Origin of the sequence: Merdimonas faecis (genome assembly GCF_001754075.1) — a bacterium.
Lineage (GTDB): Bacteria > Bacillota > Clostridia > Lachnospirales > Lachnospiraceae > Merdimonas > Merdimonas faecis.
In genome coordinates this window covers 115343-173013 of sequence record NZ_MIEH01000014.1, presented here as the reverse complement: position 1 = coordinate 173013, position 57671 = coordinate 115343, and the positions used below count along the sequence as shown (strand labels likewise).

Annotated in this window: 55 protein-coding genes and 1 pseudogene (2 of these 56 running past the window's edge); 5 read left to right on the top strand and 51 right to left on the bottom strand. The window is 47.1% G+C overall.

Going from position 1 to position 57671, the window contains the following annotated elements; translation table 11 throughout:
- The 11 genes and pseudogenes from rhaB to BKD12_RS06605 all read right to left on the bottom strand — a co-directional run.
- Positions 1–503, bottom strand: partial view of a rhamnulokinase gene (gene rhaB / locus BKD12_RS06655; RefSeq protein WP_070088517.1) — the 5' portion only. It extends 895 nt beyond the left edge of the window; the window shows 503 of its 1398 coding nt (coding positions 1–503); the start codon lies at positions 501–503; the stop codon falls past the left edge of the window.
- A gap of 27 nt (positions 504–530) precedes the next feature.
- Positions 531–1193 (bottom strand): annotated as a pseudogene (locus BKD12_RS06650) (class II aldolase/adducin family protein); the annotation flags it as partial.
- Positions 1194–1385: 192 nt separating this feature from the next.
- Positions 1386–2918 carry an FGGY-family carbohydrate kinase gene (locus tag BKD12_RS06645; protein ID WP_070088515.1) on the bottom strand — a complete coding sequence of 511 codons (1533 nt, stop codon included), beginning with the start codon at positions 2916–2918 and terminating at the stop codon, positions 1386–1388.
- A gap of 78 nt (positions 2919–2996) precedes the next feature.
- A complete protein-coding gene (locus BKD12_RS06640) occupies positions 2997–4133 on the bottom strand; it encodes an ROK family protein (protein ID WP_070088514.1) in 1137 nt (378 codons plus the stop codon).
- 12 nt (positions 4134–4145) lie between these two features.
- On the bottom strand, positions 4146–5165 hold the full coding sequence (locus tag BKD12_RS06635; protein ID WP_070088513.1) for a zinc-dependent alcohol dehydrogenase family protein: 1020 nt from the start codon (positions 5163–5165) through the stop codon (positions 4146–4148).
- 45 nt (positions 5166–5210) lie between these two features.
- On the bottom strand, positions 5211–5702 hold the full coding sequence (locus tag BKD12_RS06630) for an ureidoglycolate lyase (RefSeq protein ID WP_070088512.1): 492 nt from the start codon (positions 5700–5702) through the stop codon (positions 5211–5213).
- Between the two features lie 87 nt (positions 5703–5789).
- Positions 5790–6740: an ABC transporter permease gene (locus tag BKD12_RS06625; protein ID WP_070088511.1), complete on the bottom strand. Its 951-nt coding sequence runs from the start codon at positions 6738–6740 to the stop codon at positions 5790–5792.
- A gap of 2 nt (positions 6741–6742) precedes the next feature.
- On the bottom strand, positions 6743–8257 hold the full coding sequence (locus BKD12_RS06620) for a sugar ABC transporter ATP-binding protein (protein WP_070088510.1): 1515 nt from the start codon (positions 8255–8257) through the stop codon (positions 6743–6745).
- Positions 8258–8351: 94 nt separating this feature from the next.
- A complete protein-coding gene (locus tag BKD12_RS06615; RefSeq protein WP_070088509.1) occupies positions 8352–9386 on the bottom strand; it encodes a sugar ABC transporter substrate-binding protein in 1035 nt (344 codons plus the stop codon).
- 65 nt (positions 9387–9451) lie between these two features.
- Complete coding sequence (locus BKD12_RS06610) at positions 9452–10228, bottom strand: SDR family oxidoreductase (RefSeq protein WP_070088508.1); 777 nt, start codon at positions 10226–10228, stop codon at positions 9452–9454.
- A 225-nt stretch (positions 10229–10453) separates the two neighbouring features.
- Positions 10454–11626: an ROK family transcriptional regulator gene (locus tag BKD12_RS06605; protein ID WP_070088507.1), complete on the bottom strand. Its 1173-nt coding sequence runs from the start codon at positions 11624–11626 to the stop codon at positions 10454–10456.
- A gap of 217 nt (positions 11627–11843) precedes the next feature.
- Here BKD12_RS06605 and BKD12_RS06600 point away from each other — a divergent pair, with 217 nt between their 5' ends.
- Positions 11844–12716, top strand: coding sequence for a D-psicose 3-epimerase (locus BKD12_RS06600; RefSeq protein WP_070088506.1), 873 nt, complete (start codon positions 11844–11846; stop codon positions 12714–12716).
- A gap of 53 nt (positions 12717–12769) precedes the next feature.
- Here BKD12_RS06600 and BKD12_RS06595 read toward each other — a convergent pair whose 3' ends face one another.
- The 3 genes from BKD12_RS06595 to BKD12_RS06585 form a co-directional block, all read right to left on the bottom strand.
- Positions 12770–13897, bottom strand: coding sequence for a M24 family metallopeptidase (locus tag BKD12_RS06595; protein ID WP_242872727.1), 1128 nt, complete (start codon positions 13895–13897; stop codon positions 12770–12772).
- Positions 13898–13929: 32 nt separating this feature from the next.
- Positions 13930–14994 (bottom strand): zinc-dependent alcohol dehydrogenase family protein, encoded by a 1065-nt coding sequence (locus tag BKD12_RS06590; protein ID WP_070088505.1) that lies wholly within the window; start codon positions 14992–14994, stop codon positions 13930–13932.
- A gap of 106 nt (positions 14995–15100) precedes the next feature.
- The gene (locus tag BKD12_RS06585) at positions 15101–16078 is read right to left on the bottom strand and encodes an AraC family transcriptional regulator (RefSeq protein ID WP_242872726.1); all 978 of its coding nucleotides are present in this window, start codon (positions 16076–16078) and stop codon (positions 15101–15103) included.
- 96 nt (positions 16079–16174) lie between these two features.
- On the opposite strand from BKD12_RS06585, the gene BKD12_RS06580 reads away from it, so the two are divergent.
- Positions 16175–19444: a tetratricopeptide repeat protein gene (locus tag BKD12_RS06580; RefSeq protein ID WP_070088554.1), complete on the top strand. Its 3270-nt coding sequence runs from the start codon at positions 16175–16177 to the stop codon at positions 19442–19444.
- A 136-nt stretch (positions 19445–19580) separates the two neighbouring features.
- On the opposite strand, the gene BKD12_RS06575 is transcribed toward BKD12_RS06580, so the two are convergent.
- Together BKD12_RS06575 and rpiB are read right to left on the bottom strand one after the other, a co-directional pair.
- The gene (locus tag BKD12_RS06575) at positions 19581–20204 is read right to left on the bottom strand and encodes an HAD family hydrolase (protein WP_070088504.1); all 624 of its coding nucleotides are present in this window, start codon (positions 20202–20204) and stop codon (positions 19581–19583) included.
- A gap of 2 nt (positions 20205–20206) precedes the next feature.
- The gene (rpiB, locus tag BKD12_RS06570) at positions 20207–20647 is read right to left on the bottom strand and encodes a ribose 5-phosphate isomerase B (RefSeq protein WP_070088503.1); all 441 of its coding nucleotides are present in this window, start codon (positions 20645–20647) and stop codon (positions 20207–20209) included.
- 120 nt (positions 20648–20767) lie between these two features.
- On the opposite strand from rpiB, the gene BKD12_RS06565 reads away from it, so the two are divergent.
- Positions 20768–21538: an HAD family hydrolase gene (locus tag BKD12_RS06565; protein ID WP_070088502.1), complete on the top strand. Its 771-nt coding sequence runs from the start codon at positions 20768–20770 to the stop codon at positions 21536–21538.
- Positions 21539–21608: 70 nt separating this feature from the next.
- Here the strand turns inward: BKD12_RS06565 and BKD12_RS06560 are convergent, their stop codons facing one another.
- The 9 genes from BKD12_RS06560 to BKD12_RS06520 form a co-directional block, all read right to left on the bottom strand.
- Complete coding sequence (locus BKD12_RS06560; protein WP_094078735.1) at positions 21609–22529, bottom strand: carbohydrate kinase family protein; 921 nt, start codon at positions 22527–22529, stop codon at positions 21609–21611.
- A gap of 43 nt (positions 22530–22572) precedes the next feature.
- Positions 22573–23466 (bottom strand): YitT family protein, encoded by an 894-nt coding sequence (locus BKD12_RS06555; RefSeq protein WP_070088501.1) that lies wholly within the window; start codon positions 23464–23466, stop codon positions 22573–22575.
- Between the two features lie 208 nt (positions 23467–23674).
- Entirely contained in the window at positions 23675–24868 is a 1194-nt protein-coding gene (gene tuf / locus BKD12_RS06550) for an elongation factor Tu (RefSeq protein ID WP_070088500.1), read from the bottom strand.
- A 118-nt stretch (positions 24869–24986) separates the two neighbouring features.
- Entirely contained in the window at positions 24987–27104 is a 2118-nt protein-coding gene (fusA, locus tag BKD12_RS06545; RefSeq protein WP_070088499.1) for an elongation factor G, read from the bottom strand.
- Between the two features lie 9 nt (positions 27105–27113).
- Complete coding sequence (gene rpsG, locus BKD12_RS06540) at positions 27114–27584, bottom strand: 30S ribosomal protein S7 (RefSeq protein WP_070088498.1); 471 nt, start codon at positions 27582–27584, stop codon at positions 27114–27116.
- A 249-nt stretch (positions 27585–27833) separates the two neighbouring features.
- The gene (rpsL, locus tag BKD12_RS06535) at positions 27834–28256 is read right to left on the bottom strand and encodes a 30S ribosomal protein S12 (RefSeq protein WP_070088497.1); all 423 of its coding nucleotides are present in this window, start codon (positions 28254–28256) and stop codon (positions 27834–27836) included.
- Positions 28257–28498: 242 nt separating this feature from the next.
- Complete coding sequence (locus BKD12_RS06530) at positions 28499–29077, bottom strand: 50S ribosomal protein L25 (protein ID WP_070088496.1); 579 nt, start codon at positions 29075–29077, stop codon at positions 28499–28501.
- A 208-nt stretch (positions 29078–29285) separates the two neighbouring features.
- Positions 29286–29612: a hypothetical protein gene (locus BKD12_RS06525; protein WP_070088495.1), complete on the bottom strand. Its 327-nt coding sequence runs from the start codon at positions 29610–29612 to the stop codon at positions 29286–29288.
- 105 nt (positions 29613–29717) lie between these two features.
- Positions 29718–31088: a PhoH family protein gene (locus tag BKD12_RS06520; RefSeq protein WP_070088494.1), complete on the bottom strand. Its 1371-nt coding sequence runs from the start codon at positions 31086–31088 to the stop codon at positions 29718–29720.
- A 124-nt stretch (positions 31089–31212) separates the two neighbouring features.
- Here BKD12_RS06520 and BKD12_RS06515 point away from each other — a divergent pair, with 124 nt between their 5' ends.
- On the top strand, positions 31213–32112 hold the full coding sequence (locus BKD12_RS06515) for a DMT family transporter (RefSeq protein WP_070088493.1): 900 nt from the start codon (positions 31213–31215) through the stop codon (positions 32110–32112).
- Here the strand turns inward: BKD12_RS06515 and cysK are convergent.
- The 5 genes from cysK to BKD12_RS06490 form a co-directional block, all read right to left on the bottom strand.
- Positions 32082–33017, bottom strand: coding sequence for a cysteine synthase A (gene cysK / locus BKD12_RS06510; RefSeq protein WP_070088492.1), 936 nt, complete (start codon positions 33015–33017; stop codon positions 32082–32084). The genes BKD12_RS06515 and cysK overlap by 31 nt on opposite strands.
- Before the next feature lie 91 nt (positions 33018–33108).
- Positions 33109–34023, bottom strand: coding sequence for a magnesium transporter CorA family protein (locus BKD12_RS06505; protein WP_242872725.1), 915 nt, complete (start codon positions 34021–34023; stop codon positions 33109–33111).
- A gap of 2 nt (positions 34024–34025) precedes the next feature.
- A complete protein-coding gene (ppk1, locus tag BKD12_RS06500) occupies positions 34026–36086 on the bottom strand; it encodes a polyphosphate kinase 1 (RefSeq protein ID WP_070088491.1) in 2061 nt (686 codons plus the stop codon).
- A 149-nt stretch (positions 36087–36235) separates the two neighbouring features.
- Positions 36236–36745 (bottom strand): GNAT family N-acetyltransferase, encoded by a 510-nt coding sequence (locus BKD12_RS06495; RefSeq protein WP_070088490.1) that lies wholly within the window; start codon positions 36743–36745, stop codon positions 36236–36238.
- A 15-nt stretch (positions 36746–36760) separates the two neighbouring features.
- Positions 36761–37123, bottom strand: a complete 363-nt coding sequence (locus BKD12_RS06490) for an MGMT family protein (RefSeq protein ID WP_070088551.1) — start codon at positions 37121–37123, stop codon at positions 36761–36763.
- A gap of 122 nt (positions 37124–37245) precedes the next feature.
- On the opposite strand from BKD12_RS06490, the gene rd reads away from it, so the two are divergent.
- Positions 37246–37407, top strand: a complete 162-nt coding sequence (gene rd / locus BKD12_RS06485) for a rubredoxin (RefSeq protein WP_070088489.1) — start codon at positions 37246–37248, stop codon at positions 37405–37407.
- Here the strand turns inward: rd and BKD12_RS06480 are convergent, their stop codons facing one another.
- The 21 genes from BKD12_RS06480 to BKD12_RS06380 all read right to left on the bottom strand — a co-directional run.
- A complete protein-coding gene (locus BKD12_RS06480; protein ID WP_083262867.1) occupies positions 37408–39909 on the bottom strand; it encodes a glycoside hydrolase family 3 protein in 2502 nt (833 codons plus the stop codon).
- Between the two features lie 20 nt (positions 39910–39929).
- A complete protein-coding gene (locus tag BKD12_RS06475) occupies positions 39930–40652 on the bottom strand; it encodes an AlkZ-related protein (protein WP_070088488.1) in 723 nt (240 codons plus the stop codon).
- A gap of 34 nt (positions 40653–40686) precedes the next feature.
- Positions 40687–40908, bottom strand: coding sequence for a hypothetical protein (locus BKD12_RS06470; RefSeq protein ID WP_070088487.1), 222 nt, complete (start codon positions 40906–40908; stop codon positions 40687–40689).
- Positions 40909–40999: 91 nt separating this feature from the next.
- A complete protein-coding gene (locus tag BKD12_RS06465) occupies positions 41000–41458 on the bottom strand; it encodes a very short patch repair endonuclease (RefSeq protein ID WP_070088486.1) in 459 nt (152 codons plus the stop codon).
- Between the two features lie 22 nt (positions 41459–41480).
- Entirely contained in the window at positions 41481–42533 is a 1053-nt protein-coding gene (locus BKD12_RS06460) for a hypothetical protein (protein ID WP_070088485.1), read from the bottom strand.
- A 3-nt stretch (positions 42534–42536) separates the two neighbouring features.
- The gene (locus tag BKD12_RS06455; protein WP_070088484.1) at positions 42537–43763 is read right to left on the bottom strand and encodes a DNA cytosine methyltransferase; all 1227 of its coding nucleotides are present in this window, start codon (positions 43761–43763) and stop codon (positions 42537–42539) included.
- 259 nt (positions 43764–44022) lie between these two features.
- Entirely contained in the window at positions 44023–44625 is a 603-nt protein-coding gene (locus BKD12_RS06450; protein ID WP_070088483.1) for a hypothetical protein, read from the bottom strand.
- A 190-nt stretch (positions 44626–44815) separates the two neighbouring features.
- Complete coding sequence (locus BKD12_RS06445; protein ID WP_070088482.1) at positions 44816–45934, bottom strand: 4-hydroxybutyrate dehydrogenase; 1119 nt, start codon at positions 45932–45934, stop codon at positions 44816–44818.
- 50 nt (positions 45935–45984) lie between these two features.
- Positions 45985–47379, bottom strand: a complete 1395-nt coding sequence (locus BKD12_RS06440) for an MDR family MFS transporter (protein ID WP_070088481.1) — start codon at positions 47377–47379, stop codon at positions 45985–45987.
- Complete coding sequence (locus BKD12_RS06435; protein ID WP_070088480.1) at positions 47363–47815, bottom strand: MarR family winged helix-turn-helix transcriptional regulator; 453 nt, start codon at positions 47813–47815, stop codon at positions 47363–47365. The genes BKD12_RS06440 and BKD12_RS06435 overlap by 17 nt, the downstream gene beginning before the upstream one ends.
- Before the next feature lie 147 nt (positions 47816–47962).
- Complete coding sequence (locus BKD12_RS06430; RefSeq protein ID WP_070088479.1) at positions 47963–48166, bottom strand: DUF6472 family protein; 204 nt, start codon at positions 48164–48166, stop codon at positions 47963–47965.
- Between the two features lie 21 nt (positions 48167–48187).
- Positions 48188–49546 (bottom strand): D-serine ammonia-lyase, encoded by a 1359-nt coding sequence (locus BKD12_RS06425; protein WP_070088478.1) that lies wholly within the window; start codon positions 49544–49546, stop codon positions 48188–48190.
- Between the two features lie 88 nt (positions 49547–49634).
- A complete protein-coding gene (locus BKD12_RS06420; RefSeq protein WP_070088477.1) occupies positions 49635–50186 on the bottom strand; it encodes a cupin domain-containing protein in 552 nt (183 codons plus the stop codon).
- Between the two features lie 134 nt (positions 50187–50320).
- A complete protein-coding gene (locus BKD12_RS06415; RefSeq protein WP_070088476.1) occupies positions 50321–50671 on the bottom strand; it encodes a molecular chaperone Hsp90 in 351 nt (116 codons plus the stop codon).
- An 85-nt stretch (positions 50672–50756) separates the two neighbouring features.
- Entirely contained in the window at positions 50757–51806 is a 1050-nt protein-coding gene (locus BKD12_RS06410; RefSeq protein ID WP_070088475.1) for a helix-turn-helix domain-containing protein, read from the bottom strand.
- A 135-nt stretch (positions 51807–51941) separates the two neighbouring features.
- Complete coding sequence (locus BKD12_RS06405) at positions 51942–52454, bottom strand: GNAT family N-acetyltransferase (protein ID WP_070088549.1); 513 nt, start codon at positions 52452–52454, stop codon at positions 51942–51944.
- A gap of 44 nt (positions 52455–52498) precedes the next feature.
- Positions 52499–53185, bottom strand: coding sequence for a metallophosphoesterase family protein (locus BKD12_RS06400; RefSeq protein ID WP_070088474.1), 687 nt, complete (start codon positions 53183–53185; stop codon positions 52499–52501).
- A gap of 39 nt (positions 53186–53224) precedes the next feature.
- Positions 53225–53806, bottom strand: coding sequence for an SOS response-associated peptidase (locus BKD12_RS06395; RefSeq protein WP_070088473.1), 582 nt, complete (start codon positions 53804–53806; stop codon positions 53225–53227).
- Positions 53807–53969: 163 nt separating this feature from the next.
- Complete coding sequence (locus BKD12_RS06390; RefSeq protein ID WP_083262866.1) at positions 53970–54941, bottom strand: alpha/beta hydrolase family protein; 972 nt, start codon at positions 54939–54941, stop codon at positions 53970–53972.
- Between the two features lie 315 nt (positions 54942–55256).
- On the bottom strand, positions 55257–57059 hold the full coding sequence (locus BKD12_RS06385; RefSeq protein ID WP_070088471.1) for a UvrD-helicase domain-containing protein: 1803 nt from the start codon (positions 57057–57059) through the stop codon (positions 55257–55259).
- Positions 57059–57671, bottom strand: the final stretch of a protein-coding gene (locus BKD12_RS06380) for an ATP-dependent nuclease (RefSeq protein ID WP_070088548.1). It continues 1379 nt past the right edge of the window; 613 of the gene's 1992 nt are visible here — the last part of the coding sequence; its start codon lies beyond the right edge, outside the window; its stop codon occupies positions 57059–57061. The genes BKD12_RS06385 and BKD12_RS06380 overlap by 1 nt, the downstream gene beginning before the upstream one ends.

Below are 57671 nucleotides of genomic sequence, written 5' to 3'. Positions count from 1 at the left end.
TCTCCGCTCAACAGGAAATGAAAATAATCCGGTGTCATCAGGATTGACCGTGCCTGCTTAAGATACTCGGGATGTGTTTCTTTGATTGCCTGCAGCTGATAGATCGTGTTGTACATCTGCCAGTGGATGCCGGTTCTCTGGTATAGATCCTCCTGGGAAATCACCTCTCCAACCTTGTCTTCCATGCCGTGCGTCCGGCTGTCCCGGTACCCCACCGTATCACCCAGGATCTGGTCATTCTCGTCCAGCAGTACAAAATCCACGCCCCAGGTATCGACGGAAACAGATACCGGAATCTTCCCGATCTCCTTACATTTCTTCATCCCGTTTTTAATCTCGGCAAACAAATGCGGAATGTCCCAACACAGCAATCCATTCTTTTCCTGCATACCATTCTGAAAACGATATACTTCCTCCAGCGTCATTTTCCCATGATCTACTTCAGCCAGAATGTGGCGGCCACTGGACGCTCCTATATCTACTGCCAAATAATAACTGCCCATCTGTCTGTCACCTGCCTTCTACTTTACAGCCGGATGTCTGCCCACAACATTCATTCTCCGGCGGGTCTCATAAAGCTCTTCCACTTTTTCCGGCGGAATGATCTTTGCTCCGCCCAGCATCTGTGCCTGATACATCAGGCGGGCATAAAACTCAACAGATTCCATCTTGTAATAGGCATTGAGAAGAGAATCCGAGTAAGTCAGCGCCCCATGGTTTTCCAAAAGTACCGCATCATAGTCATCCAAAAATCCCTCGATCGAATCCGGAACCTCCATCGTTCCTGGCGTTCCGTACTTTGCAAGCGGCACACCGCCCAGAGAAATCACTGCCTCCGGCATGATCGGATCCATTAATGGTTTTCCTGCGATCGCAAAAGAAGTGGCATACATGGGATGAGCATGAACCACTGCTTTTACATCCGGACGCTTCTCATATATCCTCATATGCATCTTCACTTCTGAAGAAGGGCGAAAGCCCTCGTTGGCTTCCAGAACCTCTCCCTTTGCATTGACCTTACAGATAAACTCCGGGGTCATGAATCCCTTGCTGACTCCCGTCGGTGTACACAGGAACTCATCATCACTGAGTTTTACAGAAAAATTGCCGTCGTTGGCAGCCACCATCCCGCGATTGTAGACACGCCTGCCGATTTCACACATCTCCTGCTTGATTTCCAGTTCACTTTTCATAACAACTTTGTCCTTTCTTTTTTGGCATGTTGGTTTACGTTTTCTATGATTTCATAGTAACACAGAACCCAACATAATTCAACTTAAATTATGTTGGGTTTATTTGTTTTTATTGTTCTATTTGGTATTTGTTCATAATTCCACATCAAATGGGGACGTACCCCTTTGCAAAAGGTGTACGTCCCCATTTGATTACCGGATCTTTGTCAGATCTTTCATATCTTCTTTCAGATGATTATAAATGCTCTTGTAGAGTCTGAAGTACTCGTTGTACTTTTTATGGTTTTCTTCGTTTGGCATGATCTTTTCATCCAGCACCTGCCACTTCTTCACTTCCTCGTAGGTCAGAAGGCCGGTTCCGATTCCTGCAAGCATTACGTCACCCATGTTCGCCTCTACGTCATAGATCGGGCAAACTACCGGGTATCCGGTCACATCTGCGAAAATCTGGCGCCATACTTTGGACTTGGTTACGCCGCCGGCGATCAGGATATATTCACCCAGATCATCTCCGGTTGCCTCCATGGCGTCGCGCAGGCAGTAGGCAACTGCTTCCAGAAATGCGCGGTAAATATGGCCTTTCGTATGTGTAAGGGAAAGTCCCACGATGGTTCCTTTTGCATCCGAGTCCCATACCGGGCTTCTCTCGCCCATGAAGTAAGGAAGTACTACCAGCCCCTCGCTTCCGGCCGGAATCTTCTCAGCCTGTCCGTTCAGCACATCATACATGCTTGGGCCGCCGTTCTTCTGCTGCTCAACCTCCCACTGGCACAGTGTGTTGCGGAACCATTTCACGATCGCTCCCGCCGTATTTCCGCCCGCAAAGTAGTAAGAAAGATTCTTTGCGTCGTAAAGATACGGCCACACGATCAGCCCGTTTCCTTTCACCGGCTTATCTGAGATCAGCGCCGCACACATGGATGTTCCGATAGCCGCCGCATAAATTCCGGATTCAAATACGCCAAGACCGATGTTTGCCGCTCCACAGTCGATACCGCTGGCGATTACCGGGAAGCCTTCCCACAGTCCCAGATCTTCAGCCGCTTCCTTTGTCATGCCGCCCACAATATCCGTAGACTCTACGATCCGCTGCGGCATCATGGACACCGGGATTCCCATGGCGTCCATCAACTCTTTGGACCACTCTCTTTTGTTCATATCAAAGATACCGCCGATATTTCCGGCAGAAGAATAATCAATCGCAATCTCGCCCGTCAGCTTATAGATCACATAGTCATTCGGAGGCAGGAACAATTTGGTCTTCGCCCAGTTTTCTGGCTCATGGTTCTTCATCCACAGGATCTTGGTGTATCCGTAATAAGGATCCGCACCATTAAAGGTAATCTCCTGGAGCTTCTCCTCTCCGATATTCTCCAGCACCCATTTTGTCTCCTCGTCCGCTCTTCTGTCCATCCAGATCATACAGGGACGAACCGGCTCCATATTTTCATCCAGCGGGATCCCGGAACCTCCGTACAATCCGCTGATCGCAATACCTTTGATGTCTTCGCTCTTAATGCCTGCCTCTTTTGCCTTTGCCACCGTATTGCGGATAGAATCCTTCGTCGCCTCATACCACACATCCGGCCACTGCTCCGCCCACAGAGGTGCCGGCGTCAGCACATCATACTCCTGCAGATCCTGTGCGATCAGTTTTCCTTCCGTATCCATCAAAATGGTTTTTGTCCCTGATGTTCCAATGTCCGTACCCAGTAAATAGTTCATAATTTTCCTCCTTTTTATTATTTAAACCGCTTTTATAAAACCTATTTAAATAATACTTCCACAAAGGGAATCTGTCAACTAAATATCCGACAAAAATTCGTCGACAAAGAAGATTGCCGCTCCTGCCGCAGATGCCTCTTTTTTATAGCGGCAGGCAAAGATATAATCTTCCGCCTTATCTTCAAAGGGGTTCTTTTCGTCCACGCGCTGATAAAGGTCTTCCAGATAATCACCTATGTAGGCCCCTACATATCCTCCCAGGATAACTTTACAGTCAAACAGGATACGGATATTGTAGATTGCCGACGCAAGATGATCCAGATAAACATCCCACAAAGCAGCCGCCCTCTCATCACCTGCACCCAGCCTGTGAAAAAACTCCTCCAGATTTCCATTTGTGTATTCATCCAGCTTTCCAGCCCGGCAAACAGTATCAAAACAGCCATATTTTCCGCAGTAGCAGAGCTCGCCATTTTCAGGCACCACTGCCATATGTCCGATTTCTCCGCCTTTTTGTGTGTCACCCGCATATATTTCATGATCGACGATAAAGGAGCCGCCCACACTATTGCTCAGGCTGATATAAAACGCATTCCGCACATCCGGATCCTTCCACGTCTCAATATAGCCGGCAGCATAGGAATCATGCACCAGCCTGCAGGGGTAGGGAATATATTTGCAGATCTCTTCTTTTGACCTTCCTGTAAAATTTAAGGTCCGCCCGTAGATCACTGTTTCCCCATCGTCAGAGATCAGCCCCGGCACAGAGATTCCAACACCCAGCAATTCCTTTTCTCCGATGTCTGCTTCTTCCTTAATCTTTTCCACCAGCTCTCCCAGCTCCCGCAGATAAGAATCACTGTTCAGATCAAATACAGCCTGCTTTTTGATAACAAGCTCCACATCCCCCGACAGATCCACCGCAACACCATTCATATGATGCGCCGTGATATAAATGCCAATAGCCATTTTCGCCTTTTTCAGATAGGTAAATGCCGTGGCATTGCGCCCTCCTGTATTCGTAATCTTTTTCGACGAATCGATCAAGGATGTCCTCTTCAAATATTCAAGGTTCTGGGTAACCGTCGGCAGGCTCAGCTCCAGCGCCACAACCAGATCCTGTTTTGACACCGACTCATTTCTTCGGATATAATCATAAATGCGCTGGCGGTTTTTTATTTTTATTTCATTTGAACTCAACTTCTCAATGTCCATATATATGCCCGTCTATGAAATTTGAATCATAACCTTTCCTGTTCTTCTATATTCCGGCTTTGTAAATACATCTGCAATATCGTCAAGTGGAACTACATTGGTGATCAGACTTTCCAGCTCAACCGTCCCCGACTCCAATATCTGGATCGCCCTTTCGAAACTGTACGGATTGATATAAGAGGACGTAATATGCAGTTCTTTCTTGAAAATGTCATCTGGCCTGATCGGAAAGCTTTCCTCCGGAGCTGCCAGCCCAAAATACATGATCGTCGCACCTTTCCCGGCAAAACGCACCGCATCTGCCTGGGTGTGCACATTTCCAACGCATTCTATGACCACATTCACATTTTCGCAATATTCTGCCAACACAGCCTCCACATCCTCATGAAGCGGATCAATCGTTTTCGTAGCGCCAAGCTTTAACGCTTGTTCTCTCTTCTCTTCTACCGGCTCAGACATGATAACCTTCGATGCACCCGCATTCTTTGCCAGCTGCATCATGATCATGCCGATGGGGCCTCCTCCAATCACAAGCACCGTATCTCCCGCTTTGATATTGCACAGGTCAATGCCATGCAGGCAACAGGAAATGGGTTCTGTCATAGCCGCCTCGATAAAGCTTAAGTCATCGGAAACTTTATATACCTGCTTCTCACGCATGATCACGTATTCTGCAAATCCGCCGTCCACCGTAGTTCCTACGCCAATATTATTTTTGCAGAAATGCTGCATGCCGCTCTTGCAAAAATAACATTCTCCGCACATATCATTGGGATCGCCGGTCACCCGGTCGCCCACCTTCACGGTCTTAACCTTGGATCCCACCTCTGCTACAACACCAGAAAACTCGTGTCCGGGAACCAGGGGCGGCGTCACATCACAGCAACCCCCGTCACCGTGAAAAATGTGGATATCTGTTCCGCAGATTCCACAATATTTTACTTGAATCTTAACTTCATTATCTTTCAGCTTGCGGACCGGAACCTCTTCCACTCTCAAATCTCCGGGTCCGTGGTATACTGCAGCTTTCATTTCTCAGTCCTCCTCACCTGTCTGACACATCATCAAAAGTATTTCTCAAAGCACAATCTCAAACTGCTGCTCCTCTTTCAATTCTACCACAGTACAGTCATTTGCATAAGTGCATTCAGGAAGAATGATCATAGCGTGAAGTACATCCTCCTTCACAGGCAGCGGCGCAAGATGCCAGATAGCCGTATTGATCTTAACCATCGTCCCCTTCGGTACGACGAATGCCTTTGTCCACTCTGGCACAGGTGTTCCGCCAGAAGTCGGCGCCACGTGAATGATCATATCATCATTCAGAGGAAGGATCATCTCCGGAGATGTCGTGTGATATTCCACTGATTTTATCACTATTTTTTCTTCTTTTCTTACTGCAATCGGAGAGTATCCCACCCGTGTCGTGCAGGACTCACTGATCCGGTCCGGATAAAACTTGTGAATCTCCCCCTCCAGCGCATAGCCTTCGGGATTCAAATAATCATAGTAGACTCCGAAAGGTGCATATGCCTCTCTGCTAATAGGTTCTGCTTTAATCGTATGCATATTTCTCCTTTCCCAAACTTCTTAAGTTTGCACAAAATCCCGGCAAATATACTTGCCGGGATTTCACCTTTTCGTATCTGATCTAAATTAATTCTGCTGTGATTTTTTCTGGATACAGTCAAATCCAACTGCAAATGCAAGTACGATACCTAATACAATGTCCTGGACATAGGAGTTGATATTCAACAATACCATTCCGTTTCTCAGAGCACCGATAATACAGGTACCGGCGATAACTCCTGACATCTTACCGGATCCACCGCTGATGGATACACCGCCTAAAACTACACAGGTGATAACGTTAAATTCTTCACCCTTAGCAGCGGATGCATTACCGGAATTAGTACGGGACAGAAGAACGAGTCCTGCAAGTCCTGAGAAGAATCCGGAAAGGGCGAATACCAAGTATTTTACAGCTCCTACGCGGATACCGGACAGCTTAGCCGCCTCAATATTACCGCCCACTGCATAGAAATACCGTCCAAAATAAGTTTTATTCAAGATAAAAGATCCAATTGCAAAGCAGACCGCCATAATGATAACTGGAATCGGCACGATTCCAACATATCCCTGGCCCAGAGTTGTAAAGCCATCCGGGAAACCGCTGATCGGCATACCGCCGCATATGATATAGGCCAATCCGTTAAAGGCCGTTTGCGTTGCAAACGTTGCAATGATGGCCGGTATTCCAACCGTTGAAACCATGAAACCATTTAACACACCGATCAGTGTAGCTGCAACCATGGAAAGAGCACATGCCAGATACATATTCATTCCCATGTTAACCATCATGTACGCACCAATGATGTTGATAAATGACATAATCGTACCTACGGAAAGGTCGATATCACCAAGCAGGATAACGAACATCATACCAACGGATGCAATACCATAGAACGCTACCTGACGAAGCAGGGTCAACAGGTTATCCGGGTTGATAAATCTCGGATTTGCAACTGTAAAGGCAATCACCAGCACAATCAGCACAAGCCAGATCGCCTTATCCTTTATCTGATACATTACTTTGCTATTATTCATAATTAAGCCTCCTCAACCTTGGCTTTGGCTGCTGATGCAAATGCCATGATGGTCTCCTGACTGAACTCCTCTTTGCTGATCTCGCCAGTCATATCGCCCTCTGCCAGGACGATGATCCGATCCGACATACCCATTAATTCTTCCATTTCGGAAGAAATCATCAGAATTGCCTTTCCCTCTTTTTCCACTAAATCGTTCATTAACTTATAAATCTCGTGCTTTGCACCTACATCAATACCACGTGTAGGCTCATCGAATATAATCAGCTCAGAATCGGCTGCCAGCCACCTTCCAAGGATAACCTTCTGCTGATTACCACCACTCAAATTCTTTACCAGCTGATTCAAAGTCGGAGTCTTAATGGCCATATTTTCTCTATACTTTTCTGCAATAGCCTTCTCCTTCTTAGAATTAATCACACTCAAGGTAGAATTCCTCTGATAAATCGGCATGTTGATATTATTCTTGATAGAGATTCCCAGCATAGCGCCGTGACGTTTCCTGTCCTCCGGCACCAGTGCGATTCCTAAATCTATTGCCTCCCGCGGGCTCTTCGGGTTGACTTCTTTTCCTTTAAAGATGATCTGTCCAGACTGTTTTTTTGCCGCTCCAAAAATAACTTCAGCAAGTTCTGTACGTCCTGCTCCTACCAGTCCGCCCAGTCCCAGGATTTCTCCTCTATGAACCTGTAGACTGATGTTGCGGTCACCGTTTCCAGTCACATTCTTAAGCTCCAGAACCACATCATCCTTCTTGATACAGTCTCCTCTTGGCGGATATGTTTCTGTCAGCTCACGTCCTACCATCAATTGAATCAGTTCCTGTACCTCACTGTCCTTCGTAATCAGAGTCTTGACATACTCACCGTCACGCAGGACCAGTATCCGGTCGGACAGACGGTAAATCTCCTCCAGACGATGAGAAATGTAAATGATGGACACCCCTTGTTTTCTTAAAAGTTCCACTACCTCGAACATACTCTCGACTTCCTTGCTGGTCAGAGGTGCGGAAGGCTCATCCATGATCAGGATCTTCGCATTCTGCTGGATTGCCTTTGCGATTTCTACCATCTGCTGATAGCCGACAGTCAGGTTCTTCATTAATTCCTTCGGGTTGATTTTTATATGTAACCTTTCAAATGCCTTGGCCGCCTCTTTTTCCATGGCTGCCTTATCTATCATGATCCCTTTTCTGATCGGATGTCCCAGGAACAAGTTTTCTGCTGCCGACAGCTCTTTTACATTGTTAAACTCCTGATAAATAATTGCGATTCCATTTTCCGATGCAAGCTGAGGCGTCATGCTCGTAAATTCTTTTCCGTTTACTTTGATCTTGCCGGAGGTCGGAATAACCGCCCCGGAGCAACATTTAATCAAGGTAGATTTCCCCGCTCCATTCTCACCGATCAGAGCCAGAATCTCGCCCTTTTTCAACTGCAGCGTAACATCTTTCAGCGCAACAACACCCGGGTATTCTTTTCTTATATGCTCTAATTCCAATACATATTCTTCGCTCATATTCTTCCCCCGTGATAGTTTCATCGAGGGGCAGCTTATACCAAAGCCGCCCCCCGTTTTGCTTTCATTAACTAGCTACTTTTTCAGACAACTATTACATACCAGCCTGGATTTCTTCAATGTTGTCAGAGTTAATTTCCATAGTCGGTCTGTATACGTTCTTCTCGTCTCCGGAAACATCATCGAACTCACCGTTCAGGATCTTCTCAAACATCTCATAGCAAGCCTGTGCTGTATCAGTGTTGGATCCCTCGAATCCTACGATAGCTCTAACAGCTTCGTCCCCAGCCTGCAGAGCGTCTAACTGCTCGCTGGTAACGTCAGTTGTGATAACGCCAACATCTTCCGGAATATTTCCAGCTCCGCCATATTCTGCAAGGAGTGCTGTGTTGGATCCGATCATAGCGCCGGCGCCTACACCAACCCATACCTTACAATCCGGATGAGCCTGGAGAACTGTCTCAGCCTGGGACTGAACTTCGTTGTTTACTACACCTTCGATCGTAGCTACGATCTCATAGTTGTCTTCGCAGTTCTCTTCCAGACCGGCTTCGATACCCTGCTGTCTCTCTAACAGAACCTGTGTATCCGGTTTACCGATGACACATACTTCCGCTTTGTTGTCAGCTGTGAAGTGCTCATTGATAAAGTTAGCTGCTGTTTTTCCAATCTCTTTACCAAGCTCTGTGTTGTCAAGAACCCAGTTAGCTGTGGTGTTTTCCATTTCGTTATCCCAGCACATTACCTTGATGCCTGCATCCAGAGCCTGCTTGCAGGACTCTTCTACTGCATCTGCATCGTGTGGGTGAACCATGATCAGGTCACATCCGCTGGTGATAAAGTTTTCGATCTGGCTGATCTGTGTTGATGCGTTTTCTTCACATCCAACGATAGTAGCTTCATATCCGTTTTCTTTCAGAATCTCTCCCAGCTTGCTCATAACGCCTGCCCAGTATGCATTTTCAATGTTCTGAACAGTAATACCGATCTTCTTTCCGCCACCAGAACCTTCATCGGATCCGCTGTCCCCACTGTCTCCGCTGTCAGATGATCCACCGCTAGAGCATCCGATCAGCATGGTTGCTACCATTGCGATGCAAAGGATAGCGCTTAACACTTTCTTTTTCATATTTCGTCCTCCTTTTTAATGAAAATGTATTTTTTATAGCCTTTGCTATTAGCTATCTTAATAATTTAGAAGCAAGTAAACGCTCCGTCTACAACGATATCGGAACCTGTTGTGAACGGACAGCTGTCGCCAGCCAGGTATACCAGGATGGACTGCAGCTCTTCTGGTTTTCCAACTCTTCCCATAGGAGCCATAGCGTTCCACTGTGCAATCAGCGGTTTCAGATGATCCGCATTCATAATTAATTCTGTTCCGATGTATCCAGGGCTGATGCAGTTGACACGTACACCCTTCTTAGCCCACTCTACTGCCAGAGATTTTGTCAGCATGATCACACCTGCCTTGGATGCATTATATGCACACTGCGGCTGTGGAACGTTTACGATATGTCCGGACATAGAAGCCGTGTTGATGATAGATCCATATCCCTGTTTCAGCATTACTCTACCTGCAGCTGTTGCACAAAGATAAACTCCGGTGAGGTTGATATCAATGACTTTTTTCCACTGTTCAAATGTCATCTCTTCTGCCGGCTGGTTAATACAGATTCCCGCGTTGTTATAGCATGCATCCAATTTGCCATAGGTCTCAACTACCTTTGCAACCATAGCCTCTACCTGCTCCTGGTTTGTTACATCACATTCAATGGCGATCGTATTAGAGCCGGTAGCTTCTTTAATCTCATCTGCAACCTTCTGTGCGCCTTCCAGGTTGATATCAACAATTGCAACATCTGCTCCTGCTTCTGCAAAAGCCATTGCCGCACATCTTCCGATTCCGCTTGCAGCACCTGTTACATAGATTGCTTTTCCATCCAGTCTCATTTTTTCAATAATTCCCATTTTGTCCTCCTCCCGGTTGCTGGCCGTTCTACTTTTATTTTACCTTTTATAAAGGTGTTTTATAAATGTTGTTTTTATTATATTCCTCTGCAGCCTTTTTTCGCAATACGTAATATCAGCCAAAATGTTTTTCTCTTTTTTATGCACCTTGTATAATGTTATTTTTTTATCAACTGCTTTTTTCGTCACATTGACTCATGCTTAATGTGGCTTCTTTATCTCCTGCTAGATAGAAGAAATATATTCCTCCATCTGATACAGGGCCGCTCCCAGCGCCGAGGCCTCCTTCTGGTATCTGCAGGCTCTGGCGTAAGATCCATCATGATCAAAAATGTCCAGAGCAGCAAGTCTTGACCGTAATTCTTTTATGTATGGTCCAATAAAGCTTCCCACATAGCCTCCAAGAACCACGTCACAGTCAAAAGCCATCCTGAGATTATCTACCGTAACAGCCAGATGATCCAGATATCTGTCCCAGACATCCCGATATTCCGGATCTCCTTCTTCCAGCTTTTCAAAAAAGCGCTCCAGTTTGCCATTTTCCAGCTCTGCCAGCTTTTTTGCAGAACAATAAACATCCACACATCCCTTTTTCCCGCAGTAACAAGGTTCTCCGCCAGGATACAGTGTCATATGTCCAAACTCGCTGCTTCTCCAATGATCACCTTCATGCGTGTAGACACGAGACGATGAAGCATTTCCCTCTTCATCTCCATTTTTATTTTCCGGACGCAGAAAAACAGCTCCTCCCACCGAATTACTAAGCAGCAGGTACACCATACTCTCCTGCCTCTTTTCTCCCGCCACTTCTGCCAGCGCAGCCGCACTGGCATCATTCATCACCACGCAGGGATAAGGCATCCTCGAAATCCATTCCTCACAGGGAACATCATAATACCCCAGTACGTGTGAGTTTGGAATCATCTGTCTGGTCTGATCTATGATCGCCGGAAGTGATACGCCCATTCCCAGGATCCGCTCCTGCGGCACATCATTTTCTTCCACAAACTGCTCTACAATATCCGCAATTTCTTCTATATATTGCACATCGTTCCGGAACGTTTTGGGAATCCGCCTGTGTGCCAGGGCTTCCTCGCTCAGATCCGTATACACCAGTCCTACATGATTCAGCGTAATATCCACGCCAATGGTGTATTGAAAATCTTTTACAGAGGCGATCGCTTTCGCTTTCCTTCCGCCGGTGGATTCATATTCTCCCACCTCCCGGATCACGCCCGCCTCCTTCAGTTCCTTAACGATAGACATCACCGTCGGTCCGCTGATTTCCAGCGCAGAAGATATCTCCGACATGCATGTCTCTTTTGTATGATTGATAAAGCGGAACACCCGGTTCCGATTGACTCTTCGCACATCCGTATTGTTAGTGCTTGTTCGCATTCCCCCGCTCACCCACTTTTTTAAGGTGTTTATTTAAGTGCCTTTTTAACATGGATTTATTATAGCACTCATTTTCTCACTTTTCAATAGTTTTTGTCCAGTTCGCACAATTATTTTCTTTAATACGAAAAATCTATTGGTCAATTTTGTTGTTTTTTTGACATTCCAGTGATATACTATGAGAGAAATTGATAATAAGAAGGAGGAATCTTAGGCTATGAAACACGGAATTTACTATGCTTACTGGGAAAAAGAATGGGCGGCGGACTATACATATTATGTCGACAAAGTCGCCCGCCTCGGCTTCGATATACTTGAGGTAGGTGCTGCTCCTTTACCTGATTATACAACGGATCAGATCCGGGCACTGCGCGACTGTGCAAAAGCAAACAATATTGAGCTTACCGCTGGATACGGCCCAACCTACGACCACAATTTAGGATCTGCCGATCCGGCGATTCGCAAAAATGCAAAAGAATGGTTTACACGGCTCTTTGACGTAATGGCACAGCTTGACATCCATCTGATCGGCGGCGCACTCTATTCCTACTGGCCTCTGGACTTCTCCCAGGGCGTAGATAAGGAAGGCGACTGGAAACGCAGTGTGGAAGCCATGCAGGATATCGCCCCTGTAGCAAAACAATATGACATCACCCTGGGAATGGAAGTCTTGAACCGCTTCGAGAACCATATCCTGAACACCGCAGAAGAAGGCGTCGCTTTCGTAAAAGAAGTAGGCATGGACAACGTGAAAGTTATGCTTGATACCTTCCATATGAATATAGAAGAATCCAGTATCGGAGATGCGATCCGGACCGCCGGAAGCCTTCTCGGACATTTCCATACCGGAGAATGCAACCGCATGGTGCCCGGAAAAGGCCGCACTCCATGGAGAGAAATCGGAGACGCTTTACGGGATATCGGCTATGACGGCACTGTTGTCATGGAGCCATTCGTGACTATGGGCGGCCAGGTCGGCCAGGATATCCACGTATGGCGGGATATCAGCCACGGCGCGTCCGAAGAGCAGCTTGACAAAGACGCTCATGATGCAGTCGTATTCCAGAAATACATGCTGGACTGGAAATAGGAAACACAGTAATGAAACAGGGGCAGAGAGTAAATCTCTCCGCCCCCTCTTGTTTATTTTCTTAAAATACCCACCACTTCATAGTCCCCATATGGTGTCTCCACCTCACGGCAGGGCCAGTCTTTTGTCCTGGTGAAGGTTTCGATCCCTTCTGCCGTAAGATAAGTGGTTTCTTCGCATTTGGTTCCCTGGATGGTCGGGTTCCAGGCAAAGGCTTCGCCTTCGTGGATCTCGCCGCCGGTCTCCGGGGTCACCACAAATTCCCGGCAGGCGTAGCCGGTAGGGCCTCCCTGGTGATGCAGCTTCCATTCGCCGTCATATCCGGCTTCTTCATACAACTTCTGGACTTTTGCAAAGCATTTCTGATAAGACATGCCTTCTTTCATCATGCACTGCATACATGCAAAGATATAGGCCGTCTTTTCGTATCTCTCTTTGATCTCTTCCGGTACTGGCCCGAAATATACGATTCTGGTCATGCTGATGTTTAAGCCGTATTTTTCGCCTCCCAGAACCACCATCAGGCTATTTTCAATCTTCTTATCCGTCGGAACCGGATGACGGTAATTTAGGATCCGTTCGTCAGAGCCCACCAGTACGCAGTCGGGGCTGACTCCTTCCTTCAGGCAGCGGCATTTCAGTTCGCTTGCAACTTCTTCCTCCGTCTGGCCAGGGCGGGCATCCCTGCACACACCTTCCACGATCTTGGCGCAGGTCTGTCCGATCTCACGGTACCGCAGGACTTCTTCCGGACAAAGCTGCATCCGGAGCCTTACGAGCTCTTCCTGCACATTCTTTGTCCCGGCGATCCCTGTATCCGAAGCATACGTCTTCCCTTCTGTCATTTTACCAATATAGTCATCCATGGATGTATACCAGGGTACCAGGATCGTTTCTCCCTCCAGCGGATTCTGTTCTTTCCCCATCCGGGGCGCGTCACTGCTGTCCGCCAGGAGCCTGATTCTTTCTGCATCAATGACATAATGGCCGATTCCCACTTCTGTGTTTGTGCACACTGCATTTTTCGCACCGCCGCTGACCCAGGTAAAATTGTCTCTCCGGCTTAAAACTACGTCGTCATATCCTTCGTTCTTCATCCACTCTCTCAAGTTTTCCACATGATCCATGATCTCATCTCCCTTTTTAATCTTACATTTTGCGGAAAAGTCCGTCCTTTCCATACTCCATGAAAAGAACGGACTCTCATTTTCTCTTATTCCATCTCGTGGCAGACGCATACTTTTCCGGTTTTTCCGGTTGCAAATATCTCGAAGGCCTTATCGGTCTCTCGAAGCGGGAAGCGATGGGTAATGATCTGGCTCGGATGTATTTTTTTACGGTCCAGAAGCCCTACCAGCTTTTCCATATTTGCCACGGAGGTCACCCAGGATCCGTGGAGCGTCAGGTTCTTGTGAAGGAGCAGCGGGCTCGGCTCGAAGGTTACCGTACCCTGCTCGCCCAGGAATACAACATTTCCCCACATTCTTGCCACTTCCAGACATCTGTGGCGTCCGATACTGCTTCCGGAGCAGTCAATGGCTACTTCCACGCCTTTTCCGCCGGTCATCTTCATGACATTTTCTACCATATTGTCGTCACCCAGAAGTACCTCGTCCGCGCCGATCTGCTTTGCCATCTCCAGACGCTCTTCTGCAATGTCTACTGCAATGGTCTGTGCTCCCAGAGCCTTTGCCAGGATGATCGCTGCCTGTCCGACCGGTCCCTGTCCCATAACCAGCACACGGTCGTTACCGGACACGTTTGCACGCAGGAGTCCCTGATATGCGGTTCCGAATCCACAGGCGATCATGGCCCCGTCTTCGTAGGTCAAAAATTCCGGCAGGTGGATACAGGTGCTCACATCTGCTACCATGTACTCTGCCAATGCGCCGTCTCTCTGCCATCCGTAAGCGCGGCGTTCCGGGTTCTGGCAGTTGATGAAAAATCCTTTCCGGCACTCATCACAATATCCGCAGCCCTGGATATGGTAAACCACAACACGGTCTCCAATCTTAAAATCGCAGACGTCTTCACCTACTTCTACTACCTGTCCGCTGGGTTCATGTCCTGCGATCACATCGTCATATCTTGCGCCGCCGGTCTTATCTGTATGTTCGTAATAAATATACTTCAGGTCACTTCCGCAAAGGCTCGCAGCCTTCATCTTCAGGAGCACCTGTCCCGGTCCCGGATGCGGCACATCCACTTCTACCGCCTGTACCTTAGCTCCGCCCGGCAGTTTCATTCCCAGCATCTTTTCAGGAATTTTGTTTTCCATAGTATGATCCTCCTTCTATCCTGATGTCATCTCAATTTTCATGGTTTCAGTATAGCATGATTTTCCCTTTGTAAAAATTCCATATTCTATCCATTGATGGACTATCTTACTCTGGATAAAAATAGTCTCCATTCTGATAATCCCGCGGCGACACCCCCACGACCTTCTTGAAGATTCTGGAGAAATAATACTGATCTTCATAGCCAAGCGCCGCAGCCGCCTCGTAGACATACATCTGCCCGGACTTTAACAGCTTGCACGCCTCCTGCATCTTCAAATGGATAAAAAACTCCACCGGAGACTTCCCAGTCTGCGTCTTAAAAATCGTATTCAGATAGCTCTTGGAAAGCTGCACCTCCTGGGAAATATCCGATAATGTCAGGTTTTTCTTCAGATTTTGATACATGTACCGGATCACCAGCGTCACATGCCGGTCCTGGGTGGTGCTCTCATCCATCTTTTCCCGGAAATATACTTCCGACAGGATCAAGGAAAGTACCTGGGAGATATAAATAAAGTTTCCTAACGTATAGTTCCTTTCCAGAACACGGAACAAAAGCTTAAACAGCACCATCATCCGGTTGTCGCTGGCGCGTGAGGCAAGATGCACGATCCGGCACTCCTGGACCGGATAATAAGGAATCGTCTCACCTTTAAAATGCACCCAGAGGATGCTCCACGGCTCTTCCTCATCCGCATAGTAGCGGTGCCGCCTGTTCCGGGGAATACAAAAGGCATCCGACCTGCCAAGGTGGTATTTTTTATCCTCCACCTCAATGATCCCCCGGCCTTCTGTACAGTAGATCAGGATATACTGGTCTGCACCCTCTTCCCGCTCCCGGTAGTGCTCCTTTGCCTTCGGAAAAAAACCCACATCCGTAAGGTACGCTCCTCTGACCAGAGGATGCTCCATATATTCTGCAAAGGACTCTGTAGGCACGATCAGATATGTTTCATCCCGGAATCCTTCTGCTTTGCCGATTCCATCCGACATACTCACACCTCCTTTTCCTGCTGCTTCCTGCTCTTTTCCACCAAAAAGTTCATTTGCTTTAATATAACACCCCAGTGGAATATTGTCCATGTTTTTATCGTTTATGCCATTTTCACCCGCTATGTGCTATGCTATCCTTAACTCAAGAATACGGCGAACAGATACGAAAGGAGAACTGTTATGACAATGGAACGTGTACATGTGTGGGAAGAAACAGTCACCATTCCGACCTACCCTGCGGCAGACCCGGAAAAAAGCCCTCTCTTTCTTGAGAACCGGGCTTATCAGGGAAGTAGCGGAAAGGTATATCCTCTTCCTGTCACAGAAAAAATATCCGACAAAAAAGAAGACGTGGCATACCATGCCATTTACCTGGAAAACGACTATCTGAAGGTGATGATCCTGCCAGAGATCGGCGGGAGGATCCAGCGTGCCTACGACAAGACCAACAACTACGATTTTGTCTATTATAACCATGTGATCAAACCGGCGCTTGTAGGCCTTACCGGACCATGGATTTCCGGCGGCATCGAATTTAACTGGCCGCAGCATCACCGTCCTTCTACTTATTCTCCGGTAGATTATTTCTATCAGGAGCATGAGGACGGATCCGCCACCGTATATGTCAGCGAGATCGACAAGATGTACGGCACAAAGGGTATGGGCGCATTCACCCTATACCCGGACAAATCCTATATCGAGATCAAAGGACAGCTCTACAATCGTACCGATATGCCGCAGACCTTCCTCTGGTGGGCAAATCCGGCTGTCCCGGTCAATGAACACACTTATTCCGTATTCCCGCCGGACGTACATGCGGTTATGGATCATGGAAAACGTGCTGTTTCCACCTTCCCGATCGCTACCGGGGAATATTACAAATACGACTACTCTGAAGGAATTGATATTTCCTGCTACCGCAATATCAAGGTCCCAACTTCCTATATGGCAGCTCATTCTGATTATGATTTCATCGGAAACTACGACGAGCAGCTGGACGCAGGGCTTTTACATGTGGCCGACCACCACATTTCCCCCGGAAAGAAACAGTGGACCTGGGGAAACAGTGATTTCGGCCAGGCCTGGGACCGGAATCTGACCGATGAGGACGGCCCGTATATCGAACTGATGACTGGTGTCTACGCCGACAACCAGCCTGATTTCACATGGCTCAAGCCTCAGGAGGAAAAGACATTTACCCAGTACTTCATGCCTTACAAACATGTAGGCCGCGTAAAAAACGCCACGAAGGACGCTGCTGTAAATATAGAGCTTGCAGGCGGCATCTTAAGGATCAAGGCTTATGCCTCCGGAAAGCACGCTCAGGTAACGATTCAGGTGACCCAGGGCGAAAACGTGCTGTTTACCGACACCGCGCCGCTCTCTCCTGTAGAAATCTATGACGGCACCTTCCCGACTGATCTGGAAACACTGTCTGGCTGCAGCGTTTCTATCAAAGATGCAGACGGAGCCCTCTTAGTCAGCTACACGGAAAAAGAACCGGAGCTCGAGCCCACTCCGGAACCGGCAGATCCTCTGCTTCCTCCGGAGCAGCTGAAATCCACAGAGGAGCTTTACTTAGGCGGCCTCCATTTAGAGCAGTACCGCCACGCCACCTTTGCACCAGAGGACTATTATCTGGAAGGCCTGAAGCGCGATCCTTCCGACATCCGTCTGAACAACGCCTATGGACTTCTGCTCTACCGCAGAGGATGCTTCGAAGAAAGTATTCCGTATTTCCGGAAAGCTATCGAAAAACAGACCTGGAAGAATCCGAATCCGTATCACGGAGAATGTTACTACAACCTGGGACTTGCTCTTCATATGACAGGTCAGGACGATGAAGCCTTTGACGCATTTTACAAGGCCACCTGGAGCTACGAAAACCAGAGCAGCGGTTACTACTGGCTCGCCTGCCTTTCCTGCCGGAAGGGAGACTACCAGGCAGCCCTTGGATTCATCGAGCAGTCCATGATCCGCAACTGGCACAACATGAAAGCCCGTACCCTGAAAGCAGCCATCCTGCGCGCTTTGAATAAGGACACGGTCCTGCTGCTTTCCGAATCTGCCGACATCGATCCTCTGGATATGGGTATCCGCTACGAGAAGGCCCTTGCCTCAGGAGATATGGCAGACTGGAAACAGGCTATGAGACAGCCGGCACACAACTATCTGGAGCTGTCTTTGGACTATATGAAAGCCGGATTCTATGAGGATGCTCTGGCGATCCTTTCCTCTTGCGAGGACGGTTCACCGATGATCTCCTATTATCAGGGTTATGCTTATGAAAAATCCGGAGATACAGCCCTTGCGGCATCCTTCTACCAGAAGGGCGAGGAAGCCTGCTCCGACTGCTGTTTCCCGAACCGGACCGAAGAGGTAGTGATCCTTTCAAGCGCCATAAAGGCTCTTTCAAAAGCGCCGCGGGCTCACTATTATCTGGGATGTCTGTTCTACGATAAGAAACAGTACGAGACAGCGAAAGACCACTGGCTTACTTCCGTTTCCGAGGATCCGGAATTTGCCATGGCACACCGCAACCTGGCAATCGCCTACTACAATAAAGAAAAGGACATGGAAAAAGCGCTCGTATCCATGAAAAGGGCATTGGATCTGGATCCCGGATACTCCCGGTTTCTCCTGGAATATGACCAGCTCTGCTCCAAGGCCGGCGTCTCCAATGAAGACCGTCTGGATCTCTTGGAAGAGCGTGTAGAACTGGCGGAAGACAGAGACGCTCTGTATGTGGAATACATCACGCTTCTGAACAATACCTGTCAGTATGATAAGGCACTTTCCTGCCTTGGCTCCCACCGGTTCCATCCGTGGGAAGGCGGCGAAGGGAAAGTCATCACCCAGTACCGCTACGCACTGACTCAGAAAGCCATCCAGCTTCTGGATGAAAAGAAATATGATGAAGCCATCCAGCTTCTGGAGCAGACGAAAGCCTATCCGGAAAACCTGGGCGAAGGAAAGCTTCCAAACGTGCAGGATAATATTGCCGACTATTATCTGGGACTCGCCTATGAGGCCAAGGGCAAAAGCGATACCGCAAGAGAGTGTTTCCTCCGTGCCTCCGTCGGGCTGGATGAGCCTGGAAGCGTATTATATTACAATGATCAGCCTTCCGACACCATCCTTTACCAGGGACTGGCAAACGAGAAGCTTGGCAATACCGCTGCGGCACGCAAATGCTTCCATCAGCTGATCTCCTTTGGCGAGAGACATGTATTCGACCAGGTAGGATATGACTACTTTGCCGTATCCCTTCCGGAGATCGAAGTGTTCCCAAGCAATATCAAGGATCGGAACGACACTTACTGTCATTATCTCATAGCTTTGGGAAATCTTGGACTTGGAAATCTGGATAAAGCAGCAAACCAGCTAAAGTCTATCCTTGCCGATCAGCCCGGATATCAGGGTGCAATCCAGCATCTTCTGATGCTGCAGGCTTAAACAATAGCAAATTATCATTGGGGACGGGGGATTTCTGGAAATCCCCCGTCCCCAATTTAGCGCTTTAAATTATAAAAGGAGCCGTGTTTAAAAAGCAACGGCTCCTTCCTTTATCATCATCTCTTCTTCTATGGCTTTACACCGGAAACAGATTCAGAAGATCCGAAAATTTTCTGATCACTGGATAGTCTCCTTCTACATTTCCAAACCCATACGACGCATAGATCATCGGTACTCCGGCCATGTCACAGGCATTGGCATCCCCTTGTGTATCCCCCACATAGACAGCTTCTTTCACGCCGCCCCGCTCCATGATAAGCCGGATGTTTTCCCCTTTCTGCTTCAAAGTGTCCCCAAAACACAGATGATCCACAAAGTATTCTCCCAGACCGGTATTTTTCAGCATCGCTTCGATATACCCGGACTGGCTGTTGCTTACGATCATCAGCCGGTATTTCCGGCTCAGCTCTTTCACAGTCTCCGCCACCCCTTCATATACATGGCAGGGAGCCGTCTCGATCCACTGATTCTCGATCCGGTACAGATCTGCGGCCAAAAGCTCCTGCTGCTCCGGCGAAAGCTCTGGAAACAGATCGTCCATGATCTCGTCCATCGGCTTTCCAAGCTCCGGAGTCATCATTTCCCCGGTCAGTCTCTTCGTGATCTGGGGCCATCCTTCCAGGGCCAGATTCCAGGAGTATACAATCTCATCCTTTGCATCCCACAATGTTCCGTCTACGTCAAAGATGATCGCTTCCATATCTACTCCTCTTCTAATTTCATCAGCATGTCCACTCTCTTCTGGTGACGTCCGCCTTCAAATTCAGCTTCCAGCCATGCCTTCACAATGTCTTTTGCAGTCTCCGTTCCAATGATCCGTGCTCCGAAGGCCAGTATATTGGTGTCATTATGCTGTCTTGACAGGCGGGCGGTGCTGGCTTCTGAACATACCACGGCCCGGATTCCCCGGATCTTATTGGCCGCCAGCGAGATTCCCACGCCGGTGCCGCAGATCAGGATTCCTTTCTCTACTTCTCCTGACACGACTGCCCGCGCCACTTTCGCTCCATACTCCGGATAGTCACAGCTCTCCGGTGTGTCTGTTCCATAATTTATCACCTCATGTCCTGATTCCTCCAGGTACTTTACGATCTCAAACTTCATTTCTACAGCAGCGTGATCGTTACCGATCCCTATTTTCATGGCTAAACCCTCTCTTCCATTTATATTTCTTTTATATTATAATGGGTTCGGTACAGATACGCAACAAGAGTTCAGAATGGATTCTTACGAAATGCAAGTTACATAAAAAGGAGACAGTACATGATCAAGCTAATCGCAAGCGATCTCGATGGAACATTACTAAGAAACGGAGCCCAGGAGATTAACCCGGAAATTTTCGACCTGATCCTTCGTCTGAAGGAAAAGGACATTCATTTTGCCGCTGCAAGCGGGCGTCAGCTTTACAGCCAGCGCTGCCTTTTCGCCCCGGTCAAAGATGAGATTTCCTACATCGCAGAAAACGGCTCTCTTTGTATATGCCAGGGAAAGGTAATATCTAAAGGCATTATTGAGCGAAGCCTGGGACTTCAGATTATTAAGGCTTCCCGGGAATTCGGCTCCTGCCACACTCTTTTATCCTGTGAAAGCCACTGTTATACCGACTCTGACAGTCAGGAGTTTATCCACCATATGCGGGACGAGCTCCACAACGATATCCATTACTGCCCTGATCTCACCAGCATCACAGAACCCTTCTTAAAACTTGCCGCCTGTGATTTCCATGGCACCACCTATCTTCTGCCCTATTTCAAAGAAAAATTCGGGGCGCAGATTGATGTCGTCACCTCCGGCAATCTGTGGGTGGACTTCATCGCCCCCGGCGCTAATAAAGGCACTGCCCTTAAACGGCTGGCCGACCATCTTGGCATCCGCCCGGAAGAATGTATCGCCTTTGGTGACCAGTATAACGATATAGAGATGCTGCAGTTCGCCGGATGCGGCTATGCCATGAAGGACTGTGCTCCCGGTGTAGAGCGCTATGCCGATGCTTCAACAGATTCTGTGGAAGAAGTGCTGCAAAAGCTGTTGTGAGGAATGTGACGGAAGTGTGAACGGGGACGTACACCTTTTGCAAAGGTGTACGTCCCCGTTCACACTTCCGTCACATTTTCACCCACCGGGCCGCTCCTGCACACTCCACCGCTTTGGCGCCGCACACGCAGGCAAATTCAGAGCACTGGCGCAGATTCTTGCCTTCTGATAAGGCAGCCAAGAACCCTGCCGTAAAGCTGTCGCCTGCCCCAGTGGTATCAACACACCGCACTCCCGGAACAGCCGGCACACGGAACAGCTCCCGGTGTGCCGCATCTTCTCCGGAGGCAACCAGGCAGCCGTCTCCGCCACACTTAATGACCACGTGTTTTACACCAGCATTTAAGAGTCGTACCGCGGCCTTTTCTTCATCCGTTTCCCTGGTCAGCATACACGCCTCTTCCCGATTCGGAAAGAAATAATCAACCCACCGCAAAGCTCCTGCTATATCCTTTTCCTGTTCTCCGTTTTTGGGCTTTGTCATATCTGCACAGACCAGGATCCCCTGTTCCTTCGCTCTGCAAAAAAGCTTTTCCATCTCTGCCGCTCCAAACCTTGGCGACACAAAAATGCTTGCAAACGACAGGATATCTATCGCTTTTTCAAAGGGAAACGTCAGATGCTCCGGCCCCAGCTTTCTAAGACTTCCGCCTGGATCTGTCAGGAAGCTCCGTTCTCCGCCTTCCTGAACCAGCACCGTATTGATCCCGGTCCTGATATCCTCACGCACGCAGTTATCTGAGATTTTTATCCCGCTTTCCCTCAGGCTTTCCAGGACCATTCTGCCTGCCATATCATTGCCCAGCACCGTCTGCAGCCACACATTCTTTCCCAGGCCAGCAAGCACAAGGGCTTCATTTGCAGCATCGCCTCCCACCTCCAGCCTGAGCTCTTCCACCGGATGTGAGCCTTTTTCAAACACCTGCATGCTGACCGGACGGGCCAGCACATCCAGAATTGCTGCTCCGATCACCATTATTCCTTTTCCCACGTTTTCTCTCCCGTCTTTTCTTTTTCACACATCTGCAGTCTGATTACTCGATATTTTCATCATCCAGCTTATGGAAATCCCGGTTCTGTCCAAACACATGGATCAGCGGAATTACTTTAATAAAGCAGTCATAATTCCCGACTTTGATAAATTCGCGCAGCTGGATGTATTCCTTAGAATTACAGACACAGCTCATCTGCACTTTCGGTTCCCTTGAGTAACCGCCCATGGCGTCAGTATAAATAGTTACGCTTTTGTGAATCTTATGAATTATGAAGTCCTCAATCTCCTCCATACGGTTTTTCCCAATGATCTGCATATCATAGAGCTTCGGGCCCAGATTAAACACCACATAATTCATGGCATTTACATAAATCAGCTGCCCGACAAACGCATAGGCCAGTGCGTCCAGGTTAAATGCTGTCGCCATAAATAAAATGATCAGCACCTCTTCGAAATAGTAGACCTTTTTCAGCTCTGCGGATTTCCAGACACATTTCTTCAGAACCTTTGCCAGCGTATCATCACCGCCGTAGGAAAATCCGATCCGGTAGGGCAGGCCGATTCCCGCACCATAGATCACCCCAAATACTGCCAGTGCGATCAGCTTGTCCTCAAACACGATCTGTACGTCTATATAGCTCAACACCGAAAGAACCGCCGGATACAGCAGCGACAGGATCACAATGTTAGAGGCATCCTTTTTCCCCAGGGTGAACCAGGTAAGGATCAGGATTAAAATCGTAATCGCATAATACACCAGGGAATAATTGATTCCTGTAAAATGCTCCACTGTCATAGATATACCTGTAATTCCCGGTGCGGTCAGCCCATTCGGGATCAGGATCCAGTTGGTGGCCACACTACAACATAAGCAGCCCATGATCAGCATACAGGCCTGTTTCAGCAGCGTCTTCTTTGATGCAATCTTCTTCATATGTACCTTCCCTCTCTTTTAAACTGACAAAACTCTCCTAATTTCCCCGCGGATTTTGAACAGGTCCATCCTGTCCATCATGATTCTATCTTATCATAGAAACAGCTTATATACTACCATAAAAGAAAAACCGCAGCCCTCTGGTTTCCCAAAGGACTGCGGTATAAAATTCTCTATAAATCACTCAGAGATCTGTTATTATCAGCGATTACTCGATGATAGTAGCAACTCTTCCTGATCCTACAGTACGTCCGCCTTCACGGATAGCGAAACGAAGACCCTGCTCCATAGCTACCGGGTGGATCAGTTCGATTGTCATCTCTACGTTGTCACCAGGCATGCACATCTCTGTTCCTTCCGGCAGGTTGCAGACACCTGTAACGTCTGTTGTTCTGAAGTAGAACTGCGGACGATAGTTGTTGAAGAACGGAGTATGACGTCCACCTTCATCTTTGGTCAGAACGTATACCTGAGCAGTAAATTTGTGGTGGCAGGTTACAGAACTTGGTTTACACAGAACCTGACCTCTTTCAATCTCAGTTCTCTGAATACCACGAAGCAGTGCACCGATGTTGTCACCAGCCTGAGCCTCGTCAAGCAGCTTACGGAACATCTCAACACCTGTAACAACAGTTTTCTTTGTATCCTCGTGGATACCAACGATCTCAACTTCGTCAGATACGTGCAGTGTACCACGCTCTACTCTACCAGTAGCAACAGTTCCACGTCCTGTGATAGAGAATACGTCCTCTACAGGCATCAGGAACGGCTTATCTGTATCACGCTCCGGATCCGGAATGTAGCTGTCAACAGCATCCATCAGTTCCATGATCTTGTCTCCCCATTCTCCTGACGGATCCTCAAGAGCCTTCAGAGCAGATCCCTGGATGATCGGAGTGTCATCTCCCGGGAACTCATACTCATCGAGCAGTTCACGGATTTCCATTTCAACCAGTTCCAGAAGTTCTTCATCGTCTACCATATCGCATTTGTTCATGAATACTACGATATACGGTACACCTACCTGACGAGAAAGCAGGATGTGCTCTCTTGTCTGAGCCATAACACCGTCAGTAGCAGCTACTACAAGGATAGCTCCATCCATCTGAGCAGCACCAGTGATCATGTTCTTTACGTAGTCAGCATGTCCTGGGCAGTCAACGTGTGCATAGTGACGTTTCTCAGTCTCATACTCAACGTGTGCGGTAGAGATTGTGATTCCACGCTCTCTCTCTTCTGGAGCCTTGTCAATGTTTTCGAAATCTACGGCAGCGTTACCAGCAACTCTCTCAGCAAGAGTCTTGGTGATCGCAGCTGTCAGAGTGGTTTTACCATGGTCAACGTGGCCGATGGTACCAATATTACAATGCGGTTTTGTTCTTTCAAATTTAGCTTTTGCCATTTTGAATATCCTCCTTATTATAGCGCCTTTTCAGGCATTTTTATAATTGACGTTTTTACTCGGCTAAGATTGATTATATTTCAAATCATACAGTTTTTCAAGCCTTTTTCATATTTAATTACTCATTTTTGCCAGATAATACTTTTTCCTGTACAGATTTCGGAACCGGCTCGTATTTCTCGAAGAACATAGAGTAGTTTCCGCGTCCCTGTGTCCTGGAACGAAGGTCTGTAGAGTAACCAAACATTTCAGACAGCGGCACGTATCCGCGTACGATCTTTCCTCCGCCAAGGTCATCCATACCTTCGATACGTCCACGACGGGAGTTAATGTCACCGATAACATCTCCCATATATTCTTCCGGCATTGTTACTTCTACCTTCATGATAGGTTCAAGCAGTACCGGAGCAGCTTTCTTCATAGCATCTTTAAACGCCAGAGAGCCTGCAATGTGGAATGCCATTTCACTGGAGTCTACCTCGTGGTAAGAACCATCGTATACATTAGCATGGATGCCGACTACCGGGAATCCTCCCAGAATACCAGCCTTCATAGCCTCTTCGATACCTTCACCTACCGCCGGGATGTATTCCTTCGGAATCGCTCCTCCGACTACAGTAGACTCGAACTTGAATGTTTCTTCTCCATTGACATCCATTGGCTCGAATTTTACCTTACAGTGTCCGTACTGTCCACGTCCACCGGACTGTTTTGCGTACTTGCTGTCCACATCCACAGCCTTGGTAAATGCTTCTTTGTATGCAACCTGCGGAGCACCTACATTTGCTTCCACCTTGAACTCACGCAGCAGTCTGTCTACGATGATCTCAAGATGCAGCTCTCCCATTCCGGCAATGATCGTCTGGCCTGTTTCATGGTCAGTGTGTGCACGGAAGGTCGGGTCTTCTTCTGCAAGTTTTGCAAGAGACTCTCCAAGTTTGCCCTGGGAAGCCTTTGTCTTCGGCTCGATCGCCAGCTCGATAACCGGTTCCGGGAACTCCATGGACTCCAGGATAACCGGATGCTGCTCGTCACAGATTGTATCACCTGTGGTAGAGAACTTGAATCCGATCGCTGCCGCGATATCTCCGGAGTAAACCTTATCAAGCTCCTGTCTCTTGTTTGCGTGCATCTGAAGGATACGTCCCACACGCTCTTTCTTTCCTTTGGTTGCATTTAATACATAGGAACCAGAATTTACGGTTCCGGAATAAACTCTGAAGTAAGCAAGCTTTCCTACGAACGGGTCAGTCATGATCTTGAACACCAGAGCAGAGAACGGTTCGTCATCGGAAGAATGTCTCTCGATCTCGTTTCCATCCTCGTCTACACCCTTGATCGCCGGAATGTCTGTCGGTGCAGGCATGAACTCAAGGACTGCATCCAGGAGCTTCTGCACACCTTTGTTTCTGTAGGCTGATCCGCAGCATACAGGAACTGCCGTACATTCACAGGTAGCCTTTCTCAGGACTGCTTTCATCGCCTCAACGGAAGGCTCGTCACCTTCCAGGTATTCCATCATCAGATCATCATCCAGCTCACAGATTTTTTCTACCAGCTCTGTGTGGTAAAGCTCTGCATCATCCTTCATATCCTCCGGAATATCTGTTACGGAAATGTCATCGCCCTTCTCGTCGTTGTAGATATAAGCCTGCATCTCAAACAGGTCGATGATTCCCTTGAAATCATCTTCCTTGCCGATCGGCAGCTGCAGACAGATAGCATTTTTGCCAAGTCTGGTCTTGATCTGCTCTACGGCATTGTAGAAATCTGCACCTAAGATGTCCATCTTGTTGATGAACGCCATACGAGGTACATTGTAAGTGTCAGCCTGACGCCATACGTTTTCTGACTGGGGCTCTACACCACCCTTTGCACAGAACACACCAACAGCGCCGTCCAGTACACGAAGTGAACGCTCAACCTCTACCGTAAAGTCAACGTGTCCCGGGGTATCAATGATGTTGATACGATGCTCCAGGGCGCCTTTTTTCGGCTTTGTCTTTTCTTCCAAAGTCCAGTGGCATGTGGTAGCGGCTGATGTGATCGTGATACCTCTTTCCTGCTCCTGTTCCATCCAGTCCATGGTAGCAGTACCTTCATGAGTGTCTCCGATCTTGTAGTTTACACCAGTGTAATAGAGGATACGCTCTGTCAGCGTGGTCTTACCAGCATCAATATGCGCCATGATACCGATATTTCTTGTTCTCTCTAATGGATATTCTCTTCCAGCCATTGTTGCCTCCTAGAATCTGTAATGAGCAAATGCTTTATTTGCTTCAGCCATCTTGTGCATATCTTCTTTTCTCTTAACGGCTGCACCAGTATTGTTTGCAGCATCCATGATCTCATTTGCCAGTCTTTCTTCCATTGTCTTCTCGCCTCTTGCGCGGGAGAAGTTGGTCAGCCACCGAAGTGCCAGAGCCTGTCTTCTGTCAGCTCTAACTTCGATCGGCACCTGGTATGTTGCACCACCGATACGTCTTGCCTTTACCTCAAGTACAGGCATGATGTTGTTCATAGCCTCCTCGAATACTTCGATCGCCGGCTTATCGGTCTTTTCTGCAACTCTGTCAAACGCTCCGTATACAATCTTCTGAGCGATACCTTTTTTGCCGTCCAGCATGATATTGTTGATCAGCTTAGTAACCACTTTATTGTTGTATAACGGATCCGCTAATACGTCTCTTTTCTGAGTATGTCCTTTACGTGGCACGGTCCTTCCCTCCTTAAACATATTGATTAATTCATCGGTACTCACATGTGTCTTTCTAATGATACAGTGTAGTGCTGGGCATACATCATATATATACCTTGCAACTTACATAATCATAGTTCTGTTTGTGACTACATACATAATATAGCAGTTCTTCAGATTTACGGAAGTTCTTCTCCGTTTCACTCCGAAGAACAAAGTAATCTCTAAAGCTCACGCTGCGTCTTACGACTTGCCTTCGCTAAGATCTTACTTTTTAGCGTCTTTCGGTCTCTTAGCACCGTATTTTGAACGCGCCTGTCTTCTCTTAGCAACACCTGCTGTATCCAGTGTTCCTCTTACGATGTGATATCTGGTACCCGGAAGGTCTTTTACTCTTCCTCCACGGATCAGAACAACGCTATGCTCCTGAAGGTTGTGTCCTTCGCCCGGGATGTAGCTTGTTACCTCGATACCGTTGGACAGACGTACTCTGGCGATCTTTCTAAGAGCTGAGTTCGGCTTCTTAGGTGTAGCTGTCTTTACAGCTGTACACACGCCTCTCTTCTGAGGAGCGGATGCATTGATACTTCTCTTTCTAAGAGAATTGTATCCTTTCTGAAGTGCCGGAGCTGTAGACTTCTTTACAGATGTCTGACGTCCTTTTTTTACAAGCTGGTTAAATGTTGGCATTCTCTTTCACCTCCTACGATTATAATAAGTTGCCATTCATTTCCATGAATCCGCGCACATAAAAATAGAATGCACTTTCATGCACGCTCAACTAGTGTATTACGATTTTTTTATCTTGTCAAGGGATATTTCCCTATTTTACTTGTTTTTACGGGATATTTACAAAGGGAAAGGACGGTGCCCCGCAGCATCGTCCTTTCCCTTTTCTTTCATTATATTAGTGTATATGAAAACTCCTGGCCTTAAGCCTCTTCTCCTTCCGCATCTTCCTCTGAAGTGTTGTATACCTCCTGTACTCTTACGATCACTGCTTCCGGATCTGTCTGGATCTCTATCTTAGGATTCCGGGCAATATCCAGGTCTTTTACATGTACCGTATCTCCGACTCTTAATTTGCCGGCATCAATCTCTACTTTATCTACCAGTGCATCCGGATATGCGCGGAAAGATATCTCCTCCAGCATCTGCTCCAGCACGCCGCCTGTCACTTTCTCATGGTTCAGAAGCACGATTTCTGCTACAGAATGTACCTTTTCATCCTCAACAAGCGCCTGGAAGTCTATCTCTTCCAGCTGTCCCTTCAAAGGATTATATTCTACGTCCTTAATCAGTACATTGTACGGTGTCCCCTCAATATCAAGGGTAATCCTGCTGCCTTTGCCGCAGGTCTTTAACAAGCGCTCAACTGCCTGCTTGTCCATCTTGATCGGAATGGATGTCTCGATCTGTCTGCCGAACACATTTCCGGTAACGAAACCTTCTCTTCTTAATCTTTTTGCTTTGATGTCCATTGTTCTTTTTTCAGCTTTTAAAGTATTCATTTATCTTTTCCTCCAAAAATCTGACCGGTTTCCTTGTTACATGCTTATTATAACACCTGGCACAAATTCCAATTCACCAATTTTAAAGATTTTTCAGGCTGCCTTTTGTGCATTTTTACACGTCTGTCCTCCTTTTCACTGTTACCAGGAAAAACGCCCCGGTTTTCCGCACCGGGGCGTCTGCATATTTTCTGTATTTTTCTATCTTCTACATCTGAGGCCGAAACCATTTTCTCTGTCCCAGTGCACGGGATTCTCTTCCATGGATCTCCCGCACGTGCATAGGTCTGCTTCCCTCGTTTTCCGCCTCCAGAGGTGTCCGTCCTGCCTCTTTCTTCAGTGTGTCCTCCGGAATCTCCTTTGCACCATCTACCGCTTTCCAGAAATGAGACAGCGCAAATGCTGCCTTTGACGCCAGGTAGAGTCCTCCTTCAGGGCTTTTCCCTTTCCGGTAGAACCAGTATTCCAGGAGCAGCCAGCAGAAAAAGAGTAAAGCCACAGCAAATACGACAAACTGAATCCAAACATTTGACATATCAAACACTCCTTTCCGCTTTGATTATTATAATTGTAAATCTTTTGTTTTTATATGTCAATGTTTTCAGAAATTTTATATGTATTCGCTATGTTATCTCATATTTTATAATCTCTGAATTGCATCCATTGCCAGAGCAGAGCGCTCACATTCCTCTGCCGACATTGTGACCTGCCAGCACAGCGGGCTTCCCTTCATTTTCTCGGATGCATAGCTAAGTCCGTTGGTCCGTTCATCCAGAAATGGTTTGTCAATCTGTCCCGGATCTCCCAGCAGGATGATCTTTGTTCCCGCGCCCGCCCTGGTAATGATGCCTTTGACCTGATTCGGCGTCATATTCTGCGCTTCATCAATGATCAGATAGGTCTTTACAAACGATCTGCCTCGGATAAAGTTCAAAGCCTCCGTCTGTATAATCCCCCTGGCAAATATTTCTTCAATCTTTCCTCTGAGTTCGGTTTCGTCTTTATAACGTTCTTCTTCATTCGAGTCAATCAGCTGTTCCAGATTATCAATGACCGGACGCATCAGAGGCGATATTTTCTCCTGTTCATCCCCGGGCAGAAAACCGATGTCTTCGTCAAACTGTGCATTTGGGCGGCAGATCAGAATCCGCCGGTATTCTCCGGACGGGTGATTCACGATTTTTTCCAGTCCTACCGCCAGCGAATAAAAGGTTTTTGCCGTCCCCGCCATTCCTTTTACGATCACAAGTGGAGCTTCCTTCGCCGGCTTCATCAGCGCTTCCTGAAGAAAGTACTGCCCTGCATTTCTTGGCGCTACTCCGTATGGTGTGCTTTTCCGATATTCCAGCGGCACTACCTTTCCCGCGGACACTCTCCCCAGATGTGTTTTCTTCACAGATTGATCCGCCTTCAGTATCACGAACTCATTTTCCACCAGCTCTGGTATCCTCCGGTTCCCGTCTCCATCTGTCTGATACAGTGCCGCAATTTCGATCCCTTTTTTTCGGAACTCCTTAAATCTCTCCTCCGGCACGAAGCACGAAGTCCGGCCGCTGTACTGCTCTTCCTCCGGAATTACCTGCTCTGTACTGAAGTCCTGGGCTTCAATCCCCAGGATCTGTGCTTTCATCCTCAGAACCAGGTCTTTCGTCACCAGTACAACCGGCACATTCCCTTCCGCCAGTCCCTTGCAGACCTTCAGAATACGATTGTCCGCCTTATCCTCCGGAAGGCTTTCCGGCAGCATCACCGACACGCAGTTAGACTCCACCCGCAGGAATCCGCCGTGTTCCAGTTCCACTCCTTTAAGAAGGTCTCCCCGTCCCCGGAGCTTTTCCAGGAACCGGATCACGCGCCTTGCATTTGCGCCGCGCTCGCCCTCAGACTTCTTCAGTCCGTCCAGCTCCTCCAGAACCACCAGCGGAAGGATCACCTGGTTATCCTCGAAGCATTGCAGCGCATACGGCGCCTGGATCAGTACATTCGTGTCGATGACATAGCTCTTTACCATACACAGCTCTCCTTTTATACATGCTATTTTTCTTTATATAAATTATAACAAAATGTAGTAGCCGCTTCTTTCTTTCCCTGTAAATCTTGTGTTAAAATAAATAAAAATGCGGAGGTCCCCTCTTATGCATCAAAGAAAAGCTATTTATACCTTATTCATTTTTATCCAGAGCCTGATTTACGGCATCGGCAATCCGGCAACAAAGGTTGCCTACAAGAGCATCACGCCTCTATGGCTTCTGGCCGCCCGTTTTACCCTGGCATTTCTTTTGTTCCTGCTCCTGTTTGGGCGCAGGATACTGCCATGCATAAAAAAAGTCAGCTGGAAGACCTGGCTGCCTTCCTCTCTCTGCTGCGCCGGAGCCTATATTTCCTGCAACCTGGCACTTAACCTGACCGCTGCTACCAATGTGGGATTCATCATGTCCCTGCCCGTATTATTTACTCCATTTCTTGCCTCTGTGATTTTTCACCGTCCCTATGTATTCAAAAAACTCCCCCTGCAGCTTTTGACAATCGCAGGACTGTTCCTGCTGTGCTGCAATGGAGGAGTTTTTTCATTTGGCATCGGGGAAGCGCTGGCTCTGCTGGACGCCTTTTGTCTGGCCGGTGTTCTTGTCTTTGGCGAATCTGCAATGAAAGAAATGGACGTCACCGCCGTGACTGCCGCACAGATCGGTGTTACAATGATCCTGAGCCTGGCCGGCGCTCTGCTTTTTGACGACATTACCGTGCTTGCCGGCGTACAGCCTGATGCATGGCTGGTAGTCCTTTATCTGGCCGGCGGATGCACGATCCTGGCATATCTGCTTCAGAACCATGCCGTAACCCATCTGTCTGCCTCTGTCGTTTCCATGCTCCAGTGCACCCAGCCCATTCTGACTTCCGCAGCCGCCTTCTTTCTGCTGGGAGAGACTCTCAGCGGCCCCGGCCTTATAGGAGCCGTCCTGATCATCCTCTGCCTCATTCTGGATGGCAGACTGGATGCCCGCCTCTACTCTTCCACAAAGAGAGGAGTCGAATAGTATCTGTCTCCACTGTCCGGGAGAATCGCCACGATTGTTTTTCCCTTGTTTTCCGGCCTCTTTGCCATCTCGATCGCTGCGGACAAGGCAGCTCCTGAAGAGATCCCAACCAGAATCCCTTCTTTTTTTGCCAGCAGCTTTGCAGCCTGGAACGCTTCTTCGGCACCTGCTCTGTAGACCTCATCATAAATTTCCGTATTCAGGATTCGTGGCACAAACCCTGCACCGATCCCCTGCAGCTTATGCGGCCCCGCTTCTCCACCGGAAAGAACCGGAGAATCCGCAGGCTCCACTGCCACAATATATATTCCGGCATTTCGGGATTTCAGATATTCCCCGGCTCCGGTAATCGTCCCTCCGGTTCCGACACCCGCAACAAGAATATCTGCCTTTCCTTCTGTATCCTCCCAGATCTCCGGGCCGGTGGTCCGGCGGTGTGCTTCTGCGTTTGCCTGATTATCAAACTGCCCCGGCAGGAAGCTTCCCGGTATCTCCGCCGCCAGCTCCTGTGCCTTTTCAATCGCACCTTTCATCCCTTTCCCGCCTTCTGTCAGAACCAGTTCCGCTCCATAGGCCTTCAGGATATTACGCCGCTCCACGCTCATGGTTTCCGGCATGGTCAGGATCATGCGGTATCCTTTGGCTGCAGCCAGTGCAGCCAGTCCGATCCCGGTATTTCCAGATGTAGGTTCGACAATCACGGAACCCTCTTTCAAGAACCCTTTCGCCTCTGCGTCTTCGATCATAAACTTTGCCGCCCGGTCCTTGACGCTTCCGGCCGGATTGAGATATTCCAGCTTTACAAGAATCTTAGCTAAGAGCCCCAGTTCCTTTTCTATCCCCGCCACTTCCAGCAGAGGTGTCCTCCCGATTAGTTCCTCTATATTCTGATAAATTTTTCCCATAAAAATCCCGCCTTTCCAAAGTAAGTGTTTTCTTGGCAGTGTAGACTACCGGCACCTATTTGTCAAGGCGGTATTTGATAATTCTTCTCAATTACAATATCTTTTTCTTTTTAAAGAAGATGATACATACAGCTACCACGATCAGGCTCAGCAGGATCACACCCGGATATCCGTGCTTTAATTCCGGCATATTCTGAAAATTCATCCCATACCAGCCGGTAATCAATGTCAGCGGAAAGAAAATCGTGGATACCACGGTCAGGAACTGCATATTTTTATTCTGCACCGCATCTACCTGTGCCTGATAGGTATCCCGTACCTGCTGGGCATATTCCAGCAGGTAGCCGGTCCGTCCCATCAGCCGGTCTGCCCGGTCCGCAATCGTGCCAAAATATTTCAGCTGTTTTCTGGCAAAGAAGCCGTTTTCATTCTCCTCCAGCTCCTTTCCCATATCCATCAATTCATCATAATAACCCCGAAGAGTCAGAAGTTCCCGGCGTATCGGGCTGATCTTGCTTTGAAAACCTTCCGTCTTCCCGTCCGCCACTCTTTCTTCCATCCCCATGATCAATCGCTCATACCGGCCCAGGAGTTCCAGATCCCGGCTCATAAACTGTCCGATGAAATTATACAAAAACCGCTCCCTGGTATCTCCCTGGTTCGTCTTGCTCCGCCGGATCCGGATGATCAGCCGTTTTGCAAAATCATCATCATCCACGATCACGATGTGGTGCTGATTAATAAAAAACAGCATCCGGTAGCGGCTTCCCAGCACATCCAGGAGTTTGGGTATACAGAGGGAGCCCGCAAGGCACTCCTGCTGGGTTTCCAGCTTACAAAAACCAACTTCCGCAAGACTGATCTCCCCGTCATACACCATACCCGCCATCTCCATTGCGCGGGGCGCATGTCTGGAATCCGTGATAAACACTGACGGCCTGCCATCTGACATCACCTGCTCTTCTTCAATTTTTTCCAGGATCTCTCCCAATGCCAGTATGATCAAGATCAGGACCTCTCTTTCGGAAGATTCTGCTCATACGCCTCTGCGTAAAAATACTCCTGGGAATTCAGCGGAGCCTTTTCGTTCTTTACACGGACATAAGTCCCGTCGCTTTCAAGTTCTCTTGCCTGCTGGTTGTCATTCAGCATTGTATGGAACATTCCCTTCAGGCGCTCCTTTAAAACAGGGTCAAGCACAGGTGCAGCCACCTCTACGCGGCGGATTGTATTTCTGGTCATAAAGTCCGCTGATGCAATATATATCTTTTCCCGTTCTCCAATTCCGAATATATAGATCCGTGAATGTTCCAGGAATCTGCCCACGATACTGATCACCCGTATATTTTCTGTCATTCCTTCCACACCCGGAATGAGACAGCAGATTCCTCTGACCACCAATTCTACCTTTACCCCTGCCTGGGAAGCATCTATCAGGCGGTCGATGATCCTTTTATCAGTCAGAGAATTAATCTTTACGCCAACATACGCCGGCTCCCCGTTTCTTGCATGTTCAATCTCTTCGTCGATCATATCGAGCACCTTGTTCTGAAGACATTTTGGTGCAACCAGAAGCGTGTGGGATTCCTCCAGCACCTCTCCCATGGCCAGAGCCTGGAATACAGCAGCCGCCTCCTGCCCGATTTTAGGATCGCAGGTCATGACAGAGAGATCCGTATAGAGCCTTGCTGTTTTTTCGTTATAATTTCCCGTGCCAATCTGAGTAATATACTCGATCTGTCCTTCTTTTTTCCTGGTAATAAGACAAAGCTTGGAATGAACTTTATAGCCGTCCAGTCCGTAGATCACATGACATCCCGCATCCTCCAGACGCCTTGACCACTCAATATTATTTTCTTCATCAAACCGGGCCTTCAGCTCTACCAGCACCAGTACTTCCTTTCCGTTTTCCGCAGCCTCGATCAGCGCTTCCACCACCTTGCTCTGTCTCGCAACACGGTACAATGTCATCTTGATAGAAACTACACTGTCATCGTTTGCCGCCTCCCGAAGCATGTCCAGGAAGGGACGGATGCTTTCAAACGGATAGGAAAGGAGTTTGTCCCCTTCCTCGATCTGCTGCAGGATGGGCACCCCGCTCCGGAACTGCGGAGATTTCTGCGGAACCCGTTTTTCATAGAACAATTCCGGCACATGCCGCAGCATATCCTGAATCTGGAATACAAAAGAAAGATCCAGCGGACTTTCTCCACGGAACACATACTTTTTACTCACTTCCAGATATTCGCAGAGAACATCTACAATATCCCCGTCAAGCTCCCGTGACAGCTCCAGACGCACCGGAGCCAGACGTTTTCTCTTTTTAATAACCTTCACCATGAATTCACGGTAATCCAGATCCTCATCATAAAGAGCGTCCGCATCAATGTCCGCATTCCTGGTCACCCGGATCAGAGATTTTGCTTTTACAAAATATCCCGGGAACACCTTTGGAATAAAATGAAGGATCAGTTCTTCGGATAGCATGTAAGTCCCCTCCTGTCCCGGCACTTCAATAAGCCGCGGGAACACTCCGCTTCCACAGGGGATCAGACCCAGCTTTTCTTTTCCGTTCTTACGCTGCAGCACTACCACTGCATATATTTCCCGGTTCCGGATAAATGGGAATGGCTGCCGTTTTCCCACTACAGTCGGGGAGATCAGCGGTGCGATCTCTGAATCAAAATACCGTTCCAGATATTCGCTTCCCTTTCTCCCGATCTTCTGGAAATTGACCAGCTTAATTCCCTGCTTCTCTATTTCTTCCATCAGTTCCGCATATACTGCATCTTTCCTGCGGTTCAGCTTTGTGACCTGAGAAAGGATTGCCATAATCTGCTCTTTTGCAGTCATCTTTGTCTTATTATCTCTAAGATCCTTTGACAGCATCATCTGATCCACAAGAGACCCCACTCTGACCATAAAAAATTCGTCCAGGTTCGTCTGATAGATAGAGGCAAAAGACAATCGTTCGCACAACGGCACACTTCTGCTTTCCGCTTCCTCCAATACCCGTTCATTAAACTTCAGCCAGGACAGTTCCCTGTTCATATACACGCTATTATTCATTTGTACACCTGCTCTTCCCAATATATTTCATCATTCATATGTCGGCTTAAGACCGGCCAGGGCCGGTCTTAAGTCTTCATTATATTTAGTGTACTAAACTTACACAGATACAGCTACGTTCTTTTTGTTAAATCTATGTAAAATCCTGGCTATAACATCATTCCCATAATGTACAGATCATAATACTCCCCATTGAGCAATGTGGAGTTTTTCCGGCAGCCTTCCACCTGAAATCCCATCTTGAGATACAAAGACACTGCCATTATATTATCCGCTCTGGTATCCAGACTGATCCTGGTAGTCACACCATTTCCTCTTGCCCAGTCGATCAGCTTTTTGATCAGTGTTGTACCGATTCCCTGTCCCTGGTATTTTTTTGCTACAACGATCCCCAGCTCGCCATCGTGTCTTGCTTTGATCTTATGTGTAGAGCTGATGGTCGCAATCCCTGCAATCTCTTCCCCGTCCATAGCAAGAAGCATGATATTAGTGTCATTCCCTTCCAGTTCCCTGATTGCAGCCTCCTGAGCCGCCGCATCCAACGGATACTCATCCTTTTCAAAGCTCAGATAGCTGGTCTCGCCGCCTACATAATTATAAAAATCCACAATGTTTTTTGCATCAGACACTTCCGGTCTGCGATACGTAATTTCTGCCATAATTGTTCTCCTTTGTCATATATTCTTTTCTTCAAATATCCTGCGGAACGCTTCCGCTTCTTCCATCGAATTCCTCCAGCCGTATTTTTTCAAGTCCGTTTTCCACCCTTTTTCTGTCTGTCGGACTTCCACTCCTTCCGCCTCCAGAAGAAGCTTCTGCATATCATGCGTTTCAAAAGAAGCTGCGCCGCTTAAACGCCCGCTGCTTCCCAGGATCCGCCAGGCCGGCACCTCTCCCAGACGACCTTTATTCAGTGCATACCCTACCTGTCTTGCATTTTTCGGTTTCCCGCACAAAAGCGCAATCTGACCGTAGGTTGCCACCCTCCCTTCCGGGATGCTTTCACATACGATCCTGGCTCTCTGGTAAAAATCCATATTTCTGCCTCTTTCCTTCCTTTTTTTCCCAACCCGGACTCTTTCACGCAAACAGGCTTTACAAACCTCCGGTAGAGTTGTTATAATACAAGCGAATCTAATAATGATAGGAGGATATCATCATGAAAAAATATGTATGTGAACCATGTGGATATGTATATGATCCAGAAGTTGGTGATCCGGATAACGGAATCGCTCCTGGAACTGCTTTTGAAGATCTCCCGGAGGATTGGGTATGCCCGATCTGCGGAGTTGGAAAAGATGAATTTACAGAAGAGGCGTAATCACGCCTCTTCTTTTTTTAGTCTCCGATAAGCCTGGTAGATCCTGGAGCTCATAATCCCCTGGAGCACTCTTCCGGCACAACGTTTTAAATCTTCTTCCTCCAGTATGCCTTCCTCCAGAGCCTTCTTTAATTCCCGTGCTGCCTTTTTCCCTCCAGGCATCAGAAGATCATTCCCTGCTTCAATTGCTTTCACATGGCTTCCCAGACCCTTTCCAGTCGCATACCAATCCGTCATTACCAGGCCGTCAAAACCCCACTCGTCCCGCAGGACATGGGTCACCAGGTCCATACTATTATTGGCATAAGTCCCGTTTACCTTGTTGTAGCTGGTCATCACCGCTCCGGGACGCCCTTCTCTTACCGCAATCTCGAAGCCCTTAAGATAAATTTCCCGCAAAGCCCTTTCATTTACATTTGCGTTCATGCGGTTCCGGTTCTCCTCCTGGTTATTGCAGCAGAAATGCTTGACCGTCACAAAGCAGCCCTTCCTTGTCTGAACCCCTCTGCTCATGGCCGCCGCCATCTTTCCGGTGAGCAGCGGATCCTCGGAGAAATATTCAAAGTTCCTTCCGCACAGAGGATTTCTGTGTATGTTCATACCTGGAGCAAGCCAATAGGTGATCCCGTAGGCTTCCATTTCTTTTCCGACTGCTTCTCCCACCCTTTCGATCAATTCCGTATTCCATGTCTGCGCCAATGCAGTTCCCACCGGAAAAGAGGTGGTAAACTGATAGACACAGGGCTGCCGCTCCTGATTGCCAAGCATCACTTTCTTCACTGGTTCCGGCAAACACCCCATGACAGAAACATTGGGTTCTGTACCTTTTACCGTTCCTCTCCTTGTGACTGCCGAGACTTTCTGAAGCCGCAATCCCGCCGGTCCGTCAGCCATACAGATATTCGGAATCCCCTTCTTCTGCAGGGCCGACGTGGTACACCCGGCTACTCCCGGAGCCTCAAAGAATTTATTCCCGCCGGATCCGCCGTCACCTGACACCAGGTCGCACAACTCTTCTCCTGTGAGTTTTTCCAGAAGCTTTCGGGTATATGGGAACAGCGCATCTGCCTTTTCTTCATAGGAATACGTAACCGTCTCTACCGCATCATCTTCTATAATATATCGTTCTAATTCTCCGTCCTGATATTCACAGGTATCCATATTCATCGGAGGCTCAATCTCTCTGACCGCATGCTCCCTTCTGCAGATATTCCTGCAGACTGCCGCCGTGATCTCTTTTCTTGCCTCCATCACAGCTGCCGGGGTTGTATTTCGGCTGGACGTTCCAAGCTTCAGCACATAGTCCCCTGCTTCCAGCACATAGGAGCCATCTTCTTCTCTATAGGATGTCAGATCTCTTAGGTCAAACGCGAGCGTAAGCTCCTGGCTCTCTCCTGGCTGCAGTTCTCCGGTTTTTGCAAATGCGGCCAGCCTCTGATATTCCTTATTCATTCCTGTCTGCGGGCAGCTTACATACAGCTGAAGGGTTTCCTTTCCGGCATATGCTTTTCCCGTATTTGTTACCCGGGCACACACTCTGACCTTGCTTCCGCTAAGCTCCACGGATTTCTTCTCCACAGAAAATGTGGTATATGATAATCCATGTCCAAAAGGATATCTGGGTTCCACTCCATAAGTGTCAAAATACCGGTATCCCACGTAAATGCCTTCCCGGTAATATTCTTCATCCGTATTGCCATTCAGATAACTGTAGTCCATGGCTCCTGGAATATCTTCGTAATTTTTCGGCCAGGTATCGCTCGTCTTTCCGGAAGGCGATGTCTTCCCACAGACCAGATCCGCAAAAGCACTGCCTCCCATCATTCCCTGCTGCGAATAATAGACCACGGCATTAATTCCCGGGATTTCCTCCAGAAAGCTCATATCAAATACGGATCCCACATTGACCACAACGATCATTTTCCCGTAATTGGCAGCGCACATGGCCAGCCCCGCCTTTTCCTCATCCGAAAGCCGGTATCCTTTTTCACCAAGGCTCCTGTCTGTGCCTTCTCCCGCCTGCCGTGCGACCACATAAATACAGGTGTCTGTATCAGAATCTTTCACATCTTGTTCCGTAACCGGCTGGCTGGAGGGATACTGATACGGGCTGCTTATAAAATTGATCATGTCCAGCTTCCATGGTTTCAGAAGCTTGCGCTGGAACTCTGCCGCATATTCCTTTTCACCTTCCTGGTAACGTTTTGCGTACTCTTCGATCCATCTCCTGGTCGTTACCGTAAACCCGGCCTTTTCCATTCCCTCTAAAATAGAGACCACATGCCGTTCCCGTACTTCTCCGGATCCGGTTCCTCCTTTGATCGTCATCCCCGCACCCGCACCGTACAATGCGATCTTTCCCGGCTTAAGCGGCAGGGTCCCATCATTTTCCAGGAGCACGATCCCCTCCAGCGCCGCCTCATACGAAATCCTGCGGTTATCCCGTTCTAAACCGGTCTCGACATCTGTAAATGCCGCCTTATTTCTGATCTTCATTTTCATGGCTATTCCCTCCCGATGATTTATTTACACACTTTCCGGATCTGTTTATCAGCAGCTTCCGGATAAAATGTTTTTACCTGCTCCAGGATTCTTTTTCCTGACTCTTCCGGAGACTCCCGATACGCCCCGGACACCAACTCATATCCCCAGAGTTCTTCCGGCGTGGCATAAACAGAAACCGCCATTCCGTAGGCCTGTCCTTTTCGATTTCTCTTCTGCCTGAAATCCCTGGTCACCAGATAGGTCTGCATCTGAAGCTCTGTCACGACACCGTTGAAATTTTTCTCGCCGCCTTTGCCAAAGCCGGCATCTTTTTTCAGTTCATAGGATGGATACTCTTTACGCACCTCAAAAAGATCCATGATTTTTTTACTCCGATATCCTGAAAGCCCGTCTTCCCACCTGGCGTCGAAATCATATCCATCCCGCCGGTAATTGGCAAAATAAGGGAACCACCGGAGCGAAATGAACCCGGCTTTTTTATTAAAAAACTTCCCGTAGGCTACTTTTTCACTCCTGGCAATAATAGCCCGCCACTCCCAGGGATCCTGCTTCGGGTCGCCAGTCCACCAAAAGAGCGGCGACGTCTTTTCCTCCACAGAAAATCCCTCCACCTCATTTTTAAAGAGGGGCAAAAAGCCGACCGCATCTACATATTCTATTAACTCCTGCCAGGAACGGATGCGGTCCGGACTGTCCCAGTCTGCGCCGTGCAGAATCCATTCTCCATTTTCCAAGGCCATGGCTTTCATCTCCTTTTCTTCACCCCGGCATTTCTCAATAAATCTTTTTTATCTCCTGTCCGTCTCTGATTCCGTATTCATTTCGAAAGATTATCAAATCTTTCTCATCTTTGATCAGACAAATGTCTGTAAATTTACCTGTCGTGATTTCCTGAAAACCGGCCACCTGCTCTCCATTGCAGATACTACAGCGAATGACCGGAATATGTGTCTCCGGATTATAAGCCGACATCATTATCCTTTTTTTATGAAACATATCTCTCCTCCAACAGCTTACTTCTACCTTGATTTTCTATGACAAATCACTTAAACTTAATATTCTTATAACCTTTAAATTTTATCTTCACTTATTCCTCTGTCTCATAGCTATTGTCAAATTCAGCCAGTTTAATTTCAAATATCGTCTCTTCTATAACCCTGACACATTCGTCTGTTTGAGATAATATCTCTTTCCCCCAAAATCTTAAAACAGTCCACCCCATAAAACAAAGCGTTTGATTAACTTCATAATCTCTATGACGGTTTTTTTCAATTTTATTGACCCAAAAATCCGGATTTTTCCCCCGCTCTAATTTTGGTTTTAAGATTTCCCAATCTTTTCCATGCCAAAACTCTGCATCACAAAAAATAGCAAGCTTATACTTTGTAAAAACAATATCCGGCTTTCCCGGAAGATTTGTTACATTTTTCCGGTATCTGTATCCTCTACGCCATAATTCTTTGCAGAGCTTAACCTCAATATTTGTATTTTTAGAATGCACAGATCCCATAATCCTATGTGTCTGCTCCTGAGTATACCTTCCCATAGCCATGACACCTCTTCTTAAATTAAATATTCTCTTTTAGCATATCGACAAATTCTTCAATAATTTTCTCTAATACTTTTTCATTATTCATTCCAACAAACCGCTCTAAAGATTTGTTTTTTCCGATTAATTCATTGGAAATCTTAATATTCTCTTTTACTAACTCCGTCCATTTTTCTATTCTTTCTTCTCTTGTTTGCACATCACATTTCCAGTATTTCAAAACTTCTTCATTGGACATACTTTCGATACGATTAACAATTTTATCAATATTAGAAACCGCTCTATACATGATCGCCGATAAATACATATCTTGATAAAACTCAATTCCTCCCGCCGAAAAAATATCCCTGACATTCCCGCACCAAACAAGACAGCTATAAACCAACCACGGAGTAAAATTGCTATAGTCACATCCAAACACCTCTGGAAACAAAGCCATTCCATCACATAAGTACATATTTTTTTCTTCTAAACTCAATTCGGCATAAGATATAGTTTCCCCTTCGCTCCACCAAGTCGACTTATTTGTCCTCAGTAATTGTCTTATTTTTCTGTTTAATTCGTCACCTGAAAGGTTTAAAAGCTCTTCCGCACGATTACGAGTAAGATAGTCCTCTCCATCTGGTATGTCTAAATCCAGATAAAACCTCGGGCTATGGGTAACTCTTAGGTCTTGCAAACAGTCCTTATATCTTTTAAGCCGTACTTCTGGCCTGTCTCCACCGAATTTCCCCATTATAATATATGTGTCTTCAACATCATTTTTAAGACTTTCAAAGACACTCCCCCCTATTACCTCCCACTTATTTGAATCCGTTTTTTTCACCTCAACACCTATTTTATAACCATACTCTATATCTGTAATTACAAAATCCGGAAACTTTTGGGAACTATGTGTAATTTGCTCTTTATGAAACCCAGATTTAATTAATGCGTCCTGTACAATCTCCTCAAATTCCGTCCCCTTCACTTTTTCTTTTCCACTTTTTTGAAATTTTTCTTGAAGATTATTTTCGATATTCTGCACCGTGTTTTTTAACAATGGTAAATATTTGCTCTCTTTATCACACATGTCTTACCTCTCCTTAAAATAAATTTCCCATTTACTTTCAATGTTTTTTGCTATATTGTACGCCAATACACACGGCACTGCATTTCCAATTATCTTATACGCCTCACTTGCAGAAACACTTTTATTTTCACTTGTCTTTTTCAAAATAAACTGATATTCATCTGGAAATGTTTGAATTCTAGCGCATTCTCTAACTGTCAATCTTCGTTCTTTTAGTCCTTTTTGCAATTCTTCCTCATTTTTTCCGCCATGCTCTATACTCAGGCGACGATATTCAATATTTCCATGATGTTCAGATCTTATTGTTGGACCCACAGCGTCTAATTTAATTTCCGTCTGACCCTGACAATGTTTTCCCATATATTTCGCCTTGGAATATTTTTTTTGCGCTAAATCTTGCGTTCTATCGGGTTCTTCCAAATCAATGAACGCCTCTCTGCAGGTCACATATGGTGCTATTCCATGTCCGTGGGTTTTCATTGGATATGGATCAAAGTGTTCCGGTATCCTTTCTTGTTTAAGCGCTCTTAAAGCTTCATCTCTTAATGCATTTTTTTTAAAGCCAAAGAAAATCACTCTATCCCGAGATTGCGGCACACCATAATCAGCCGCATGAAGAACTTGAGCCGGCACAACAATATATCCTCCTTTCCCTGCCGTGGCAAAATCATGTTCTATAATTTCTTTTGCATCGTTCAAATTTGTCAAACCTTTTACATTCTCGGCAACAAAAAGTTTTGGCTCTGTAATAGAGATCACCTCTCTCATCCACATGTACAATTGTCCTCTGTTTTCTATAGATGGCTCGTCTTTATTCAATGTTTCTCCCAAATGGCTTTTTTGTGAGCGAAAGCCTAATCTTTTCCCCGCTATAGAAAAATCTTGACACGGAAACCCCCCTGTTACTATATCTACCTTTTGGGGAAAAATCAGCTCCCCTTCTTTAGCCCTTTTTACCAAGTCAACAATACTCTCTAGATGGTATATTTTATTTGCATCCCTTTTCTTATTTCCAAAATAAGAAACCCATGCCGCTTTTGCATCAGGCCTGATGTCATTTGCAAAAATTGTATTAAACGTTGTGGGCTTCACTTTAACCCAATCGCCATAATCCTCTTCTACCCATTCTGGATGCACAAATAAATTGATAGATTTTTTTAGGCAGAAAAAATCCCCCTCAAATCCTATGTCCATACCCCCACATCCAGAAAATAAGGAAACCAAATTCATCTGTTTTCTTCACTCCTCATAATTATATATTAAATGAATATTGTCTATTTTTAATACTGTTTTTAACAATCGGAAAGGTATGTTTTATTTTAACATTGCTACAAACAAAAGACAAGAACACCTGTTTATTTTCACTTTCCACTTATCCTATATACCCCTATATCATCACTCCTTTTTACAACAGAAAACTCTCTTCTTGTTAACCGTAGTTTAACAAAAAGAGAGTCCAAAAAACCAGACTTCCAATCTCCAGTCATATTTAGATTAAATTTTTCTTCATCCGCCGCTCAAAAGCCGCCACCAGCTCTGCCTCATTCTCATACCCTCTCACAAGCAGGTATGTCCGCTTTCCCCGTTTCTTATTCGGATACTCTACCCGACACCTCACCCGGTATCCGCTGCCCGTCATTTTCATCCTGTCCACCGAAAGAATCTGCGTCTCTACCCCAATAAGACTGGGTTCCTGACGCATATACCGCTCCAGGATATGGTTCTCTTTCATGCTTTTCTTTACTTTCTGCATCTGGGAAAGCATCTGTATAAATCCTATTACGCCTCTGCCACAGCCGACATATTTCCGGACATCCACTGCAAAAAACCGTCCTTCGTCGTCCTGACAGAACACTGTGCAGTATTGATGGACCTTGCTGCCGATCTTCCTTGCAAGGAATATGACCAGCGCCACTGCCCCCAGGCAGGCAGCCATGGAGATTTCTTTCACTGGCCCGTCCAAGATCAATGTCAGTACGGCAATTCCGCAGGGCACGGCAATGGCCGCGGCTGTCAGCCCAATGATAGACAGGGTGACTCCCGCTGCAAAATGATCCTTCTCCTCCGCACGCTCCTCCATCCAGATCCTCATAGACTTCCCCCTCTTTACAGCTCTTTTCCCGTTTTTTCTTCTTTAATATACAGTCTACCTTCTATCGCTGCTGCATGCAAGAAAAATCATTATTCTACAGCCCGGATGCGCTCCACAATGCTGCCGTCCCGCACCAGGACCCGCCGGATCTGCCTCTTTTCTTCCTGCATCTTACGTTACATCCTCCCACTTAATACAGCTTCCGGTAAATTTCTTCCAGATCCTCCGCCTGGAATTTCACATAGCTCTGATTCAAAAGCCTCTGCTGTGCTTCCTCCACACTTTTTGCAAAGCTTCGGATCTCCTCTTCTTTCATGCCGTATTCGCGGAGAGGTTTGCGCTGGATCAGACGGTTCAGAAGCTTTTCTGTCTCTATATAAACTTCATCCGCATCACAATTCAGGATTCCCGCCAGAAATGTATTTAATTCCCGGATGCCGCCCTCTGGGTCTCTCTCCTGGTATGCCTGGAACACAGCCGTGAGGAACTGATAATTGGCTTCTCCGTGGGTGACATGATATACCCCGCTCAAAGGATAGGACATTGCATGAACTGCCCCTGTTCCTGCATTTCCAAAGGAAATGCCTGCCAGGTTGCTGGCCACAAGGAAGTCTTCAAACAAATGCTCCCGGTAATCCTGCCCTTCCTCTGCAAGCTTCCGGAATCCGGAAAGTAACATCTCCATTGCCTTTTTTGCAAACATCCTGGTGTAGAGATTGCTTTTCGGAGACACATAAGACTCAATCGCATGGATCAATGCATCAATGGCGCTGGTTACAAAGAAATGCCAGGGAAGCTCCCGCAAAAGCACCGGGATCAGCACCGCATCGTCCGCATAGATCTCATCACAGGCCAGCCCCAGCTTGGTATGCATCCCGGTCATTTCCACGATCGATACGTTGGAGACTTCCGATCCTGCGCCGCAGGTAGTCGGCACAGCCACCAGGCGATGGATCTTTTTTAGCGGCGCCTTCCTCTGGTAAATATCCGCAGCCGAAGCGTTTCCCTCCAGTACCAGGATCTTGGCCATATCGATGACCGCTCCACCGCCAATGGCAATGATCCGGTCACAGTCAGTTTTCCGGAAATCTTCAAGGAGAGCATCTACCATAAGATCCGTAGGCTCTCCCTGGCCATACTGGCTCTTATAGCGCACCACCGCGCCTGTATGAGAAAGCTCAGAAAAATGAGCCTCGAATACGGATTTCCCTGCCAGGATAAAGTCGCCTTCTCCCACCTGAAAATCCCGGATGAATTCCGCCGCATATTCATATCGATGTACCACCGGTTTTTCTTCAAATAATTTCATATCTTACGATCCTCCTGTCTACTTATTCACTTATGCATTATTGTAGCATATTACTCTTTTTTCTTCACGAAAAAGATTCCCATCAGAACCAGAAGGATCGTCACTATTGTCATCCAGAAAAATGCCGTGGTCAGCCCGTGGAGCGCCGCCTCGTCCCCATACTTTTCCGCACCGTTCTGGGCGGAAACCGTCATGATGCCTACAAACACCGCTGTCCCCATGGCTCCGGCCACAGTCCGCAGAGAAGTAAGAAGCGCTGTCCCATGGGAAAGCTTTTTAAAGCCAATCCCCTCGGTCCCCCAGGTCACCAGCGGCATCATCAAACAGCCGATCGCCGTGGTGCGAAGCGTGTTCCAGGCAGCTGCCACCCACACCGGAGTGTCCATGGTCAGAAGACACATGCCGCCGCAGCTTACGGCCATGCAGACCGCTCCCGTAACAAACAATATTTTCATGCCCAGCTTATCATAGATTTTCCCCGCAAATGGACTGATGACAGCCATCACCGCTGAACCGGGCAGGACGATCAGGCCGGAAACGGTGGCCGAACATCCCATAATAGACTGTGCGTAAAGCGGCATCAGCATGGAGGATCCCATCATCACAAAATATAAAAGCATACTTCCCACCACGCTGATCGCATAGTTTTTCTTTTTCAGGATCCGCAGCTCCAGGAACGGCTCCTCTAAATGAAGCTGCCGGTATACGAACAGCCCCGAAGCACACAGTCCGATTACCAGTACAGGCAGAACCTGGGCGCTCATAAAGCTGTGGCTTCCGATATTTCCGATTCCCAGTGTCAGACCGCCGAAGGCAAAAATGCTAAGCACAAACGACAGGGTATCGAATTTTTTCCGGACTGTTTCCAGTATGTTGTCAAACACAAAGACCGCCCATACAAGCGAGATCATCATGATGCCGATCGATATGTAAAAAATTGCCCGCCAGCCAAACATATCCACGATGATCCCGGCAAGCGTAGGTGCGATGACCGGCGCCGCCCCGATGGACAGGCCGTACCAGCCCATGGCTGTGCCCCGTTTTTCCGCCGGGTAAATGGTCAGGATGATCACCTGGGCCATGGAGGTTAAGATTCCATTTCCGCAGGCCTGCAGGATCCTGGCCGCCATCATGACCTGAAAGTCAGGCGCAACCACGCACAAAGAAAGCCCCACAATAAACAGCAGCATTCCCGTCAGGAACAGCCGCTTCGTCGGAAACCGCGTGATCAAAAAAGCGGTCAGCGGCATGATGATCCCCATGGCCAGGGAATAACCGCTGGTCAGCCACTGACCCGCAGTCACACTGATCTCAAGATCTGAGATGATCGCGGGCAGGGCGGTGGTCAGCGCCGTGGCCAGCATCGACGAGGCGATGCAGGTGATCACAATATTAATAAAAATCATTGTACGCTTTCTGTCTGTCATCCTAATTTCTGTCTCCATGATCTTCCTCCAGTTCCAAGTAGTAATTCCGAATCTTTTTTAATGTTTGGTAAAAGGAACACTTTTCCTCCTCCGTCAGCCCAGACAGCATTTCCTTGTGGGCAATGGCCCGGTCTTTCCTGACCTGCCCGGCACGCTGCGCCCCCTCTTCTGTCAACGAAGCCAGAAGGACCCTTCCGTCTGCCCTGGACGGTGTCCGACGGACTAACCCCTTCTGCTCCAGCTTTGCCAAGATCTCCCCCGCCGAAGCCGGACGGATCCGCAGGATCCCAGCCAGCTCCTTCTGGCTGATCGGCCCCGTCCTTTCCAAAATAAAAAGACAGCTGTACTGTCCCCGGAACACATCCATATTCCCATAACGATTCTCCGAATAGCTGCGGTTCAGTTTCATCACCTCAAAAAACATCTCCACCACATCTTCGTCTTTTAAGTTCATATCATTCACCCTCTCTATTAATAAGGTACCTTATGATTATATGCGAGAGCAGCGGAAAAGTCAAACGGGGACGTACACCTTTGCAAAAGGTGTACGTCCCCGTTTGACTTTTCGGGTGTCCCTATCTGACTTTTGCCCTGTCCCCTTTTACATCTGCTTCCTCACGATCCGATAGTCGTCCCCATTTCTGTAATACGGACATTCGTAGTGTTTATCGGAAATCAGGCGGATATATTCGTCTTCATCCATGCTGATGTCGCAGACATATTCTTCGTATTCGTCGTCATATATGTAGTAGGTGCAGGTACCGCAGCTTGCTGCCCCGCTCTGGCGTGATGTTTCTTTTTTCATGATCTTCTCCACCTATTTCGACTAATTTGCGTCTGATGAGCTTTCCACTTCTGCCGCTTTTTTCAGATAGCCCTCTCTTACCTCTTCCGGCACCAGTGATCCTCCGGTGGCCCAGGCGATGTGGGCGGCCTTTTCCATCTTGTCGCTTAATCCCTGCTCTTCTAAGTATTTCCTGCAAGCTTCTTCTTTTTCAATCCGTACCGGTCCCGCAAATGCCGCACAGGAGCTGGGCTCGATAAATATGTGTTCCTGATCCAGAAGCGCCTTCATGTATAGATAAAGCCTGTCATCTTCCACTGTAAATTCGCCGCTCAAAAGATGCTCTACCGTTTTTCCCACAAATTTGGACGGGCGCCCCACCGCCAGGCCGTCTGCTTCTGTCTTACCGGACAGGCCGATGTCCTGCACGCAGATATCGCTGTGAAGCCCGGTCGCAATGCCAAGGACCATACAGCAGGCCTGCACCGGCTCTTCATAGAAAATATGCACATTGTCTCCGTAAATGAGCTTCAGCCCAAAGGTCACTCCGCCCGGCGCGCCGCCGACTCCGCAGGGAAGGTATACAAACAGCGGATGCTCATCGTCTACTTTGATTTCGCACTCTTCCAGCTGCTTTCTGAGGCGCAGTGCCGCCACGGCGTATCCCAGGAACAGATTGACTGAATTTTCATCATCTACAAAATAACTGTAGGGATCTTTTTCGGCTTCTTCTCTTCCTTTTTTGACCGCAGCCCCATAATCTCCGGCATACTCGATCACTTCCACGCCTTTCGACCGCAGAAGGTCTTTTTTCCACTGTTTGGCATCCTGGGACATGTGAACATAAACATGGAAACCGACTGCCGCGCTGATAATACCGATGGACAATCCCAGGTTTCCAGTTGAACCTACATGCACAGAATACTGCGAGAAAAATTCTTTCGCTTCAGGATCCGCAAACTTTTCATAGTTCTCTCCCGGTTTCACGATACCGTGTTCCAGAGCCAGGTCTTCCGCATGCTTTAAAATCTCATAGATGCCGCCTCTGGCTTTGATCGATCCGGCAACCGCCAGATCCGAATCCATTTTCAACAGCAGCTTCCCTGTCAGTCCGGCCCCCCATGTACTGTTCAGCTTTTCTTTCATGCCCGGAATCTCTTTTAACGGAGATTCAATGAGCCCGTCTCGGTCTCTGGTCTCCGGAAATACACGGCTGATAAAAGGTGCGAATCTTTGCAGCCTTTCTTCTGCATCTTTCACATCTTCCATCGTCAATTCGATTCCTTCCAGCGCTTCCTTTGTCCCGGTCAGCAGGGGATTGATCCAGCTGACCTCCTCCTGATTCCGAAGGTTTCGTACAACGGGCGCTTTTTCTTCCAGCATAGCCAGTTCCATAACCATTCCCTCCTTTTTGATATGAATTCAGTATAACACCTCGTTTGTTAACTGTAAATTTATTTTATTAAATATAATTAAACACTTCTGTCTATCAGAATGATGGCGGCGTAATTGCAAAAATAACCTTTGCCTCTTCTTCTTCATGGTTCTCCCAGCGGTGCGGGCACTGCGGCGGAATCCTGACACAGTCTCCCTCCCCCAGTTCATATTCCTTCCCTTCCATGTAAATTCTCACAGCTCCTGTCATCACATATGCCACTTCTTCACCGGCATGCTCCATCTCCCGTTCTGAAGACACCTGCCCCGGCGGGACCGTCATAGAGCAGAATTCAATCATGCCGCTCACATCCGGCGTTAACAACTGGTAAACAACTTCTTCCTCCGGACGGCCGATGATCTTATATTTCCCCTTTCGCACAATGACCTTTTCCTCTTTATTCTCATCCTGGAAAAACTTGAACAACGGCACCTGCAGCGCTGCCGCCAGGGATTTCAGTGTGTTGATAGACGGATTCACTCCATTATTTTCCATCTGGCTTAGCATGGAAGGTGTCGTCCCTGCCCGCGCCGCTAATTCTCTTAAGCTTAATCCCCGCATATTACGAAACTGTCTCACTCTTGCTCCCAGATTGATATCTTCCATCGCACTACTCCTTTTTCCCCGCCGTTTTCTTTTATTATAAAACCTCCTTCTTGCCATGACAATCAAAAAGAGGCCTGTCTTTCGACAGACCTCCCTTTTTCTGAATCTTCAGCTATTATACCTGTAGCCGACACCTACATCTCGTCTTTTTTGGACAGAATTGCTTCTACTGCAGCGCAGGCCGGGCAATCACAGTATTTTGCACCGGCTGCTTTGATCTCTTTTGCATGTTCAGCCACATTACCTGCATTAGCTCCAAACACTTTAGCCCCGGCTTCTGATTCTGCAAAGGCGATCAGTCCATCTACCGTCACGATGTCCTCTTCCAGCTCCGCAATGTACTTTTTCGTCTCTTCTTCCTGCCTGTCAGTCCCAACAGCGTCAAGCCATGACTGCGCTGCCTCTTTCGCTTCCTGGCTGCAGGATGGAGCCGCCATCAGCTCTTTTGTTTTTTCAACTACAAAATCCAGTACTTCTTTGTTCATGTCGAACCCTCCTTGCTTTTCCAAACTGTCTCTATTATACCACGTGCACAGGAAAGAAAGCTACGCCGCAGGCGGTATTTATTTTCTATACCATATATTTTTCTTTTAATTCCTGAAATTCTTCACATTCCCGCAGGAACGCATATTCATCCTCTTTTTCAATAAGACGAAACAACGATTCTGTCATCAGGCGTCCCATCTTCGGATCCGATTCTTTCGTATCCAGATGGGTGAATAGAAGAGAGGTACCCAACTCCCACGGTTTTGACAATGCCCCCAGCATTTCTCTTAACAGCTCCACACACCGGTGTGCATCTTTTTCTTCCACAGCCACAGTAAATGCCACTGTGCAGGCGCTGTAGTCCCACTGGTAGATTCCCATCACTTTCCGGCTGTATTCCGCGATTTCCAGGGCCCGCTCCCTGTCGCCTTCCCGCACGGCCGCTACCGCAAGCTGATTCAGCATCAGAAATACTTCCTGCAGCTGCCCGTTCAGCTTTCCTTCCAGAAGTTTTGCCGCATCCTCATACCGCTTCTGCTTCATATACATGGAAATCAACAGCTGGCGCCGGTCCGGAGCCTGGTACTCCGGGAGCTGACCGATCAGCTCTTCAGCCTTTTCGTATGCCCCTTCCTGGATATGCATGGACGCCAGGCCGTACCGTGCAAGGTCTGCCGTCGCCGGCTTTCCGCATGTGATCGCTCTTTCATAGAGTTCCACTGCAAAGGCCTGATTTTTTGCAAGTTCTTCTTCCGGCACCATAAACAGAACACTCATGCCCCGCACCATGACGCCCATCTGATATAGAAGTTCTCCGCAGGACGGATATTCCCGGATCCTCTCTCTTACCAGCTCCATCGCCTTTTCCACGCCGTCTTTTCTGGCAATCTCTCCGATCTCATTTGCATATCTTGTGATCTCTTCTTTTGTCAGATTTTCCCGAAAACAGAACAATTCGTTAAGATCCGTTTCCAAAAGCCTGGCCAGCGCCGAAAGCAGTGTGATGTCCGGATAGGATGCACCGCTTTCCCACTTATTGACAGCAGGGGCGGACACTCCCAGCCGCTCTGCCACCTGCTCCTGAGTCAGCCCTCGTTCTCTTCGTTTCTGCCGAATCACATCCTTCATCTGCATAACAGTTCCTCCTTTGATCGTCTGATTTCACATCCCTGTAAATGCAAAGGCCTTTGCTGTTTTTATTGTAGCAGACAAATGAATCTACGGGTATTGAGCTGTTATTAAGTTACGGGAACATTTTTTAACCATCAGTTAATTCAGCACGCAGCTCATCTCATACCACTGCTCGCCTCCCCAGGACGAACCGGAAATCCCCTGGTTCTGGAAGCCCATCTTTTCGTACATCTTTACCTTTCCTTCCAGGCAGGTCAAAATGATGGTCTTTCTCCCCTGCTTCCGTTCTCTTTCCAGATACCTGGACACGATCGCAGTCGCAAGTCCCTGTCTCCTGTAATCCGGCAGCACATCCAGTCCCAGCAGCATGATGTTCTTTCCCTGCGGATCATGCAGTCCGGCATCTTTAAAAAACTCATCTCTGAGTGCTTCCTCATCGGTTGCCAGGCCGTTCAGAAATCCGGCGATCTTTCCAGTCTCCTTGTCTACTGCTACCAAAAAGAATTCCGGCGCTGTCAGCACCCTTTCCTTCATCATTTTCTCGGAGCATGCTTCATTGGGCGGAAAACAAATCTGTTCAATCTGCGCTGCCTGGTCTGCTTCCTCTGGCCGGATATTCCGAAATTCAAAACGCTCCTCTATCGAAGTCATGGTATTTCCTTCTCTCTTTACTGTCTGTTCATAAGATTGCTGTTTCATCTTCCTGTTTTGTTAACCTCCATTTTGTCTAATATTCCAAGGGCAGTCACGCCCGGATGTGTAACCTTGATCCGGCAGATTTCTTCCACAAACGCCGGCTCCAGCTTCAACTCTTCTGCAATCCTGGAAACCGTCTGTCCCTTTTCCATCCGCTTCAAAACCGCCTCGATGCTTCGCCGTCCACATTTCTGCGGAGCATCTTTCTCTTTTCTCTGCGGCGTCTCATCCGGAATATCCACCCGTTCTGCCCGCCATCCGTCCTCATCAAGCTCAAGGACTGCCATGGTAAGCTCCATCCGGAACCGTCGTCTGCCGCAGCTTCCCGGATTCAGCCAGAGCCTTCCGTCTTTCCACTCTTCCGCATACTTATGGGAGTGTCCGTAAATTACGATCTGCCGGTCTCCCAGCTCCTCCGGCACATCCTTCTTATTGTGCACCAGAAAAAAGTTTGCTCCTCCCAGGGAAAACGCCAGGTGATGGGGCAGATGCTCCGCCCACTCCTTATCATTATTTCCCCGGACTATATAGAGCGGCGCATCCGCTCTTTTGGCTTTCTCGATCTCGTCTATGATTTTCTGTGAAGCGATGTCTCCGGCATGGAGTACAGCGTCACATTCACTTATGATTTTCTTTACCTCCGGCCTGAGAAGGCCGTGAGTGTCTGAAAGGACTGCTAGTTTCATGGCAACTCCTTATTTATCTGGATTAATCATAATGCCAATCTAAAACAATGTCTGCTGCTCATATTCCTGGCTTTTCTGAAGCTTCGCCGGAACTTTGTGCAGTGCAAATTCCAGGAATGCATCGTCATAGATCCAGGATTCCAGCTCCTCTTTTTCCAGAATCAAAGGCATCCTGTCATGAACCGGACTTACGGATGCATTGGCCGCAGTCGTCAGTATAACGAAATGGTCTCCATCCTGAAAACGGTCGAAAAATCCGGCCATATAGAGCACTGGCTGATCCTGGCCGGAAAATGTCACTTTATTTTTCTGGGCATCCCACTCATAATACTGCCCTGCTGGAATGATACACCGCCTGCGCCGTACGCTTTCCCGGAACATATTCCGCTCCAGAACGGTCTCGGCTCTTGCATTGATAACCAGGCCTTTCTTCTGATACTGAGGAAATCCCCACTTCATTTCTTCTGCCGACAAATGCGCCGTCCTCCCAGTGATCACGAGGGCGGATTGGGACGGATAAATATCTCCGCGTTTTCCTTCCCGAAATACATCATTTATCTCCGGCGCTACATTTGCAATTTCCTTGATCGTGTGATCGTCTATGTAAAATCTTCCACACATAAATTCTTACCATCTATGTTTTATCTGTTTCTATCTGCATTTTTAGCAGGCTCTGCAAGATCCCGCTAAAAATATAAGGCTTTTTTATATTACTACAAATGTCTGCGGATCACAAGCTGGCGCTTTTGGCCTTCTTATTCTCTCATTTGTTCTTCTCGTATGCCTATCTTTTGATATGCTCTTTCATCCATTCACAGATCCGATCCGCAATCTCGTCACTGTTGTCCTCCATCATCAGCGCATGCGTATTGCCTCGGATTCCCAATTCCGGCAGCGATAACCAGGTGCTGTCCCCTCCCATGGAAAGAAGTTTTTCATGAAGATTTCTCATACTCCCTTCCCAGGCAAAGGCGCCAGGCCACTTATACCCGTCAATGCAGTACTCTTCTCCCAAGAAATCCCCATATACGAAAAGGAATGGAATTTCTCTAAAGGATGAGACGTCTACTTTTTCTACATCCATGTCAGAAGAACTCTCCACAAGGATCACGCCCCGTACATTTTCCACATTTTTAAGAGCAGCCTCCAAGGAAAAAAGACCTCCCTGACTGTGCGCCATAACGATCATTCCTTCCGTCATGCTGGCAAAATACGTATCATAGGCCGCCTGTACCATAGCATTAGAGGTTGTCCATCTGGGTACATGCTGTTTCATAAATTGATCATATTTGCTGTAGTCAAAACGGCTCCCTTCATAGGGCACGCCATATCTTGGTCCCAAGCGGTAGGTCGTCCACCGTTCCGCATAACTGTTGAACATAGGCGGCCCATCATTGATTTCCGGAAACTGTGCCCAGGAAGAACGGCCTCTCTCTACTCCATCGGAAACATTTACATTGAAACCATTCTGAAGGAAACGAAATTCCCATCCCGGTCTTCCGTCCTGGGTACTCTCCCACAGCGCGCCGGAAGATCCGCCGCCGTGAACCATACAGACCGGATAAGGCACCACCGGATCTGCCAGCCGTGTATACTGGACATACATCTGCCCTGCCTGAAAATCTCCGTTTGGATCATAGGTCACCGGAGGGCCTCCTGGCCAGAAGCTGGTCTGAATGGGTGCACTCCCCTCAATGGTCACTTTCTTTCCTCCAATATGATAACTTCCTTTTGAAATAATGCTGACTGCTTTCATCAATATATGCCACCTCTTTTCTTCCATTATTATAACGGACTTGACGCAGGCAAATCACCGGGGCGAGACGCCAAAATTTTTGTTTATATTATGTTTCTCACACATAATACGCCCCATTCAAATCCCCCCAATGTGAGCACATGGAATTCTCTGATATATTTAAATATAAGCTTTTCAGTGCAGAGACGCTATAGCCGCTTCCTAATAGAATGGTATCATTCTCTTTATTCGTCTTTTCTTTCCAGACCAAGCAAATAATATTGATAGATTATATAACCAATAGCTGCCATTTGTTCTCAATTATCTAAGCACTTCTCACATAAATTTCTTTCTCAACTGCAGTAAATATCTTGATGGATAATACCGTTTGCAGCAAATCTCACCATACCGATAATCCATCTCATTATAATAACTAGAGTACATCAATATACAGACACGTTTCGCACGGCTGACACACACAAAACAAATTCTATTTGATTCCTCTAAAGCCTTAGGGTCTTTGTCAACCCACCATCCCGGAAAATGCTTTTCTTCCATTCCCATCATAACAACAACTTCAAATTCTAATCCTTTAGAGCTATGTCTCGTAGATATCGTTATCTGATTATCAGGTTTCCCGATTTTGGAAAATTTGCTAGTATCATAATCTTTGTATTTTTCTTCAGATACTTCTGACCACAGTTTTTGTAGATTCTCCCATTCATCCGGCAACATTTCCGAGTTTTTAAACAAATCTTTTATCTTTAATTCCAAAAAAATGTATTTCAGCCAAACTTTCAGGTTTCCTTTCATTTCCATACTATCTTGCAAAACACCAAGTAAATCCTGTTTCATAAGCAACACATCTGACTCACTTACATATTTTTCATCCCGATGAAGCAGAACTAACTTTTGCCAATATTCAAAAATTTCGTCAAATGAGGATGTACTTTTATCATTTATCCATGCAGAGCACTCCTCAAGCCATTTAACAAAATCCGTTCGTTCAAAGTCATGTTTTGCTATGTAATAGGGTATATCTTCCTCTGCACATTTTATTCCAAGTTCATTACATTCACTATTTTTTGAAAGCAATACTGCAATTTCCTCTAAAGGAATATCTGCTTCAATACATGCAGGGATTATCTTTTCAACAAAAAAATTGTATTGTTCCTCTAAACCATTTTTGCATGATATAAATCTATACTCAGCTTTTTCATCTTCTCTTGTCATTGCATGGTAATGACGTGGAATGTTAAGTACAACTTCTGAACCGTCCACAATATCCTGATTGCTTCTATAGTTGTTCTGCAGTTCAATTGATATTGTATCTTTCCTATTATATAATTCCATCAAATAGTCTGGTATTGCACCAGAAAATCCATAGATTGATTGATCCGGATCACCCACTGCAAATATTTTAATATCTGTCTGAGTAAATAAAGCCATAACCATCTCATGTAACGGCTTCCCTAAATCCTGATATTCATCAATCACAAGCCACGGAAATTTGGCGCTAATACATTGTCTCACATACTCATGCTCCTGCAAGATTTTTGTAGAGATTAAAATAATTCCCTCATAATCAATGTACCCAGCCTCTAATACTCTTCTTTCAAATTCAACTGCGATCCTATGAGCTGTAGGATCTGAATTTACTTTAACACCACTCATTCCTTTTATTTGCAAAGACCGCTCTTTATCCACATTTGTTTTACTAAATTTTTTTATTCCTAAGTCTTTAAGCACCTTTTCATATATTTGTGTTTCTAATTTTTTCGGTAAGACTTTAATCGGTAGGCTAATTCCATAATCATATAGTTCCGCAAAATTAGCTATTATTTCTGAAATACAAAAGGAATGCACTGTACCTAGAAATACGTTTCTTCGTTTTCCATATCCTAATTTTATCAATCGTTCTTCAAACTCTCTTGCAGCTTCCCTACTGAATGTTAAACAGGCTAATCCTTGTGGCTCTTTAATTTCATTATTCAGTAGTTTCATTATTTTTAATGTAAGAATAGTTGTTTTTCCACTTCCCGGCCCTGCTATCACAACGGTACTATCATCTGTATCATAGGCAGCTTTTTGAAGCGGATCTGCTGAAATCTGCTCTAATTTTTCCGTATAATAACTCATTACCCATCCACTTTCTTATATATGTAATCTATTGCAGATTGAATATATCCTGGAATATGCTCTTTCATACATACACCTGATAATCTCTGAGCGAATCTTCCTTTTCCAATGCCATTTCCTTCAATTTTATTTAAGCATTTCCAATACTCACCCGCTTTTAACTCCTTTTTAAAATTTTGTTTTTGCTGGGCTCCACCAGTAGTTAATTCTGAAAACAAATCACTAATTACTTCAAGGGGCTTTTCACTATTATTATTTGGAATTGCTGCACACTCCATCATGTCAACTTCAAATGTATAATAACCAACAAACAAGCCCAATGAATAGAATAACTGCTCTTTTTCCTCTAGATCATCTGGCATTTTCTCATTACCATTTAAGCCAAGTTCATTTATCATCTGCTCAATAATTTCCATTCCCAGCCAGCCACTTTTTTCATCAGAGTCATCATTATCCATCTGGTGGTAAACTCGTTCCTCTTCTTCATTTACATAATAATAATCTCCATCCGTTATAACCGCGTATGGAATATCCAGACTTCGCAACAATTTCACATATGGAGTAAAATTAGTACAGTTAATATTACACACGATAATACCTTTCTCATCAAGT

Excerpts from the sequence above, each read along its gene's own strand:
- BKD12_RS06525 (WP_070088495.1), bottom strand. The coding sequence starts at position 29,612 with ATGTCAAATGTTTGGATTCAGTTTGTCGTATTTGCTGTGGCTTTACTC.
- rd (WP_070088489.1), top strand. The coding sequence starts at position 37,246 with ATGAAAAAATATGTATGTGAACCATGTGGATATGTATATGATCCAGAA.
- BKD12_RS06480 (WP_083262867.1), bottom strand. The coding sequence starts at position 39,909 with ATGAAAATGAAGATCAGAAATAAGGCGGCATTTACAGATGTCGAGACC.
- BKD12_RS06425 (WP_070088478.1), bottom strand. The coding sequence starts at position 49,546 with ATGGTTATGGAACTGGCTATGCTGGAAGAAAAAGCGCCCGTTGTACGA.
- rpiB (WP_070088503.1), bottom strand. The coding sequence starts at position 20,647 with ATGAAAATAGGGATCGGTAACGATCACGCTGCTGTAGAAATGAAGTTT.
- BKD12_RS06460 (WP_070088485.1), bottom strand. The coding sequence starts at position 42,533 with ATGTGTGATAAAGAGAGCAAATATTTACCATTGTTAAAAAACACGGTG.
- BKD12_RS06605 (WP_070088507.1), bottom strand. The coding sequence starts at position 11,626 with ATGCGAACAAGCACTAACAATACGGATGTGCGAAGAGTCAATCGGAAC.
- BKD12_RS06580 (WP_070088554.1), top strand. The coding sequence starts at position 16,175 with ATGGAACGTGTACATGTGTGGGAAGAAACAGTCACCATTCCGACCTAC.
- BKD12_RS06600 (WP_070088506.1), top strand. The coding sequence starts at position 11,844 with ATGAAACACGGAATTTACTATGCTTACTGGGAAAAAGAATGGGCGGCG.
- BKD12_RS06455 (WP_070088484.1), bottom strand. The coding sequence starts at position 43,763 with ATGAATTTGGTTTCCTTATTTTCTGGATGTGGGGGTATGGACATAGGA.
- BKD12_RS06575 (WP_070088504.1), bottom strand. The coding sequence starts at position 20,204 with ATGGAAGCGATCATCTTTGACGTAGACGGAACATTGTGGGATGCAAAG.
- ppk1 (WP_070088491.1), bottom strand. The coding sequence starts at position 36,086 with ATGAATAATAGCGTGTATATGAACAGGGAACTGTCCTGGCTGAAGTTT.
- BKD12_RS06450 (WP_070088483.1), bottom strand. The coding sequence starts at position 44,625 with ATGAGGATCTGGATGGAGGAGCGTGCGGAGGAGAAGGATCATTTTGCA.
- BKD12_RS06400 (WP_070088474.1), bottom strand. The coding sequence starts at position 53,185 with ATGAAACTAGCAGTCCTTTCAGACACTCACGGCCTTCTCAGGCCGGAG.
- BKD12_RS06430 (WP_070088479.1), bottom strand. The coding sequence starts at position 48,166 with ATGAAAAAAGAAACATCACGCCAGAGCGGGGCAGCAAGCTGCGGTACC.
- BKD12_RS06555 (WP_070088501.1), bottom strand. The coding sequence starts at position 23,466 with ATGAAGAAGATTGCATCAAAGAAGACGCTGCTGAAACAGGCCTGTATG.
- BKD12_RS06585 (WP_242872726.1), bottom strand. The coding sequence starts at position 16,078 with ATGGACAATATTCCACTGGGGTGTTATATTAAAGCAAATGAACTTTTT.
- BKD12_RS06625 (WP_070088511.1), bottom strand. The coding sequence starts at position 6,740 with ATGAATAATAGCAAAGTAATGTATCAGATAAAGGATAAGGCGATCTGG.
- BKD12_RS06515 (WP_070088493.1), top strand. The coding sequence starts at position 31,213 with ATGCATCAAAGAAAAGCTATTTATACCTTATTCATTTTTATCCAGAGC.
- BKD12_RS06470 (WP_070088487.1), bottom strand. The coding sequence starts at position 40,908 with ATGTTTCATAAAAAAAGGATAATGATGTCGGCTTATAATCCGGAGACA.
- BKD12_RS06440 (WP_070088481.1), bottom strand. The coding sequence starts at position 47,379 with ATGGAGACAGAAATTAGGATGACAGACAGAAAGCGTACAATGATTTTT.
- BKD12_RS06610 (WP_070088508.1), bottom strand. The coding sequence starts at position 10,228 with ATGGGAATTATTGAAAAAATGAGACTGGATGGAAAAGCAATCTATGTA.
- BKD12_RS06615 (WP_070088509.1), bottom strand. The coding sequence starts at position 9,386 with ATGAAAAAGAAAGTGTTAAGCGCTATCCTTTGCATCGCAATGGTAGCA.
- BKD12_RS06595 (WP_242872727.1), bottom strand. The coding sequence starts at position 13,897 with ATGGAAAGGACGGACTTTTCCGCAAAATGTAAGATTAAAAAGGGAGAT.
- BKD12_RS06495 (WP_070088490.1), bottom strand. The coding sequence starts at position 36,745 with ATGGCAGAAATTACGTATCGCAGACCGGAAGTGTCTGATGCAAAAAAC.
- BKD12_RS06590 (WP_070088505.1), bottom strand. The coding sequence starts at position 14,994 with ATGGAAAACAAAATTCCTGAAAAGATGCTGGGAATGAAACTGCCGGGC.
- BKD12_RS06410 (WP_070088475.1), bottom strand. The coding sequence starts at position 51,806 with ATGCAGATGAAGGATGTGATTCGGCAGAAACGAAGAGAACGAGGGCTG.
- BKD12_RS06415 (WP_070088476.1), bottom strand. The coding sequence starts at position 50,671 with ATGAACAAAGAAGTACTGGATTTTGTAGTTGAAAAAACAAAAGAGCTG.
- BKD12_RS06490 (WP_070088551.1), bottom strand. The coding sequence starts at position 37,123 with ATGGATTTTTACCAGAGAGCCAGGATCGTATGTGAAAGCATCCCGGAA.
- BKD12_RS06435 (WP_070088480.1), bottom strand. The coding sequence starts at position 47,815 with ATGAACTTAAAAGACGAAGATGTGGTGGAGATGTTTTTTGAGGTGATG.
- cysK (WP_070088492.1), bottom strand. The coding sequence starts at position 33,017 with ATGGGAAAAATTTATCAGAATATAGAGGAACTAATCGGGAGGACACCT.
- BKD12_RS06520 (WP_070088494.1), bottom strand. The coding sequence starts at position 31,088 with ATGGTAAAGAGCTATGTCATCGACACGAATGTACTGATCCAGGCGCCG.
- BKD12_RS06475 (WP_070088488.1), bottom strand. The coding sequence starts at position 40,652 with ATGGCCTTGGAAAATGGAGAATGGATTCTGCACGGCGCAGACTGGGAC.
- BKD12_RS06565 (WP_070088502.1), top strand. The coding sequence starts at position 20,768 with ATGATCAAGCTAATCGCAAGCGATCTCGATGGAACATTACTAAGAAAC.
- BKD12_RS06530 (WP_070088496.1), bottom strand. The coding sequence starts at position 29,077 with ATGAATACTTTAAAAGCTGAAAAAAGAACAATGGACATCAAAGCAAAA.
- BKD12_RS06420 (WP_070088477.1), bottom strand. The coding sequence starts at position 50,186 with ATGGAAGATATCAATCTGGGAGCAAGAGTGAGACAGTTTCGTAATATG.
- BKD12_RS06465 (WP_070088486.1), bottom strand. The coding sequence starts at position 41,458 with ATGGGAAGGTATACTCAGGAGCAGACACATAGGATTATGGGATCTGTG.
- BKD12_RS06635 (WP_070088513.1), bottom strand. The coding sequence starts at position 5,165 with ATGAAAGCTGCAGTATACCACGGACCCGGAGATTTGAGAGTGGAAGAG.
- BKD12_RS06645 (WP_070088515.1), bottom strand. The coding sequence starts at position 2,918 with ATGAACTATTTACTGGGTACGGACATTGGAACATCAGGGACAAAAACC.
- BKD12_RS06630 (WP_070088512.1), bottom strand. The coding sequence starts at position 5,702 with ATGCATACGATTAAAGCAGAACCTATTAGCAGAGAGGCATATGCACCT.
- BKD12_RS06385 (WP_070088471.1), bottom strand. The coding sequence starts at position 57,059 with ATGAGTTATTATACGGAAAAATTAGAGCAGATTTCAGCAGATCCGCTT.
- BKD12_RS06405 (WP_070088549.1), bottom strand. The coding sequence starts at position 52,454 with ATGACTTCGATAGAGGAGCGTTTTGAATTTCGGAATATCCGGCCAGAG.
- rpsL (WP_070088497.1), bottom strand. The coding sequence starts at position 28,256 with ATGCCAACATTTAACCAGCTTGTAAAAAAAGGACGTCAGACATCTGTA.
- BKD12_RS06390 (WP_083262866.1), bottom strand. The coding sequence starts at position 54,941 with ATGAAAGCAGTCAGCATTATTTCAAAAGGAAGTTATCATATTGGAGGA.
- BKD12_RS06395 (WP_070088473.1), bottom strand. The coding sequence starts at position 53,806 with ATGTGTGGAAGATTTTACATAGACGATCACACGATCAAGGAAATTGCA.
- BKD12_RS06445 (WP_070088482.1), bottom strand. The coding sequence starts at position 45,934 with ATGAAATTATTTGAAGAAAAACCGGTGGTACATCGATATGAATATGCG.
- BKD12_RS06640 (WP_070088514.1), bottom strand. The coding sequence starts at position 4,133 with ATGGACATTGAGAAGTTGAGTTCAAATGAAATAAAAATAAAAAACCGC.
- tuf (WP_070088500.1), bottom strand. The coding sequence starts at position 24,868 with ATGGCAAAAGCTAAATTTGAAAGAACAAAACCGCATTGTAATATTGGT.
- fusA (WP_070088499.1), bottom strand. The coding sequence starts at position 27,104 with ATGGCTGGAAGAGAATATCCATTAGAGAGAACAAGAAATATCGGTATC.
- BKD12_RS06620 (WP_070088510.1), bottom strand. The coding sequence starts at position 8,257 with ATGAGCGAAGAATATGTATTGGAATTAGAGCATATAAGAAAAGAATAC.